Here is a 49,574-nt window from a genome sequence, read left to right on the forward strand (position 1 = left end):
GCGGATGACTTCCGTCATTATGGCGCGGCAAGTGAGGACGAAACTGGAAGAGTTCGTGCGGGCGAAAATCGAGGACTGGCTGGGGCTGAAAATCAACCGGGAGAAAACCCGCGTGGTGGAGGTGCGAGAGCCCTCTGCGGAGCTGGAGTTCCTCGGTTACAGCTTCCGGTTGGACCGCGACCTGGGTGGGCGGAAAATACGCTACTGGAACATGCAGCCTTCGGCCAAAGCGCTGGCGCGTGAGCGCGAGAAGCTCCGTGGGTTGATCAACCGTCGGCGTGGCTGCCAAGCGCTGCCCGAACTGATCGCCGAACTCAACCGTCATCTGCGCGGCTGGGCCAACTACTTCGGAGCCGGTTACAGCCGCAAGGCGTTCCGGGAAATCAACGCTCAAGTCAGTCGGCGGCTGGCGCGTCATCTGCGTCGCCGCAGTCAACGAGGGTGGCGACCACCGAAAGGTACTTCGATCCACGCTCATCTCCAGCAACTTGGCCTGATCTACTTGTGAATGCCTCGTCCAAGAACGTTCTGCGAAAGCCGGATGCGGGAAATCTGCACGTCCGGTTTGACGAGGGGAGGGGCGGTCGACGGTCATGGCCATTACGGCTCTCATTCCGTCACCCCCCTCCTACTCTACCGTTTAAAATCTCTTTGGTTGCGGCTCTGCCGCGCTGCGCAATCCGTGGTCATTTCTTCATTCGGGTCATTCGCGTGATTCGCGGGTTAATGGACACGAATTGTGGCCGAGGCGTGGCTTGCTTTCGAGGGCGAACCATCTAAACACGCACCATGCCGCAGGCCCGATTCCTGATCGTCACCAGGCAATTGTTTTTCGAAATCCTCATCGTCCTGGTGGTGCTGGGGATGTTCTATTGGTTTATCGGGCGGCAGGTTTTCGATCGCGCGTGGGCGGAGATCGCTTTTCGGCAACATTATGGCGCCGATTGGAAGCAGCACTATGTGGAGGAGATGCACGTTACCGTGGAGGAGAATCACAAAAAACTCCTCGTTGGGGGCGGCGGAATGGTTGCCGCGGGCGTGCTGAGTTATCTCATTTACCGGCAGCTCGTGCCGAAGCAGCCCACGCGGCGCCGCCGTCGCCGGCACAGCCATCGCCATGCTTCGTCCGAGCAGGCGGATGATCGAGCTGAGTAGAACACAAAGCCCGCGATCAACCTAACACGACAGGCGCAGGGGCCTGTTCCGTGCTTCGAGTCAATCGCGGGCTTGAAGTGTCAGCCCTACGGCGGGCGGTGATTACTTCTTCGTGGTCGCCGCTGGCTGGGCGGGCTTGGTGATCATCGGGAAGTCATCGGTGCGGAAGGGCGTGAGCGGCAGGCCATCGTCTCCGTAGACATTGCACACCGGGTTGTCGGCCCAGGCATAACGCACGGCGATCGGCTTCGCGACTTGATCGCTGGAGACTTCGATCGTGTTGTGGCCGGTCACCTTGCCCTTGGCCCAGTGCCACACCTTGTCCTCGCCGCAAACGGCGAAGCCACGCGCTTCATCCACGTCGAACGTGTAAAGATTCGTGTCGAAGGTATCGAAGGTGAGGTCGGCCTTGTTATCCTTGAAGTCGACGCTCTTGAATTCCGGACTGCGGTAGGGAATTTTCATTCCGTAGTCCTTGACCAGCGCCCAGCGCACGAGGCGCGCGGCCACGTCGTGCTTGTTGCGCGGATGAATGTCGCGGCCTTCGCCGAGGTCGTCGATCACCGCCTGGCCGGTGTTCGGCAGTTTCATCGTCTTGGTCTGCGACTCACGCAGCTCGGCCCAGGCGCTTTCGCCAGGCTCCGGCTTTTCCGCCATGTAATCGGCGAGTTGCACCCAGTAGAAGGGGAAGTCGCCCTCTTTCCATTCCTTGCGCCACTGCTCGATCATGAAGGGGAAGAGTTGCGCGTATTCATAGGCGCGCCCGGCGTTGGTCTCTCCTTGATACCAGATCACGCCTTTCATGCCGTAGCCGAGCGTGGGATAGACCACGCCGTCGAAGATATTGCCGGGGCCGGGCATTGCCCGGTGAGCCAGGCTTCCGGCGATTGTGGGGCGCGCGGCGGCGTCTTGTGCGCGGCCTTGGCGGTTTCCACGTCCTTCTTCCACTTCTCCATCGCCGCTGCGTAATCGGTCTTGGCCTTTTCCGTCTGCAGCAGCGCTTCGTGCTGGCGGGTATTTTCCATCAGCAGGGCAAAGCGCGGATCTTTCTCGAGCGATTCGCGGCGAACCCACGCTTCGGCGGCGGAACCGCCCCAGGCGTTATCGATGAGACCGACCGGAATGCCGAGGATATCGTGCAGATAGCGGCCGAACATGAACCCGACGGCGGTGAAGGACGGAATGGAGTCCGCGTCGGAATACTTCCACGCGCCGGTGAAGTCGGTCTTCAATTCCTGCGAGCCGATCAGCGGCACCTTGATGAGGCGCAGCGTGTTGCTCTTGCCGGCGGCGGTTTCGAGGTCGCCGTTGCGTTCGCGGCTGATGGTGAAGCCCATGTTCGACTGGCCCGAGCACATCCACACTTCACCGACGAGCACGTCTTGAATGTCTTTCTTGTTCGTGCCCGAGATGGAGATGACCTGTGGCGTCGCATTAGCCGGCACCGGGTCGAGTTTCACCGTCCACTTGCCATCCGCGCCCGCCTCGCCGGACTTGGTCTGGCCGGCAAAGGTCACGGTGACCTTCGTGCCTGGAGTGTCCCAACCCCAAATTGGATTGGTCTGCTTTTGCTGCAGCACCATGTGGTCGCTGATGATCGCGGGGAGCTTGAGTTCGGCCCGTGCGGAGGTCACGAGCCCGAGGATGATAGCGGCGAAGCCGAGTGATTTGTTCATGAGAGGTATAAAAACTTTCGAAAACTGATTACTGATTACTCAGTGCTTAGTGCTTACTATTGATCACTTCGCCGGTCCCTTGATGCTGAAGTCGTCGTAGTTCACGTCCACCTTGTTGGTCGTGAGGCTGACCAGCGTCTTGTGGTCGTGAGCCGCGCCTTCCATCTTGAAGGAGCCGACTTCCTTGCCATCGATGAGCACCGTGAGTTCATCGTCCTTGGTCTCCGCGACCAGCGTGTGCCAATCCTGCAGCGAGATCTTCACCGGGAAGTTCTTGTTCTTGGTGGCCAGCATCGCCTTGTCCTCAGGCGTGATGGTGGGCGGCACGGCTTTTTTCTTTTCGTAAATGTCGTTGCGGAAATTTCCGGTCTTGCCGTCGCCGACCGCGACGCTGGTCGGGCTGACGTTGACACTGCAGATGTGGCCGGCGTGCGAGCCCTTGTAATCCTTGTCGTCGAACCACACGTTGAAGCCCTTGGCCTGGTCGCTGACGAAACGGAATTTCACCGACACCTCGAGGTCCTTCTCCGGGTCGAATTTCACGCTGTCGACGGCATTGTGATCGGAGCCCTCGGGCGTGATGCCCACGAGCACCCCATCCTTCACCACGCTGCCGCTCTTGTAGTGCCCCCAGCGTGGGCCGAAGCCGTTGCCGGAGAAGTCATCGGAAAAGATGGAGCGCGAGAAGTAGCCGGAGGGCACGGCGGCCAGGGAGAGCGCCGCGGTGACGGAGAGGAACAGGGCAGGGAGGAGACGTTTCATGGATGGAGTTTTGGGGGTTGGAGGGATGGTCAGGGTGATTGATTCAACCCGCCATGGGGAAGGAAATTAGCGGGGAGAAGGCAGCCGGGGCATTTCGCCGCGAGCCTGGCGGCGATTTCCGCTGGTGGGGATGGGGTCGTCCTATTCTTCCCATATTTCCCATTCCTCCTATCCACCGTCGGCTGTAGACCGCCGCGACAGCGACAGGCTCACGAGGTCGCCGCCGCAACCTTCGGCGCCCGGATGGTCGTCGAGGAAGCCGCGGGCGTCGCCTGGCGGGAAAGCCGAATCCGATCTCGCAGGAGCGCGCGAGCGTGGTGCTCGGCGCGAGCGAAGACGGCCTTGTACACTTCGCAATACGGGTCCTTCGCGAGCATCGTCCCGAGCGCACTGTAGGTCCGCACGGGGCAACCGCCGTGGCAGATGGAGAGCCAGCGGCAGGCGAGACAGTCCTCGTGCTCCACGAGATGCTTCGGCCGTTCGACGAACTGACGCCGCGCCGGACTGGTGCGGAGCATCTGCGTGAGATCGGGTTCGCGGAAGATGTTGCCGAAAAAGGCCTCCGGGTAACTCGTGACCCAGCAATCGCATTGTGCGACGGTGCCCTTCGCGTCGACGGAGATGAATTGATTGGAACAATTTTCCTTCCAGATACAGGGCAGGCGCGCAGGAGCGCCGGTGAAGTGCTGAATCAAGGCATCGAAAGGCCCGAGGCTCACGCCGGAGCCCTGGCCCCGCTCCATCCACACATCGAGCAGGCCGGCGAGAAAGCGGCCGAGTTCGCCATCGTCGAGATGAATGCCGTCGTGATTGGCCGGGCCGCCGGGGAAGGGCGTATTCACCTGGAAATTCTTCAGCCCCAGTTCCTCGGTGAAGTAACGGTAAAAGGCCTCGGGGCCGACATCGAGGCTGCCCTGGTGGAGCACGGCGATGACCCCGATTTCGATGCCAGCGTCGCGCGCTTCGTGCAGCCGCCGTGTCCAGGTCTTGGTGTAACCAGCGGCGTCTCCATTGAGGAGCTTGCGGTGGGTATTGGGAAAATCCATCGAGGTCCCCAACTCGCCGCCGAACATGCCGTGCAGGACCTCATTCCACGCGGACGAATAGCCGATGAGATTGGTCTGCAGGAAATGCCGGAAGCGCCGCCCTCGTGCCGCTGCCGCAGTGTCCATGATCCGACCAGCCTCGGCGAACCACGCCGGCCCCATGATCATCGCTTCGCCGCCCTGCCAGTAGATCTCGCATTCCTCAATGCCTTCATGCTCGAGATGGTCGAGCAGGCGGCGGGTGAGCAGCGGCAGCAGCGCGCTGGAAAGGCGATGCGGTTCCTTGTGCTCGAAGCAATAGTCGCACGCGACGTTGCACTCCGCCGTGGGGAGCAGGATGACGCTGAAGATGCGGCCGTTCATGATGTCACGGGCACGCCGGAGACAAGGTCGTGCGCGATTTCCTCGGCGGCGGTTTGGAGATAGGCGAAGAGTTCTTTCACCCCGTGGCAGGAATAAGTGGGATCGGGCTGCTTGAAGTATCCCGCGCATTGGGCCTGCCAATGGCAGGTGGCACACTCGGCGTTTTGCCCGACGAGCTGGCGAAGGTGTGTCGTGACGAAATCGCTGGACCGGCGGACACGCGCATCGATATCGAGCCGGACGAAGATCGCGGGATCTTGCTCGAGGATTTCCCAGAGGGTAGGAGATATGACTCCCTGCGCAGCGGCGAGAAACGAATGGAAGAATTCGACCGGCGCTTCGACGACGGAATCGTGCAGATAGAAATCCGCTGCGGCGTGCAATTCGGAGAGACTTTCGGCGGAAGGTTGGCCGGGCAACAGGCGCACGGGCAGTTGCAGGGCGGCTGCCAGGCGGAGTGCTTTCATGAAGCCCGGCGTGGCCGGCATCGTGACCCGCACGTCTCGCACCATGTGGACATCGACGAGTCGATACAGATCGGAAAACTCCGTCGCCGGGTTCGACATCACCACATCCAGCGGGATCGCCGAGGCGCCCTGCGCGGCAACGGCCCAGGCGTCTGGATCGCCGAGCAATCCCTCGACCTCCAGCCACTCGAGACCGGGTGGAGGCTTCCCCAGCCAGCGAGTGAAATCCTCCCGCGTGCGCACGACCGCGACAAAGGACCCGCGGGGGCGGCGTCTCCGCGGACGCCGCCGCCACGAACACGAGAGGCGCGTTCGGTTCCTCGGACATAGGATGGATGAGTGCCGGCTAGAAGCGATTGACCCAGGCGCCGCCGCCCCTGACGCGGTTAACCCAGCCGCCTCCGCCGCCGCCATAACGATTGACCCAGCCTCCGCCACCACCACCGCGGTTGACCCAGCCGCCTCCGCCGCCACGCCGGTTCACCCAGGAACCGGCCTGCGCCGACGGTCCACTGGCAAGCCAACCCGTGGCCACGACTGCGGCAATGGCCGCGCCAGACCATTTGCCCAGGCTCTGCAAAAACAGCCGCCGGTCCAATGCGACCTGCTCCGTCGATTCGATAGGATCGCGATTCATAAATCGAAGAGGGTTATTTTTTGTCCGCACTCGTGAAGGTGGAGAAGTGCAGTGAGGCAATGAGCCATTTGCCAGTCGCTTTCGTGACGGTGAGCGAGAGATTGATCGGGAACTCGAATTCCTTGCCGTCTTTCTTGCCCTTGATGTTACCCGAGGCCATGAGCCAGCCCATGTCGGCGGCCAGGTCCCCGATCTTGAATTGGTATTCGAAACCTTGCTCGCCTTTGTCGAACCCTTGAAAGAAATGTTCGTAAGCGGTCTTGATCTCCTCGTGGCCCGACCAAATTTCCCCGGGGCCGGTGCCCATCACGGCGGATTTTTCGGCCATCAACGCCAGGATCGCCGCGACGTCCTGATTTTTCATGGCTTCATCGTGCGCTTTGAGCAATGCGTGCACTTTTTCGCGCTCCGGGTTTTCCGCTTTTTCCTCGGCCCCGGAGGCGGTGGAGGCGAGGGTGGTGAAGGCAGAAACTCCCGCGAGTCCTGCGAGGATCGATGCGCGCCGATTCATGAGGGGCGCTGAGGGGGCTTGGTCGAGTTCTGGAACGCAATCAGATCGCATAGTCTTGATGAGTTGAGGTTGGTTACCGCTGACGGAGTCGTCGCTGGAGAGCTGCGATGGATTCATCGAAGTGAAGCCTCACCCGAGGCTGCGACGAGAAGTGTCGACCTCTCAAAAAGGGGCGTCAAGCCATTGATTGAAGCTCTTTGCTGATGGTTGTCGATGTCCCAAATTTGAAACCCGATGCGATCATTTACGCAGTCTTACGAAAGGGGCGCTGGCTTCTGATTTCCGGTCTCTCGATCGAGAGTGGATTCCGTGGTGGAAACCAGCAGCCTCCCTGGCGATCCCCGAATTAATAAATCCCCGGAATGAGCCGCGAGGTACGGGCGCGATAGGCTTCGTATTCGCTGCCGAATTGCGAGAGGAGAAGGGCTTCCTCGGAACGAATGCGACCGATGGTGGGGATGAGCAGGAGGACGGTGAGGATGATGCCTATGGTGGAACGAAAGGCGATCGCCCATCCGAGCGGATTAATCAGCAAGCCCAGATAACTCGGGTGACGGATGATGCTATAGATACCTGTGGTGACCAGCTTGTGTCCGGGTTGAATCGCGACCAGCCCGCTGAAGCGGCGGCCGAGGACAAAGACGGGCCAGAGGCGGAGAATGCCGCCCGCGACGAAGACCGCCACGCCGATCCAACGGACGGTTTCCCCGCCGAAGGTCCAGAAATCCTGGCGATCGGTGTAGGCAGGAACGAAGGCGGAGATGAGGCCGATGATCCCAAATGCAGTGAGCACCCAGCGGTTGCCGCGATCTTCGCGTTCGCCCGAACTCAAGTTCGCGTTGGTGAAGAAAGAACCCGCGGTCAACGCGAGAAAGGCAACGGCTAGCGCGACGAGCGGTGGATGCGAGACATATGCGGCCCAGCCACCTTCGGCGGCCACCGCGAGGACCAGGTACACGATGGCTCCTGCTCCGGCAGAAAGCGCGAATTTGGGAGCAATCATAACGCAGTGGGTGAATGACTCATCGGATGATTCGGAAGTCGAGCGGCGGATGGTTGCCGTGGCGCGTGGGGGCAGACGTGGACTCAAACTTGCGGTTTACCGAAGGGCATTGATTAGGAAGAGGCGACCGAATAGTGCGGAGAAACTCGCCGCCGCGCCGTTTCCGCCTTGCCGGATGGGGCCAAAAGCAGGAAATTCCCGCGCGCGTTCCCGTAGCTCAATGGATAGAGCCAGCGTTTCCTAAACGCTAGATGCGAGTTCGATTCTCGCCGGGAACAGTTACTGGATTGGGAATGATGATGCGCTTCTGGATGACCACGCCGAATTCGTTGAACAACGTCACCAAGGCGCGCTCCTCGACGAGGGAAGCGGCGTAAAGCACGGCGCCGCGAGGGCATGTGAATTCCTGCTGCCAAGGCTCGCCTTTCCGCACGAGGAATAGCTGGAGATGGTGGTGTTGCAGGGCAGAAAAGGCGTTGTCCGAGCCTGTTCGCAGGAGTAAGAACGCGTACTATTGTGTGTTTTGCTATTGTGGAGGAAAACACTACATAATCCGTGACAAAAGTCTATTGCTTTGCTATTGACCCGCAAGAGCGGATACGTAAAACGTTGGGTAGGCGGAATCTCCCAATCCAGATTTCGTCGGAATTCCGCTCTATTCGTGAGAGTCACAAGCACGAGTGGAGCGGTTTTCTTTTTGAGAAATTCATTGGTAGCGTTTGGCGCTACTTGCATTAATACGTACTGGAAATACATGCGTACGCTGGGCTGCGGCGGCAAAATCCGCCCGGTCTTCCCTGAACCGTTGTCGGAAGTCGATACTTGGGATCGTTGTCGCGCCCGAGTTCCTTTCCCCTCGCGCCGTTGCTTTTCCGTATCGGGGAGACCGTGGTTTACCTGACAAGAGGTTTGCGGGATTCGACGGTGCTGCTTACAGTTTCCAGCTTATGAAAATTCCCCTTCGTTCGTTGGCTCTTGCGGGTGTGTGCCTTTCGCTCGTCTCGGGTTGTGGCAAAAAGGAAGCGGCAGCACCGGCGAACGAAGTAGCGCAGGAAGCCGAGAGCAAGCTGCCGGCACAGGAGCAGGCGGCGCCCGCGCCGAAACAGGACGAAGCCGGTGCGCCGAAACCGGGTGACGCAGGTGCTCCGGTCGTAGCGACTGCCGCAGTGACGGCGAGCGACAAGGACGCCTACGAGGCGTGGTTCAAGAAGTACGGCCTCGATCTCAACGACCCGAAGATGCTCGACGCGGATCCGGATGGCGATGGCTTCACGAATCGCGAGGAGTTCCTCGCCAATACCAATCCACTCGATCCGAATTCGCATCCGCCGTACACGGACCCGGGTCGTTTTCTGAAGCTCAAGGAGTACAACGAGGCACGATTGCCGGTCATGCTCGAGGCGATTGACGGCGAGAAGGCGAAGCTGAAACGCAGCGACGGAGACGTCAAACTGGAAACGGTAAGAACCGGTGACACGGTGCACGGGCTTCCGCTGAAGGTGGTGAAGATCGAGGCGCGGCACGAAATCGACAAGAATGGCGAGCCCGTGGACCTCTCGCAGGTCACCCTGGAGGATTCGACCACGAAGGAGAAATACATCCTCATGAACAACATGCCGGCGAAGACTTCGGCCTCGAATGCCGTGCTCACCACCAACGACGGCAAATCGAGCCTGAAGGTGCACCGCGGCGATGTGTTCACGTTTCCGACCGAAGGCGGCAAAAACTACAAGGTCATCGACATGAGCCAGGACCAGGTGGTGCTGCAGCAGATGGACAACCAGAAAATGTGGACCGTGCCGCGGCAGACCTCGGACCCGAATACCTCGGTCAAGACGACCGAACCGGACGGCGCGAAGTAGTCTGCGCTTGGGAGGGGCGACTTTCCAGAAAAGACCCTGCGCCGCGTAGCGGTGCCAAAAGAGTGGCGCTGCGCGCACCGATTTTCGGTCTGCGACTGGGAAGTCGCCGTTCCCAGGAGCGCCATCCACGCCGGGCATCGCATAAAAGACGTGTGGTGATGCTCGGAAGTAGCGGGCGTCGCCCACGGATTTATATTAGGAGTTGATGCGGCGCGCGATTCGTGGAGAGTTTGCGCCCCCCATTTTTCACGCAGCAAACTGACCAATCACGAAAATGTTTTGGACCGAAGATGTGGCCGCCAAGTGCAGCGGCCCGCAAATCATCAATGACTCGAAGACACCCTCCGGGCGCGTCCACGTAGGCGCGCTCCGCGGCGTGCTCATTCACGACGCCATCTTCCGCACGCTGCGCGAGAAGGGGATCGAGGTGAAGTATCTCTTCGGCGTGGACGACTACGATCCGCTCGACGAAATCCCTGCGGGCAAGGGCGAGCATTTCGAGAAGTATCTCGGCCAGCCGCTGTGCAACGTGCCGCCGCCGGACAATTCGCCGGCCACCGACATGGCGGAGCATTACATCCAGGAGTTCTTCGAGATCTTCGAGGAACTCGGGGTGAAGGTGGAAAAGTATCGCATGCGCGATGTCTACCAGTCGGGCCATTTCAATCAGGCGATCGATACGATTTTGCAAAACGCCGCCACGGTGCGCCGGGTTTACAAGGAAGTGAGCAATTCGGACCGGCCCGAAACGTGGTATCCGTTCCAGGCGGTGTGCGAGAATTGTGGACGGATCGGCACCACCGAGGTCTTCGCATATGATGGCCGCGAGGTGAGCTATCGCTGCCGGCCGGACATGGTGAAGTGGGCGCGCGGCTGCGGCCATGAGGGGCGCGTCTCGCCCTTCGATGGCAAGGGCAAGCTGCCGTGGAAGCTGGAGTGGGTGGCGAAGTGGTTGACCTTCCCGGTGACCATTGAAGGCGCGGGCAAGGATCACTCGACCAAGGGTGGTTCGCGCGATGTGAGCGCGGCGTGCTTGAAGGCGATCTTCGGCAAGGAACCGCCGCTCAATGTGCCCTACGAATTCTTCCTCGTCGGCGGCGCGAAGATGAGCAGTTCGAAGGGCATCGGCGCCGCGGCGCGCAATATCGCCGACCTGCTGCCGCCGGAAGTGCTGCGCTTTCTCATGATCCGCACGAAGCCGCTCTCGCCGGTGAATTTCGACGTGAAGGAAGAGGGGATCGTGAAGCTCTACAATGAGTTCGACCGATTCCTCACGCGCAGCGTGCATGAGAAGAACGCGACGCCGGACGAAGCGTGTGTCTATCGGCTTTCCGAGCTGAAGCCCGAGGGCGATTACTACAACGCGAACTTCCAGGTCGTGTCCGCGCTCGTGCAGATGCCGCACCTCGATGTGATCGAGCAGATCACCAAGCGCAAGGGTGGGCCGCTCACCGAGATCGAGCAGCGCCATCTCGACCAGCGCATCGCCTCGGCGAAGACGTGGGTGGAGAATTACGCCAGCGAAGAAGAAAAGACGCACCTGCAGGAAACACTGCCGGCCCGCGCGCAGGAACTCACTGCCGCGCAACGCGCCTTCTTGCATCGCCTCGCCGACGTCCTGCCGCAGACGCCGTGGGACGACGACAGCTTGCAGACGAAGATCTTCGAAGTCGCGCGCCTCACGCCCATCGATCAACCGGTCGCCTTCAAGGCAATCTACCGCGTGCTGCTCGATCGCGAGCAAGGCCCGAAGGCTGGCAACCTGCTTGCCTTCCTCGAGCCCAATTTCGTCATCCCGCGTCTCCGCGAACTGCCCTTCGACACGCTCGAATACTGGCGCCAGACCGCCACGAGCGAAGAAGACCTCGCCAAGTGGCTCACCCAGCAAGGCGAGAAGATCGCCGGTTCCACGTGGGTTACGGCCATGATCGACAACGTCGCGGCCTTCGACATCACCTACACGCTGAAGGACGGAAAGCGCCAATTGAAGCGCGTCCTTCTCGAAGGCACGAACGTCGAAAGCGCCACTACCGGCCTGCTTGCCCGCCTGAATCTCAGTGCCGGCGGCGGGACCGCTCCGGGTAGCCTCGTAGCCTGACAAGGCACCGTGCGCTCGCCGAGCGCGCCGTGATCTTGGTGAAATCTTTGCGCGCGATCGGTAGGATGGCGCGCCGCTCCGTCTATGCAGGGGCGAATAAGATGCGTCGCGGAGCGATGCTGCGCCGGTAGCCGTGGACTTTAGTCCACGGAAGCCTTCGCAGTGGTCCCGTCGCGGAGCGACGTCTGCCTTTCATATCTTCCATATCCGATTATCGAGCAAACGTCGCTCCGCGACGACCACCACGAAGGATGCGGTTCCGTGGACTGAAGTCCACGGCTACCGGCGAGTATCGCTCCGCGATAGAAGAGGCGTGACTATAGACCTCCTGTGAATGTCGATTCTGATTGGTCTTCAAAGTTGCGTCAGGAAGAGGTAAGCATCAGCCACTTATGGCCGAGGTTACCAAGTCCAGCTTCGTCATCGCGGTTCCGGATTTGCAGAAATCCTCTGCCTTCTATCGGGACGTCCTCGGCTTCACGATTCACTCGATTTCCGATCCTGGCTGGCTGTTTTATCGGAGTGGCGATTGCACGATCATGGCCGGCGAGTGCCGCGACGCGATTCCGCCCTCACAACTCGGCGATCATTCCTACTTCGCCTATCTACAAGTGGCGGATGTCGATGCGTTCTACGAGTCGGTTCGCGCCGCTGGGACCAAGATCTGCAAGACGATCCGCGACGAACCGTGGCAGATGCGGGAGTTTGGGTTGGTGACCGCGGATGGGCATCGGATTATGTTTGGCACGTCCATTGCAACAAATGGCTAGCACACAAAAAGGCGCGGTAGTGAAAGTCCGTCTTCGCAAGAGTAATCCTCGGGACTTGTATTTCGAGGACACGTTGATGCCAAAATGGGCGCACGAGCTTGATGTCTTACCCATCTCGGTGCTCGGTGATTTGGGGTTTCGCTTCAGCCATTGGTTCTTTCGCTTCACCGTTTGCGTTGGGAGGGTGCGGCGGTCTCCGACTTCGGCCATTCGCCGCCATTGCATGCAATTGCTCGAGGTGATCAAAGGGCGGCGGGCGGAGATTCTGGAGCGGATTCCTCGGCGTCAACGATCAAGGCGCCGCCAGAAGAGGTGCTGGATCAATGGGTGCGGACTTTGGACCAGATGATTGAGCTGTCGACGGGGAAGAAGAGTTGTACTTGGTACGCGGATGGGCATCCGAGTGACCAGTTTTGGCCGGGATATCCGGAGTATCAGAAGAAGCTCGTGGCGCGAGGCTATGTCTTTCGCGAACGCGAACGGGCGGTGGCGAGGGCAAGGGAGCAATACGACACCCTTCTGGGAGCGTTGCGCGCTCAGAAATAGCTAACTCACCGAAATCACCGCCCGCGTGGAGTGCGTTTTGCCGGGGGCGAGGGTGAGGGCGTTGGCGCCGGCGTTGCAGGTTTCGATGCAGAGCATCTTCGGCCATTCGTCGTCGCCGAAGTCGGCGAGGGCGGCGGCTTTGGCGATCCAGGGATTCCAGACGACGGTGGTTTGGGAGCCGCTTTTTTCGACGGTGATTTTGCGGTGCATGCCGGGGTCGTCGAGGATGCAGGTCGTGCGCGTGCTTTCGAAGACGCGATCCGTTTCGCTGGTGATGCGGATGGGCTCGGGGCCTTGCGTCTTGCGCTGGAGTTTGTCGGTCTTGTCAACGTATTCGGCGTTCTCCAGGCCGGACGTGGCGGTCTGGCGGACGTCGGCGACGGTGAAGTAGGTGTGCAGCGCGTCCTCGAAGGTGAAGGGCTCGGAGCCGATGTTTTCGACCTCGAAGGTGAGCGTGAGGGTGCGGCCGATGGCGACGCGATAGCTGAGCTTGAAATCGAAGGGCCAGAGGGCGCGGGTGCGGTCATCGGCGGTCAGCTCAAAGGCAGCGGTCACGACCCCATCGCCATCCTCGGTGAGTGATTCGATCTGCCATTCCGCAGTGCGGGCGAAACCGTGGGCGGGGGATTCGGGATGATTCGCCCGCGGACCAAACCACGGAAAGATGAGCGGCACGCCGCCGCGGATCGGTTTGTCGGCGGCGAAGAGGCTGCGCTGGCTCATGAAAAGCACGGAATCTTTTCCACGTGGTTGAAAATGAGCGACATGCGCACCGTGGAGGTAGATGTGGGCCTCGGCCAGAGTGGAGCGGACGGCCAGGCGCGGGAGGTCGCCTTCGCCCGGTTCGAAGACGGCGATTCCAGGGATTTCAAGGCGGCGCAGAGCGGAGGCGGATTTCATTGCGGGCGACTTTAGGCCGAAGCGGCGGTCGATATCCAGTTTCGGGTGCTGGAGTATCAGGATGGGCGCCGCGCGCATCGTTTTTCGGCCGGCGACTGGGAAGTCGACGCTCCCAGTGATGGCGATTCGCGGCGCCGGCTGCGGCACCCGTGTTTTTACTCATACAAAGTCTTGCGATGCGACTTGAAGGGGGAAAAAAAGCCGCCTACTTTGGCATTCGCTGTCGGCTTCAGTTCCCTTGCTTCCCATCCCTCTGGTCCGGGTCGCCCCCGGGCTAGGCGTCCGCGACGGGCAATTCGCCGCTGCTTGTGAGTTCCAATATCCACATTTCGACATCTTCTTCTCATCGCCGCATCGGAAGCGATGCCTTCGCTTTTGGGTTGGTTGCGGCCTTCATTGCCGTCTTGAGCCTGGGCCTTTGGTGGCTGTGGAAGACGGATGTCGAGTGGGCTCACGTGGAGGACCGGATGACTGCCTGGACGCAGGCAGCCGAGACGTCGGGCGAACTGGGGCCGATCCTCGCCAGCATCTACGCGCTCGGCGTCCAGCCATTGCCGCCGGGGGAAAAGGGCAATCCCGATGCCGTGGTGGCGATTCGCAAAACCTACGAGGGCAAATACGGCATCGTGGCCGAGCGGGTGCGCAGCCTGGCGATTGCTGCGGATCGAACCACGGTGCTGAAGGAAGTGGATAATATCCAAACCGCTGCGCTGGCCATGCTGGAGCGGGTGGCCACCCTGCGCGGGCCGGACCGGCCGAGCGACACCGAACCCGGAGATCCTGAGCGATTGAACGAAGCGCTGGCCGGTTTGCAAAGCCGTTACCAGGAGGCGGCCAAGGCGTTGCAACGCCTGCAGCAGCATGAGCGAAATTTCGCAACGGAACTGAGCGAGGAGCGCATTGAACTCGCGGAGAAGTATCATAACCTCGCCTACGGGGTGTGCGGCGTGCTCTTCCTCATTTTCATCGCCGGCGTGGGCAGCCTGTTGCGGCGTCATCGCGAGGTGCGGAAAAATTTCGCGGACCTGGACGTGTTGCAGAAGGCGCAGCGGGCGGCGGAACACGAATTCCATTCGCTCTTTGACAACGCGATCGAGGGTATTTTCCAGACCACGCCCGATGGACGGATCCTCACGGCCAATCGCGCGCTGGCGCGGATGTACGGTTACGACACGCCGGAGCATCTCATCGAAAAGGTGACCGACGTCGCTGCCCAGCTTTACGTCGATTCCACTCAGCGGCAGGCGTTGCTCGATGCCTTGCGCGTGGAAGACACGGTGTCGAATTTCGAATTTGAGGTGGTGCGCGCGGATGGCCGGCTGATCTGGGTGCGCGAGAATGTGCGCGCCATCCGCGATGAAAAAGGCGGGCTGCGTTATCTCGAGGGCACGGTCGAGGATGTTTCCGACGTGTGGTGGGGGGAGCAACGGCGGCGGTTGCAGTATGCGCTGGCGCGGGTGTTGGGGGATTCGGCCACGGTGGAAGAGGCGCGACCGCGGATCATCAGCACCATTTGCAAGGCGCTCGGCTGGGATGCCGGGATTTTCTTCGAGGCGACGTCTGGCGCGTTGCACGCCATCGAGATGTGGCATGCCACGGACATCGAGATGGAAGAGTTGCGCATGGCGCTGCCGCATCTGGTGTATCATCGCGGGCACCGGCTGGCTGGCGAAGCGTGGGCGGAAGGCGAGCCGAAATGGATCGCGGAGCTTTCGGAGGAATTGCATTACGCGAATGCCGATTTGCTGCTGGCCTGCGGGATGTCGTCGGTATTTGCCGTGCCGATCTCGGTGGATGGCGAGGTGCGCTATGTCCTCGAGCTTTTCAGTTCGAAGATCGCCTTGCCGGATTCGGAATTGCTGCAGGTGCTGGGCTCGATCTCCAGCCAGCTCGGCCATCTCGTGGAGCGCAAGCTCGCGGAGGAGGCGCTGCGGAGGAGCGAGATGCGCAAGGCGGCGATTCTGCGCTCGGCGCTCGATTGCATCATCACCTTCGATCTGGAAGGAAAGATCACCGAGTTCAATCCGGCGGCGGAGCGGGCCTTCGGCTACAGTGCGGAGGAAGCGATGGGCCGGGAACTGGCCGGGCTGATCATTCCGGAGACGTTGCGCGAAAGCCATCGCCGCGGTCTCGCGCTCTACAATGCGACGACGGTCGGCTCGATGGCCGGGCGGCGCATGGAACTCGTGGCCATGCGCGCGGACGGCTCGGAATTTCCGATCGAAATGTCGATCAGCCGTTTCGTGATCGATGGCAAGCCAATGTTCACCGCTTACATGCGCGACATCACCGAGCGGCAACAGGCCGAGCGCATCACTTCGGAGCTGGCCGCGGTGGTGGCAAATTCCAATGACGCGATCGTGGCCTGCACGCTCGACGGCAAGATCGTGAGCTGGAATGTCGGCGCGGAACGGATTTACGGCTACGCCGCCGAGGAAGTGATCGGCAAACAACTGGACATCCTCATCCCGCCGGACCGGCTCGATGAATTCCCGCAGGCGCTGACCATGGTGAAGCGCGGCGAGAGCGTGGCAAATTACGAGACGATGCGGGTGCGCAAGGATGGCAAGCGGCTCAGCATGTCGCTCACCGATTCACCGATCCGCAGCGAAGGCGGCCGGGTGACCGGGCTTTCTTCGATCGCGCGTGACATCACCGAGCGCAAGCGGCTCGAGGAGGAACTGCTGCAATCGCAGAAGATGGACGCGGTCGGGCGCCTGGCCGGCGGCATCGCGCACGATTTCAATAACATCCTCACCGCGATCCTCGGCTACAGCGACCTGCTCATCGGGCAGATCGACGAGCGCCAGTGGATGTACAAGCATCTCTCGGAGATTCGCAAGGCGGCGGATTTCGCGGCATCGCTGACCCATCAGTTGCTCGCCTTCAGCCGCCGCCAGCCGCTCTTCCTCCGCGTCTTCAACATCAACGACACGGTCAAGAACATGCAGAAGATGCTGCAGCGGGTGATTGGCGAGCACATCCAGATTCACACCCATCTCAAGGCGGAGATCGGGCGCCTGAAAGCCGACCCGAGCCAGCTCGAACAAGTGCTGCTGAACCTCTGCGTGAACGCTCGCGACGCGATGCCGAACGGCGGCTCGATCAGCATCGAAACGGCGGACGTCACTTACTTCCTCGATGATTTCTATTCGGTGAACGAGATGCCCGCGGGCGAGTATGTGAAGCTCACGATCTGCGATACCGGCACCGGGATGACGGCGGACGTGAAGAAGCACATTTTCGAACCGTTCTTCACCACGAAGGAAAAGGGGCAAGGGACTGGGCTCGGCCTGGCCACATGCTATGGCATCGTGAAACAAAGCCTCGGTTACATCACCGTGGACAGCCAGGTGGGCGTGGGCACCACCTTCTCGATCTATCTTCCGCGGGTGGACGAGAGCGGCGAGAAATCCAGTATCCGCAAGGAAGTGGGCCAGTTGCCCGGCGGCCACGAGACGGTGCTGTATGTGGAGGACGAGATCACCGTGCGGAGTCTCACCGCGCATGTCTTGCGCCGGCTCGGTTATACCGTGCTGGAGGCGGGGAGCGGAAAGCAGGCGCGCGACGCGATCGAGAACCACAATGGCCGCGAGGTCCACCTGCTCTTTTCAGACGTGGTCCTGCCGGATGCCGGTGGCAAGGAACTGGCCGAATGGTTCAAGCAAACGCGCAGCGGGCAGACGAAGCTGCTCTTCACTTCCGGCTACGTCGACGAAAACATCCTCAAGCGTCATGGCCTCGAGCTGGGGACTGCCTTCCTCCAGAAGCCTTTCACCCCCGCGGACCTGGCCAAAAAGGTGCGCGAAGTGCTGGACAGCGCCGAAAGTTAAGACGAGAGCAGAATCGCAGATTTCATCCATGAAACCTCTGTTGTCGGGATATTGCTTTTTGTTGTCATGAGCGCGGCTGAATCTCCCTCGAATTCGATTCCGGGTCGACTGGTGGAAATCCTTTTGGTGGATGACGATGCTGGCGATGTTTACCTTGCCCGGGAAGCCTTCGAGGATTGCCATCTCCGCAATCAACTGCACGTGGCCAAGGATGGCGAGCAGGCCATGGCTTTTCTCCACCGCACCGGGGCGTTTGCCGATGCCCCGCGCCCGGATCTGATTCTGCTCGACCTCAATATGCCCCGCATGGGCGGGCACGAGGTGTTATCGGAGTTGAAATCCGACCCCAATCTGTCGGATATTCCCATTGTGATCGTGACCGGCAACGATAGCGAAGGAGAAATTTTAAAAGCATACAACCTGAGTGTGGACTGTTATATCGCGAAGCCGATTGATGTGACCAAGTTGATGATCGCCGTTTGCTCCATTCCTCATTTTCAAGTAGCTGTCGTCACGACGGCTCCGGCGATCTAAGCCCCATGGATAGCGATTCAATTAATGTTCTGCTGATCGAGGATAACGAAGAACACATCACGTTTCTTCGGCAATTGCTCGCCACCTCGGCCGCGGGCCAGTTCGATCTGCATACCGCCGGGAGCGTGCGCAGTGGGATCGAGCGCCTGAAGGATGGCGGCATTGAACTCATCCTCCTCGACCTGACTCTGCCGGATAGCGATGGGTTGGAAACGTTCCTGCGCGTGATCGAAGCGGCGCCGGATCTTCCGCTGATCGTGCTGAGCGGCCTCAGCGATGTGGCCCTGGCCATCGAGACGGTGCAACTCGGCGCGCAGGATTACCTCGTCAAGGGGCACGTCGACAATCACCTCCTCATCCGCTCGATGAAATATGCCATCGAGCGCAAGCGGGCGCAGATGCAGCTCAAGCGCGCCAACGACAGTCTCGAGGTGCGGGTCCGCGAGCGGACGGAAGCGCTCGTCCAGACGAACGCGCGTTTTCAGCAGGAAATTGCCGAACGCAAGAAGGCCGAGGAAGCGCTCATCGAAAGCAACAAGCAGCTTTCCAATGCGCTCGGCCAGCTCCAGTCGACGCAAAGCGAAATCATCCAGCGCGAACGCATGCACGCGCTCGGCCGGATGGCCAATGGTATTGCCCACGACTTTAATAACGCGCTCGCGCCGATTTTGGGTTTCAGCGAGCTGCTGCTCATGAAACCCGAGACGCTGCAGGACTCGAAAAAAGTGCGCAACTACATCGAGCTCATCCACACTGCGGCCAAGGACAGCGCCAAAGTCGTGAGCCGGTTGCGCGAGTTCTACCGCTATCGCGACGAGGGCGATGTCTTCTCGCCGGTGGTGATCAACGACGTGGTGCTGCAGGCGATCTCGATCACGCAGCCGCGCTGGAAGGACCAGGCTTTGGCCGAAGGCGTGAATATCGACATCCGCACCGAGATGGGCAATGTGCCCACGGTGCCCGGCAACGAGGCCGAGCTGCGCGAGATGGTCGTGAATCTCATCTTCAACTCCATCGATGCCATTCCCAAGCGTGGCACCATCACCATCGAGACGGAGACGCAGGGACGCTGGCTCGCCATCACCGTAAAGGACGACGGCCTGGGGATGAGTGAAGAGGTGAAGGCGCGCTGCCTCGAGCCGTTCTATTCCACGAAGGAAGATTTGGGGACGGGGCTGGGCCTGGGCAGTGTTTACGGCATCGTGCGACGGCATGAGGGCGAGATCGATATTCAGACCGAGGAAGGGCGGGGCACGTCCATTTGCGTTTCGCTTCCGTTGGAAAAGCGCAGCAAGCCGCCCGAGGCGCCGAAACCGGCCGCTCCACCCACGAACACCCTGCGCATCCTGGTGGTGGAGGACGAACCGCTGGTGCGCGAAGTCATCAGCGTCTACCTCGCCGAGGACCAGCACGACGTGACCACCGCGGAGAACGGGCGCGTCGGTCTGGAGAAATTCAAGGAAGGCACGTTCGATCTCGTGATGACCGACCGCGCGATGCCCGAGATGAATGGCGATCAACTCGCGATCGAGATCAAGAAGCTGCGCCCGGAGCAGCCGATCATTCTGCTGACCGGCTTCGGCGATTTGATGGCCGGGTCTGGCGAGCAACCGCAGGGCGTCGATCTCGTGGTGAGCAAGCCCTTCACGCTGGCCACGCTGCGGAACGCGATGGTCGAAGTTCTGGGTCGTTAAGCGCTCGCCTTTCCCGCGGCAGGCGGGTAATATATTGGTGAATACCACGGCATGAAGTCCCCTCCCAACCCGGCCCAAATTCGCGTGCTCATTGTCGATGACAATGCCGGCGATGTTTTCCTCCTGCGCGAGATGGTGGACTGCACGAAATCGCGGTTCCGGGTGAGCGCGGAAGCGGGCAGCATGGAGGAGGCTTTGCGGATCCTCGCCGAGCGGGAGGTCGACGTGGTGTTGCTCGATTTACAACTGCCGGATTCCCGGGGGGTGGACACCTTCAGCCGTGCGCACGCGGCGGCGCCCGACGTGCCGATCATCGTGCTCAGCGAGAGCGACGATGAGGAGCTGGCGTTGCAGACCGTGCAACTCGGGGCGCAGGAGTATCTCGTGAAGGGACGCGTCGATGGCCATTTGCTCCAGCGGGCGCTGCGCTACGCGGTGGAACGGGCGCGCGCGGAAGCGCAATTGGCGAGCGAGCGCGACCTCCTGCAGACGCTGCTCGAGAACATTCCCGACCGCATTTATTTCAAGGACCGGCAGAGCCGTTTCATCCGCATCAATCGCGCGCTGACCGCGCTCTTTGGCCTCAAGACCGCTGAGGAAGCTTACGGAAAAACCGACGCTGATTTCTACGGCCACGAGCACGCGGGCGAAGCACGCCAGGACGAGCGGCGGGTGATGGAGACGGGCGAGCCGCTGCTGGGGAAAGTGGAATTCGAGAATCTCGCCGATGGCCGCAAGTCGTGGTCGCTGACCACCAAGCTGCCCTTGCGCGATCGCAAGGGGAGCATCATCGGCACTTGCGGTATCTCGCGGGAAATCTCGGAGATGAAGGAGATGGAGGAGCAGCTCGAGACCGAGCGCAATCTGCTTCGCGCGGTCATCGACAACCTGCCCGACCTCGTCTTCCTCAAGGACGTAGAGGGGCACTATCTGCTCAATAACATCGCCCACGTGCGCTGGCTTGGGGGTTCGGATCCACGGGAGGTGCGCGGGCGGACGGTGTTCGACTTTTTCCCGGATCATCTCGCCGCCGAGTTTCACCGCGGTGATATGGAAGTGGCGGAAGCGCGCCAGCCGCTCCTCAATCAGGAAGAGCACATGGTCGATGCGAAGGGCAACCATAGCTGGCGTCTGACCTCGAAAATTCCGTGGCTCGACGACAATGGGAACACCGTGGGCCTGGTCTGCATCAGCCGCGATGTCACCGAGCAGAAGCGCGCGGAGGAACATTTGAAAAAGGCCAACGCAGAGCTGGCCGCGAGCCGGGAGGAGTTGTTGCACGCGGTGCGGAATCTGCAGCAGGCGCACGGGGAATTGCGCGACGTGCAGTTGCAACTCATCGAGGCGGAAAAGATGAAATCGATCGGGCGCCTGGCGGCCGGTGTCGCCCACGAGGTGAAGAATCCGCTGGCCATCCTCAAGATGGGGCTCGAATTCCTCTCCACGCAAAAGTTCACCGACGAGCACACCCCGGAAATCCTGCACGAAATGGGCGATGCGCTGACTCGGGCGGACAAGGTGATCCGCGGGCTGCTGGATTTCTCCGCGCCGAAGCAACTCGAGGTGCAACGCGAGAGCCTCAACGGCATCATCGAAAACGCGCTGCATCTGGTCCGGGGGGAGATGAAAAACGGCGTCGAGGTGGAGCTCGACCTGCAGTCAAACCTGCCGCACTTGAAACTCGATGCGGGCAAGATCAGCCAGGTTTTCGTGAATCTTTTCACCAACGCCCTGCACGCCATGGAGAATGGCGGCCTGCTCGCCGTGCGCACTTTCACCAAGCAACTCACCGGCGTCGGCTCGAATATTTCCGACAGCCGCGCGGAGTCGTTCCGCGTAGGGCAGCACATCGTCATCGCGGAGATCGACGACACCGGGCATGGTATCCCGGAGGACAAGCTGGCGAAGATCTTCGAGCCTTTTTTTACGACCAAACCCACCGGTCGCGGGACCGGACTCGGCCTCTCCGTGGTGCGCACGATCGTCGACCTGCACGGCGCGACGATTGATATTCGCAACCTTCACGAGGCTGGCGTTCGCGTGACCCTTATGTTTCAGTCCTGACCAGCCCTATGAACAAGAAACGGTTGCTGATTGTAGATGACGAGTCTGGTTTCACGCGGTTGCTCAAACTCACCCTGGAAAAGACGGGCAACTACATCGTGCGGGAGGAAAACGACGGGACCAACGCGTGGCTCGCCGCACGCGATTTTCGGCCGGACCTCGTCTTCCTCGATATCGTGATGCCGAAGATCGATGGCGGCGACGTGGCGCAGCAGATCCGCTCGGACCCGATGCTGGAGAATGTGCCCATCGTCTTTCTCACGGCGATCGTTTCGCAAAAGGAAACGCGCAATGAGATCGGCGGTTTCCCTTTCCTCGCCAAGCCGGTGAGCCTGGACGCGATCACGAAATGCCTCGCCGAGCATTTCGGGGAGTAGGTTTTCCAACTTTCGGGTCAGCCGGCAGACTGTCAGTAACGATCGCTTGATTTGGCGACGATTCCGTTGCTAAAGCCGGTTGTCATGTCTGCCGATTCTCCTCCGTCGCGTTCCTCGCTCCTTGCCGGGCTGGGGCGCAGGATCTTTGGCTGGCGACTGATGGTGGGACTCGCGGTGGCGCTGGGCGGGATCGAATGGCTCACGCCCGAGCCCTTTTTCGCGCCCGGACATCGTGTCTCTCAATGCCTGGCAATTCTCTTTGCCCTGGTCGGCTCGCCCTGCGCGCCTGGGGCAGCGGATGCGCGGGCCGGCACACCACCACGGCGAAGATCGAAGCGCCGCGGCTCGTCACCGGCGGTCCCTTCGCCTATCTGCGCAATCCCATCTATGCCGGCACCATCTGCCTCGGGTTTGGCATGGCTGCGCTCATCGGCGATCCGCGCGCCTATTTCCTGGCCGCGCTGGCGTTTGTCTTTCTGTATGTCGGCATCGTGCCGGCGGAGGAGGAATTTCTGCGCAAACAATTCGGAGAGGCGTATGCGCAGTATTGTGCGGCGGTGCCGCGCTTTCTGCCACGGCTGCGGCCCTGGCCTGGGCAGGTGCGGCAGGCCTTTCATTGGCGGGCGGCCCGCGGCGAGTTGGCGACGCTCTGTTGGGCGACCGGCATTTACCTGGCCCTGCTCGGCGAAGAGTGGTTCGACAAAGTCATCGGTTGAAACGTGGCGTTTTGTAGTATTTTTAACCACAATGCTGTGGCTGGTGCGGGCGGCGTTAAATTAGCCGTCCGAACCGCGATGGCCGCTTGACGCGCGCACTTGGAGAGGCTGCCATGTCTCTATTCATGCGCTTGCTTTGTGCTCTTGTTTTTTTGGTCACCGTCAGCGTGGCTTCCGCACTCACTCCGCGGGAACTGGATGTCATCGGACGCCGCGTCTGGCAAAATGAATGCGGCGGCACTCGCGAAGGGCTGACCTCCTGGAATAGCGGTGAAAATTTCGCCTCGCTCGGGATCGGGCATTTCATCTGGTACCCGAAAGGGGTGAATGGCCCCTTCGAGGAGAGCTTCCCGCTCCTCATCAAATTCTTCAACGCCAACGGCGTCAAAGTCCCCGCCTGGATCAAGCCGGATGACGATTGCCCGTGGAGCACGCGGGCGGAATTCCTGGCCGCGGCGAAGAGCGAGAAGATGACCGAGTTGCGCGATTTCCTCGCCTCGACCATCCAGATGCAGGCGCGCTTTTTGGTGCAGCGCACCGAGATGGCCCTGCCGAAAATGCTGGCCGCCGCGCCGGCCAGCCAGCGAGTGAAGATCAAGGCCAACTACGAGCGGGTAGCTGCGACCACGCGCGGACAATTCGCCCTCATTGACTATGTCAATTTCAAGGGCGAAGGGACCAAAGATACGGAAAGATACGCAGGCGAAGGCTGGGGACTGCTGCAGGTGCTGGCCAATATGGGAGAGAGCGAGGGAGCCAGTCCGGCGGCCCTCTTCGCCCGGAGTGCCGAGGAGGTGCTGACCCGCCGGGTGCACAATGCCCCGCCGGAGCGGCACGAGGAGCGCTGGCTGAACGGTTGGAAGAATCGCGTGCGAGCTTACGTGCAGTAAGCGGAATTTACTCGCGGAACCCGCGGGGGTGGCGTAATCTGAAGTGGTAAATGATTCGTCGAGACTACCTTATCGTCGGCGCCGGTGCTGGGGGAATCAGTGCATGTGAAGGCATCCGGGAGCACGACAAAAAGGGGACGATTATGCTCGTGGGGAACGAGATTGCGATGCCGTATCAACGGCCGCTCCTGTTTGGTTCACTCCTGCGCGGCAAGAGCGGAAACAACCATACCGCGGAAAAAATCTGCGTGCATGATGGAACGTGGTTCCAAAAGCACCATATCGATCTGCGGCTCGATACCTTCGTCACGCAATTCAATATCGAGCGACGTCTCGCGGTGCTGGGCAATGGCCAGGCCGTCGAGTTTCGCAAGGCGTTGCTCGCGACGGGTAGTCGCGCGCGGCGTCCGCAGATTGCCGGGGCAAATCTCGGGAATATCTTTTACCTGCGCTCGTTGCGCGACGTGCAAGCGTTGCGCGAGATCGCCGAGACCGAGCATCAGATCGTGATTGCCGGCGGCGGCTTCATCGCGCTCGAGACGGCTTCGTTCCTCGCGCAATTGCCGAAGGCGCAAGTGACGCTCATGCACCGCGCGCCGCTTTGGCTGCGCACGCTCGGACCGGAAGGCAGCGCGTGGCTCGGCGAGTATCTCACCAGTCATGGCATCAAGCTCATGATCGGCGAGACGCTGAACGGTTTCGAAGGCCGCACCGTCTTGCGCAATGTGCAGACGAAGAGCGGGCAGCGCTTCACCGCGGGATTGGCCATCGTCGCCTTGGGCGCGGAACCAAACCTCGCGTTGGTGCAAAATACGCCGCTGGCCTATCCGCACGGCACGCCGGTGAATGATTATCTCGAGACGGATGAGAAGGGGATCTATGCGGTGGGCGACATCGCGGCATATCCCGACAAGATTCTCGGGGGCGTGCGGCGCATCGAACATTGGGAAGCGGCGGTGCTGCAGGGCCACGTGGCCGGCGCCAACATGACGGGTAAGAAGCGCATCAAGTTCGAATACCTGCCGCACGCGAGCAGCGTGATTTTCGATCTGCATTTCGATTTCCTCGGGGACTTCTCCAAGCCGCCCACGCGCATCGAACTCGAAGGCGACCTCGCGAAGAAAAAGTTCATCGTGCGCGCCTATCAGCTGTCCACGCTCATGGGCGTGGCCCTCTGCAATCAACCGGCGGAAAAAATCGAAGCGGCGAAGACCCAACTCCGCGAATGGCCGCGCGGGAAGAAATCGGAGGCGATTTGATCGGCCGCGATTTCGTGGTCCGGTTTTCCACGAGGTCGTTCTAAGCGGAGCGCCCTAGTGCTGTCTTTCCGCGGGCTACTGTGGAGGCGGCGCTCCATTGCCATCAAAGCCAGGAGGCGGTCCACCCGGTCCTCCCGGAGGGCGAGGGCCGCCAGGGCCGAAACCACGCGGACCACCGGGACCGCCGAAGCCCATGTCTCCTGGCGTGCCGAGATTGGCGCCGGGGATACGGAAGGCGACATGGTAGTAACCCTTCACCGATTCCTTCTCGACGAAGAGATCGAGCGCGCCTTCGGTTTTCGCCGTGTGAATGTTGCGATCTGGCTTTTCTGAGGCGCTCAGCGAGAAGGGCAGCGCGGCCCAGCCGAGTTTGCCGAGCGTGGGATCGGCGTAGACTTCGTAGCTATAGCCGCTCTGCGCCGGCACGGTGATCTTAAAACGCGGCTTCCCGCCCGCCGTGGGCATCGCCGTCCCCGCAAGCACGAGCACGCCATCTTCCGCACCGGGATACGGCTGCTCGACCGGCGTAAGCCCCATCACGATGTCCCAGGTTGTTTGTTGCTCGCCCGCAGCGCTGTCCGGCATCGCGGTGAAATCGCGAATGATTGCCGCGCGTTGCTCGGGATCGCGCACGCCGCGCAGCACCATGTCCGTTTCGTTCGTCGTGCTCCACACTTTCCCATCCGCTCCGTGCGGCACTTCGTTCCAATAGAGCTGCGTGGTGAAGCGCGTCTTCTGCCCGGGGATGGTGATGCCGAAGTGATAGTGCCTTGTGCGTCCGCGATAGAGCCCCGCCTTGATCGTGCGGAAACGCATAAGCGCCGTCCGAGCCGGTAAGAAATTGCCCAAAGCCGGCGAAATTCGGATCCGTCTTCGGATTGCGCGGCGCATTGGTGGAAAAGAGGTATTCACCGCCATCATCCGTATGCCACAATTCCACGAGCGCATTGTGAATCGGCTCGCCCTTGCCGTTGAGAATGCGTCCGCTGACGTGAGTGATGATGCCCTTCGCCGGCGTGAGATGATCGTCCACAATGACGAGATCATTGTCCTTATCGAGCGGGATATTCTTCGCCATCGGGTAGAACGGCCCCTGCGTCTGATGCGGCGTGAGGCGTCAACGCCTCGGCCAGCAACCCGCTCACGGAATAGAACGCTCCACCCACCGCGAGCTGGCGAAGAAAACGGCGACGATTGGTGGAGTGATTTGGAAGTGACGATGAACATGATGGATAAATCGGCAGGAAATGGGGCGAACGAACGCCGCAAACATGCGCTCACCTCCTTCACTCCGCATCTGATTTACGTCACCATTTTCGATTTTCGTCTTTCAATTCGCAAGCGACGACGGAGCCCACTCGGAAGGGCGGAACGCTTCCCTCCAATTTGGATTCGGAAACGAATTCCGGGAATCGATATTACTTTGGTCCGGGTCGGCCTCACTCAGTCTATGTCCGCTCTTACTTGTGCAGAAAGACCCAACCGACGAAAGCGAGAATGGGGAGCAGGATCGGGAGACTATAGCGAATGATATAGAGGAAAAAGTTAGGCGTGTGCACCTTGGCGTGATCGACGATGGCCTTGACCATGAAATTGGGGCCGTTGCCGATGTAGGTCATCGCGCCGAAAAAGACGCTGCCCAGCGAAATGGCGACGACATAGATGCCATGCGCGTGGAGGAACTGTGTCACTTGGGCGGAGTCGTCAATGTTCAGGCCCTTGAGGCCGAATGCGGCGGTGAGGAAAGTGAGATAGGTGGGAGCGTTGTCCAGCACGCTGCTCAGGCCGCCGCTCAACCAGTAGAAATGCATGGGAGCGGTGATCCCGAGCGAGGCGGCATGGCACTCCAGATAGTCGAGCGTTGGGACCATCGTGGCGAAGATGCCGGCGAACAACCATGCCACTTCCTTGATCGGCCCGAAGGTGAAATGGTTCGCTTCATGCACCCGGCGCGGTGTGGTTCTGTACGAGCCGATGGCAGCTCCGGCCATCAAGACTTCACGCAGGCCTGGCGGGTGCTTGAGGAAAACCGCGGCCAGGATAAGGGCCAACCAGCCAAGGTTGGCAAGGCCCTCGATCTTGAACTCTTCGTGCGCAGTTTGCTGTTCGCGAATCGCGCGCGGAGCGGCGAGGAAATTGACCCGGTCTATGGCGTAAAAAGCCGCCACGATGCAGGCGACGGCAAGGCCCCACGCCGGCAGGCATTTCAGCGTCACCCACCAAAACGGCACGCCTTTCAAATAGCCAAGGAAGAGTGGGGGGTCGCCGATCGGTGTGAGGCACCCGCCGACATTACTCACGATGAAAATAAAAAAGGCGGTGTGATACATCGTGAACCGATACTTGTTCATCCGAATCCACGGACGGATGAGCAGCATCGACGCACCCGTCGTGCCGATGAGATTGGCGAGGATGGCCCCGGCAAGAAGGTAAAGTGCGTTGATCGACGGGACCGCCTCGCCCCTGGTCCGCACATGAATGCCTCCCGACACTACGAAGAGCGAGCCGATGAAAACAATGAAGCTGATATATTCGCCGGCGATTCCGGCGATTCGACCCCACGCGTGGAGTCCGAGGAGGTAGTAGAGGACGGTGATCAGTCCCAGCCCCAGTGATATCTTCTTGAAGTGGTGCTCCCAGACCTTGGGCAGGAGCAAAGGCATGGTGGCAATGCAAAGCAGCAACGCCACGAATGGAAGGATGAAGATCGGGTGCGGATCGAGGATCGTCGCCGACCCAAGCGACATCATCGTGAGTGAAATTCCCAAAGCCCGGCTAGGGTGCGAGGTAGGCCGAGATCGTGGCGGTCAGCGAGAGCGCCGTCACGCCGGTCATGAGTTGCGCGGGAAAGCGCAACTCCGATTCCTTGCGGCTGCGCCACCAGGTTCCGACCGCCCGTCCGCCGAAAAGCATGGTGGTGAAGAAGGGAAGCATGATCGCCCATTCCATCCTTTGGTGAGACGCGGTATGATATGCTGCGAGCAACATGCACGTGCTGCCGAAGATGGTATTGAGCAGAATGGAACGGCTACTCGTGAGCCGCCAGAGATAGCAGCCGAGCAGGAGGACGGCTACGGAGATGCCGAGGAGAAGGATCGTCGTGTTATTCATAAGTGTTCTAAGAGTGATGGTCGGTTTTGTGTTGCTGGGATGGAATGAAGGCACGGCGGAGGATAGGACTCGGCCATGCGTTGTTGGGTATGGGTAGGTCCTTAGATGGCCTTTTCTCCCGTTTCCTCGGTCCGGATGCGCACGGCTTCCTCGACGGCGGAGATGAATACTTTGCCATCGCCGATCTTGCCGGTTTTGGCTGCCTTGACGATGACGTCAGTCGCATTCTCTGCCAGGCTGTCCGGAACGACTACGTCCACCTTGATCTTCGGAAGAAAGTCCACGGTGTACTCGCTGCCCCGGTAGATTTCCGTGTGTCCCTTCTGCCGACCGAAACCCTTCACTTCGGTTACGGTCATCCCCTCCACGCCGATGTCGGCGAGAGCGTCTTTGACCTCTTCCAATTTGAAAGGCTTGATGATCGCTTCGATTTTTTTCATAGGAATCGCCCGCTCGATTGGCGATACCCGGACGGACCGGTCATCGTCATAGGCGGACCGGACACATTTAGACCGATGCGTCACCCTCCTCTTCCGTGCGGATGCGGTACGATTTGTCGATGGTATAGACGAAGACCTTGCCATCCCCGATTTTTCCGGTTTTCGCCGCGGCGATGATCGCCTCGACGACTTTCTCGGCGAGAGCGTCCGTGGTAACGATTTCCAGTTTCACCTTGGGCAGAAAGTCCACGGTGTATTCGCTGCCACGATAGATCTCCGTGTGTCCCTTTTGCCGTCCGAAACCTTTCACTTCACTGACGGTCATGCCTTCGGCTCCAATATCGGTCAGAGCCCCTTTAACGTCCTCGAGCTTGAACGGTTTGATGATCGCTTCGATTTTTTTCATTTATTTGAAGGAGTTGTTTGCTTGCTCCCGGGCCCGGCCAGGAAACCACCAGGAAAAGGCCGGACCCGGGTAACAAGACCGATTTGTCTTAGTGAACCGGAGGTGACGACTTGTCGGTGAGTGCGTAGTCCGGATACGCCTCGATGCCAGTTTCCGGAATGTCCAGACCGGCGAGTTCGTCTTCCTTCTTCGCCCGGATCGGGATGATCATGTTCGACAGCTTGAACCAGACCCACGAGAAAACGAGGACGAAAACCGCGCAAGTGCAGGCGTCCAGGCACTGGGCGCCGAACTGCGACACATCGCCGGCCGGCGCTGTCGAGCCAAACATGGAGCCGAAAATTCCGGTTACACCCACATCCGTCCAGCCGCTGTTCGGGCCGCTGGTGGCGATCATGGCGGTGTACTTGTCGATGATGGCCTTGGAACCGTCATTGATGAGGACCTGCCACTGGCCGTCCTTGAACAGCTTGTGGACGCCCCCCCAGCCCTGGCCGTAGCTGCCGTTGGCAAAGAGGCCCACGCTCAGAACGCCAAAGCATCCGCACACGCCGTGCACGGAAATGGCGCCGACGCAGTCGTCGATTTTGGCCACGCGTTCCCAGAAGAAGACTGAGAAGACGACAATGACACCGGCGATGAAGCCAATCAGGACCGCTCCGGCGGAATTGACGAACGCGCAGGGCGCGGTGATCGCCACCAAGCCTGCCAGCAGGCCGTTGCAAAGCATCGTCGGATCGGGCTTGCCGGTCACGAGATAGAGGGTGACCAGCGTACCGACGGAAGCGGGCTGCCACCGGCGAGCATCGTGTCCCCCGCGATGACGGCGATGCGGTTGTCCGTGCCAGCGAGCGTCGAGCCCGGGTTGAAGCCGAACCAACCGAACGCGAGGATGAAGGTGCCGAGCATGACGATGGTGGTGTCATGGCCGGGGATGGGTCGCGGTTTGCCGTCAGGCCCATATTTGCCGAGGCGCGGGCCGCAAACCAAGCCCGCCCGCAATCGCGATCATGCCGCCGCACATATGCACCACGCCGGAGCCGGCGAAATCGACGGCGCCGTGACCCAAGCCCCAGTTGATACCGCTCTGGGCGAGCCAGCCGCCGCCCCACACCCAACTGCCGTAGATGGCATACGGGAACATGCCGACCCAGAAACCGTAGACGATGAAGTTCTTGAAGTTCCAGCGCTCGGCCATGGTACCGGTCGGGATCGTTGCCGTGGTGTCCATGAACACCATCTCGAAGAGGAACAACGTGAAGATGGCCGTATCGAAAACACTTGGCGACAGGAAGAAACCTTTCAGCCCGAGAAGGCCGTATGTCTTGTCGCCAATGTGCAGGGACCAGCCTTGGTTGAGGAGCATCATGCCCTGGCCGAGCGGCGGCTGCCAGCCGATGTTTACTGGGCCGTTGGCATAGTTGCCAAACATGAAGGCGAAACCGCAGATCCAGAACCCAAGCATGCCCAAGCCATAGATCATGAAATTCATGGCCATGGTATGCGCGGCGTTCTTGGCGCGGCACAGGCCGGTTTCCACCAAGGCGAAACCCGCCTGCATGAACATCACCAGGAAGCCCGTCACCAGCGTCCAGACGATGTTGATTGAGACTTTGTTGTGGGCGATGTTCTTCACCAGTTCGCTGTCTGCGGCGATGGTCTTTTCCCCCTTGGAGTCGATGCCGGGCTCGCCGGTGGTCAGGCTCGTCTTGGGATCCGATTTGGCGGGAGCCGGCCAGGTCAAATCCACGCCCGTGCCTCCATTGGCGCCGGTGGCAGTGGAGTCGGGAGCTTGAGCCGGTGGCGCTGCCGCCGGAGCGGCCGCTGCATCAGCAGGCGCTGCGGCGGGCGCCGCTGGCGCTGTGGCCGGCGTTTCCGGTGGTTTGTCTTGAGCTCGAGCAGCAGGCGCAGCGAGCGCCATCCATCCCAGAGTCCCCGGCGGCGGGCAGCCAGGAGTGCCAATCGTTGGCGGAGTATCATAGTTCGGTGATTCCTATTTCTGTGTTGTTTGCTGGGTTTTGTCCGAGCGTCGCGACAGCTCAGGCGCCGTAAACCGCTGTCACGGGGAAATCCCGGAAATTGGCGGCGCTGAAACATCGAACGCTGCGTTATGTCATGGACACCGGCGCTGTACAACCGGTGGCCATTGCCGCCACCGCCTAGCATGCGGTATGCCAACTAGTTGTTGGTCTGATTTTATCCGTGGTCTTTCCTCTGGAAATGCCGAGCGAAACGCGCCCGGATTTCATTACATCCGATTCCTTGGCCTAAATGATCGGCTCAAATTCTACCAAGGTGCGCAAAAGAAAGCACCACATTGCGTCATCTTGAGCGACGTAAATCGCCAGCCCTCGCTAGGTTGGTAATAATATTGGTCCACGGGGTAGTGATGGTTATTACATAGCCTTTTCAGTGGCTTAGTTATATAACTCGCCGTCCATCATTTATTGCATTACGAAAGGCTCCCACTGAATCGCACAGCTTCAATGCGCCATTACCCAAGCCTCGCTGTTCTGGGTAATTTCACGGGCTACGCTGCCGCCACACGAATAGTTAGGAAAGTGGCGGGTTTCTTCGCCGACCAATCACTTCGCGGGGTCTTCCTCGAAGGTTTGCTCATGGTTCCACCTGCTGGTGCTCTTCGCCGATCCGGCGCTCCGCAACCAGCAGACGCGCAGCGAGTTGCTCGAGCGCTCGCTGAAGTGGGAGCGGCTCGCCTTGCTCATGAACCAGGAAATGGATATGGAGGCCTGCGGAGAAGCTGGAGATGCGCAGTCTGCGTTGCAGATCATCCGTCGAAACCAGCTGGATTTGGTGGTTCTGGATATTAGCCTTGAGAGGCTCGAGTGGGAGCGATCTGCTCAAACAAATCAAAGCGAGACTCCGGAAAAACTGGGCATTCGCTCAGCCGGCGAATTTCAGCATTTCGCGACGAAATGGATTTACGGCAATGACCGGGCATACGGGGAGGGGACCGGCAGTTTGGGACGCTGTTTGCAGGACTGCGGTGGCCTCACCAGGAACCTCGGGCGGTGCCGTACGCGTGACGTATATCAGGTGTTGGATCGGGTGCCGGAGTGCTGGCTTTGACTGACCGCGGGCGGGCCACGATGCGGAGGTTATCCAGCGCATCCACCCCGCCGGCGCCATTGGCTCGCACTGCGGCCCAGAGCTCGTCGTCAGCTAGAAAATCCGCCAGGGGAAAGTCTTTAATCCAGTAAATGACCGGTGCAAAGGATCCCACCGGCGAGCCGACTTTTCCACGCTCATTGGCATTCCGCACTTCGCCAGTCACGCGGATGCCTTCTTCGCTCACGCGCGTGAAGATGACTTTGTACTGATACCATTTTCCCACTTCGGTGATGACCTCATTGCCGAGCGGGCCCATGTGGGGATGTTTTTCTCCCGTTTCCTTGGCCTCGAACTGTATGCGAAACGATTCGCCATCCACCGAGAGCCGCAGCCCCACGAAACCGTCGCCCTTCACGCCGCTGAGGTTTCCGGCCGTGGATTGCACGAGACCGAGATTGATCGCGTGGGTACCGGCCCCGATGGCCGCCCGCCGAAACAGGCAGGAGATTTCCACGGAAGCCAGCTTGGAAAGATCGTAGCTCTTCTTTTTGAAGACGAGCGTCCCCTCGGTGGCCATGCTGTCATCCAGACCCAGGCCTCGGGATCCGTCAACGCCCACGGGTTTGAGCGAGTAAGGATTGTCGCCGAAGACCATATTCGTGGTGAAGTAGTCGCTGAGGATCCCGGAATCAAAGTCCACCGACTCGACATCTCCAATGGGAGCCGGAGAACGCGGAGGGAGAAAGAAGAGGACGACGAGGGCGACGAGCAGAAGAAGGCCGCCGATCGCCCACCGCCGGTTGAACGGCCGGCGACGCAAACGAATGGCTTGCTGGCCAGCGAGGTCATGGCCGAACCAGTTCGTCGTGGAGAGTTTTCGCCGTGGCCGCGCCGAATCCGGGGAAATAAGCAGGGTCTCCACTTGTGTGCGCAGCTCTTCGGCGGATTGAAAGCGCAGTTCGGGCCGCTCGTGCAGAGCGCGCGTGACGATCTCATTGAGTCGCACGTCGGCGTTCACTTTGTGCAAGGAGGGTTTGACCTGGTCGCTGGGCAAATCGCCGGTCAGCAATTCGTAGAGGATTACGCCGAGGGAATAGATGTCCGCCCGGTGATCCGTGGTGAGACAGTCCTTCTGTTCCGGCGCCATGTATTGCGGCGTGCCGGCGAGCTGGTTGTCGGCCGATCCATCGTCGGAGGACCGATTGAGCATCTTCGCAATGCCGAAGTCGGCGATTTTCACGCGACCGTTCCGATCGATGAGGAGATTCTCCGGCTTGATGTCGCGATGCACGATGCCGTGTTCGTGCGCGTACTGGAGCGCTTCGCAGACCGGCGGCACGATCTCCAGCGCCTGCTCGGGGGTGAATCGCCCGAGCTTCATCGCCTGGCGCAGATTCACCCCGTCGACGAATTCCATGATCAGGAAATACAACCCATCGCTTTCGCCGAACTCGTAGACGATGACGATGTTGGGATGGTTCAGCGCGGCGAGGGCGCGCGCCTCCTGCACGAATCGTTCCTCAAAAGCCGCATCGGTAACCCGTTCCGGAGCGAGGAGCTTCAGCGCGACGAAACGATTGAGCAGAAGCTGCCGTGCCTTGTAGACCACGCCCATGCCACCGCGTCCCAGACACTCCAGAATCTCGAGTTGCGGAAAACGCGGCGCCAACTCCGCCGGGTTGAGCGGAGCCGACTTGGCGCGCCCTTCGAGGTCGCCCACGCCGGTATCGCTGAGCAGATGGAGAGAGGCAATGCATCGTGGGCACAGCCCCTCGGGCGCGTGCGCCGCGATCGGCGCGTGGCACTGGGGGCAAATGTTGCTGGAAACGGCGGAGTTGGGCATGTCATTGGTCCCCATACGGAAGAAAGCGTCCGCGTTACGGAATTTTCTTTTCGCCTTTTTAACCGCGGGCCAGGACCGCCACGAGGTGCCGGATTTCTTCGTTGAGATCTTCGTGACTGGCCACCGTCTGCGCCACTTCCGCCCGAAAGAGTTCGCGGAATCTCTTCCGCAGGCGATGGACGGCGATTCGCGTCGCCCCGTCCGAGAGGCCCAACTCGACGCCCATTTTCTCGTAGGAGCTGCCGTCTCCGGATGCGCTGAGCGTGGTCTTCAGGATGTCGAAATCCTGTTCCTTTCCTGCATCCCGAAATTCCGCGCGCAATGCCGTCATCGCGGCCTGCAGGGTGGTCATCGCCCAATGCGCTTCGAAAACTTCATCGGCGGCCAATTGCGGTGAATCCGCCGTGAACACAGCCTCTGCTTCGAGAAAATCGAGTCCCAGATGTTTCGCGTTACCACCACGCCGCAACGCGGTGGCGTGCTCGTGCTCCTTGGCCAGAAAGCGTTTGAACGCCATTTGCAAGAACGCTCGAAACGGACCCCGCTCCGGCTGCACGGATTTCAAATAATCCTTCTCCAGCAGCCGTTCGAAAAACGCCTGCGTTACATCTTCCGCGTCGGGTGGAGGAAGTCCGTGCCGCCGCGCATAGACGTAGAGAGCCCGCCAATAGGTCTTGCACAGCGTTTCCATGGCGACGGTGGCATACCGTCCTTCTCCATCTCGCGCCGCCAGCACGACGGACCACCGGGTCGTTACGAATAACGAGGCTTTGTCAGCGGATTCGAAATCAGCCATGAGCGACACCATGAAGTAACGTGATCGCGGCGCTATCTCAAGCTCCGCGAAATTGAGCCCTGCATGCCCAATTTCTCTCTTACGAAACTGGCGGTACCGGCACCCAGTTGAACGCCGTCAGGGCCGCGCACAGCCCGACATATTGCCAAATGGCTCGCGAGTCGGTGGCCTCGGGTTCGTTCTTGCGCATGACTCCGTAGACGCAGCAGGCGGCCGCGATGAAAGCGAGGCGGACTCCCAAGGCGATCGAATCGCTTCCATCGCCGTGACGGTGAACATCCAGAGGAAGCCATGCGGCGACAAAGGCAAGGGAAGCAATGATGCGCTCCGGCCGGCGCAAGGCGTGAAAGCCACGCGAACCATCGAGCTGCCAAACGGGAGTCAGGTTCCAGAGATTGATCCAGGCATTGAACTGCGCGACCAAAAGGCAAAGTGGTGAGTGGAACAAGAGGCCCAGCAGCGCGGCGATGACGCTGGCCCCGAGCCCCCAAGTCGGCCCCGCGAGGCCGTGGCGGGCATCCTCACGTGGGCTGAAGAATTGCTGCTGGAGAAAGATGACCGCGCCGAAGCCGGGAATGAACATGGGTGCGGTTGCCTTGATCCCGAGACGCCGGAGCGCGTAGACGTGACCCATCTCGTGGACGTAGATGCAGAGGATGCCGCCGACGGCCAATCGCCAGCCAAAGATCCGCCAGTAAATTCCCAGCGAAGCGAACATCGTCATCAACGTGGTCATCTTCGTGAGGCCCAGCAGGAGAAGTTTGCCCTGGCCGAACAGCAGAAAGATCGCGCCTTTGAATTTGGCGAGCAGCATCAGGAATACGCCGCCCGTGCCGGCGGCGGTACCCTTCCATTTGCGGCCGCCGGGTTTTGTCCCCGCAGGTGGGTTGATCTCCAGCCCGCGCGAGATCGTTTCGATTTTGGAAGCGAGCAGCGTGTATTGCTGGGAATCCGGCGGTAGAAGCCCGATGGCCTGTCGCCACAGGGCGAGCGCTTCGCTCGGCTCTGCCTGCTGGGCCGCAGCGGCGAGACGTTTCAATTCGTCCGCATGCACCAGCGTGCCACAGGCTGGGCAGCTCAGCATCGGCGCGACGACTTCGGTCGCGCATTGCCGGCAGCATTGCGCCGGCAGGGCAGGAGGAATCTCAGGCACTCTGCGGAGGAAGCGAAGGAGTGACCGGAGCCGGCGGATTTTGCGCGATCATCGGATCGACCGGGTCACGGCTGGGCGTGACGGGCGCCAGAGCGTGCGGGCCAGTGATATTCACGACCACGCTTTTGTTTATCTTCCACGCTTGCATGAGGCCGAAGAAGGTAATGAGTCCACCGAGCGGGCTATGCGTGGCGGCAATCACCGGACCAGCAATGGCGCCGAAGAGGAGCAGGAAGATCTCATTGAGGAGGCCGCCGTTCGCTGCCGAGCTGGTGAGCATTTCCGAAAGAATGATGGAAAGGCCAATCATGCCATAGGTGATGATCACAGCGAGGAGTTGATAACCGATGCCACCCCGGTTACCCGAACCCTTTCGCACCATTTTGCCGACCCAAAAGCCAATGAGAATGGTGATGAGCGCCGCATTGATATGCACGAGCGCCAGCACAGTCGTATAAATCGCGCCTCCCGCCAACCCACCGCCGATGCCGAAAGCGATCGCCTTTATGACCCTGCCGAAAGCGCCTTCGCCGGAATGGAAAAACTTGCGAATGCCCTCTGCACAGCGTTCGCATAGGATCTGCCCGTTTGCCTGAAAATAAGAGCCGAGCAAAGCGCCGCGGCAGGAAGTGCATGCCGTTGCGCTGATTGGCCGTTCCACCCGATCGAATTGAATTTCCGTGTCCATGTTCGCGGGAGAATGCATAGCAGGCCTGATACCAGCGAGCGAAAATCCATTGAATAATTCACCACGCCATCCGGTCGGGAATGGATGATCCGTAGGCTATTGAGCAGGTCGAACCGAGGCGATGATTCGATCCGCGATCGCGCTGCCAAGTGAGGGATGGTAGGATGTATAAATTGTCCAACGCCGGGAGCCTTGTTTGATTAGTAAAGCGTGGACCGAGAAATCCTGGGTTCGAAGGCGCGCTTGCAGACGGACCAACTTGCCCGACAGCGACCCCTGCTTCCAATCTTCGATGGAATGGCTTTCGTGGACAACATAGGACTTGCTGGCGAAAGATTTGGCGGTGAACTCGGCAGTTTCTGCGAGGCCGGCCAAATCGGAGCGAGCTTCCACCATCGATGTCACTCTAATTTCCGTATCGCCTGCTGAGCCAGAGGCGTTCGAAAAATCGGAATAGAGTGAGGCGAGTGCTGGATTGAGGGGATCGAAATGGGAATCGGCCTTCAATCGGATAGGCAGATCGACCAGTATTCCCGAAAATTCCTGGGTCTCCCAAAACTTCGATACGGCCACGTCCCGCACGGCGTGGCCTTCGATTGCGACGTCGAAAGCGTGCTTTACGAACACGAAGCCGATCAACGCGCCCACGATGAGACAGATCCAACCCAGTGGCCTGAGGGTTCGGAAAAGCGTGCCTTTCCAGGAATGCTCGTATTCGAGAGAAAATGAAAACCCGCAAGGACAGCGGGAAACGTTATCCGCATTTTCGCGGTGGCAACCTGGACAGACGCGCATAACCGATCAATTCACTTCGTCGAAAGGAGTGGGGAGATGACACTGCCATCAAGACCTTCGCGGCGTCTGGAAGCAAGCGGAATGGGGTGTCGGGGAGCGAAGGTTTGCCCGGCACTAGGAGAGGCAGGCGCCAAAGGAGACCAAGCCGAGGAACAACGCCTTTGACGACCTCTGTGAAGACCTTGCTTCCGGTGGGTTTCGGCATTATATCTCGCCCCCCTTTTTTATGAGCAAACCACGAGTCACCCTTTACGACACCACCCTTCGCGACGGCACGCAAGGGACGGGGATTTCGTTTTCGATGCTCGATAAGATTCGCGTGGCGGAGAAGCTCGACGAGTTTGGCGTCCACTACATCGAGGGTGGTTTCCCGGGCTCGAACCCGAAGGATGCGGAGTTTTTCAACGAGGCGAAGAAGCGCCAGTGGAAGAATGCGAAGATCTCGGCCTTTGGCGCGACGCGCCGGGGACGGATGAAGGTGGAGGACGATCCGCAGGTGCGCATCCTTCTCGAGGCGGAGACGCCGGCGGTGACCATCGTGGGCAAGACCTGGCCGCTGCAGGTGACCGAAGTGCTCGGCGTGTCGCTGGAGGAGAACCTGGCGATGATCTCGGAGACCGTGGCTTACCTGAAGAAGCACGGGCGTGAGGTGCTTTACGATGCCGAGCACTTTTTCGACAGCTTCAAGGATGATCCCAAGTATTCACTGGCTACGGTGAAGGCGGCGCATGATGCCGGGGCGGATCTCGTGGTGCTGTGCGATACGAACGGCGGCACGCTGCCGGAGTTCGTGGCCAAGGCGACGCGGGCGGTGATCGAAACGATCGGCGAGGGAACCGTGGGCATCCACACGCACAACGATTCCGGCCTCGGCGTGGCCAATGCGCTGGCGGCGATCGCGGCCGGCGCAACGCAGGTGCAGGGGACGATCAATGGTTACGGCGAACGCGTGGGCAATTGCGACCTCATCACCGTGGCGGCGAATCTGCAGTTGAAGCTCGATACGCCGGTGGTGAATGACCTCACGAAGCTGCGGGAGCTCTCGCTCTTCGTCGATGAACTGGCGAATGTGCCGCACAATATTCGCGCGCCCTATGTGGGCTCCGCGGCGTTCACACACAAGGGCGGGCAGCATGTGCACGCGGTGCAAAAGCTGGCCAGCAGTTACGAGCACGTCGACCCGGTACTCATCGGCAACGAGCGGAACATCACCATCTCGGATATGTCCGGGCAGTCGAACGTCATCGTGAAGGCGGAGAAGCTGGGCTTCCAGTTTTCCAAGGGCGCGCCGGAAGTGGGGAAGATTCTTTCCGAGGTGAAACGGCTCGAGGCCGAGGGGTATGAATTCGAGGCGGCCGAAGGGTCGTTTGAATTGCTGGTGCGGCGGCAGCTGGGCGTAAGCCGGCCGCTGTTTGAATTGCAGGAGTATCACTGCTCCTTCCGCCGCTCGGGCTCGGGCGAAAGCGGTTGGAACAAGTGCGAGGCGACGGTGAAGCTGCGCGTGAATGGTACGCCGGAATACACGGTGGCCGAAGGCGATGGTCCGGTGAATGCCCTGGACGCGGCGCTACGCAAGGCACTGCGGCCGTTCTATCCGAAGATCGATGAAGTGCAGCTCGACGATTACAAGGTGCGGATCATCAATGGCCAGCAGGGCACGGCCGCACGCACGCGGGTGTTGATCGATTCCACTGACGGGGAGACGAGCTGGGGCACGGTGGGCGTTTCGGACAACATCATCGAAGCGAGCTGGCTTGCGCTGGTGGATAGCTTCGAGTTCAAACTCGGCCGCGAGGCGCGGGGGTAGACGTCAAAGTGGCAGCGGCATCTGCCGCTGACTGGCGAATGACAAAGCGGCAGATGCCGCTTCCACTTTTAATATCCCTTGCCGCGCATGTCCCCGAAACGGTCGACTTTGAAGCCGGAGCCGGAGCGTTGAATGGGGACGACGTTGGTGGTGGTCGGGGCAGGCAGGAGCGGGTCCGACTCGATGGTCTCCGTTTCGGGTCGGTTGGCCGTGGCAGGAGCGGGGGTCTGGCCTTGGCGGGTTCGCTTGTTGGCGAGCGGGGCGGGCGTGGCCGGAGCGTCGGCAATGGGCGCCGGAGCCTTCGAGCCCTTTTTCGATGACGAAGGGGGCGGCGAAGCGGCTGCCAGGGCCGTGCTGGGTTTCGCGGAATGCTTGCCGGAAGGTATCGGGGTGGATGTAAAGCTGGTGGTCGACTCCAAGGATCGCTCGATCCTCGCTTCCACCGACCCAGGTTCGGGTGTCGATGACGGAACAACGCGAGCGGGAGGAGGCAGCGGTGAGACCCGGGCAAATCTCGGCGGCGCCCCCGCCGGCGGCGGGCCGAAGACCGGTGACTCGACATGCGGACCGGCGACTACCGGGGGAGCCACGGGCGGGTAGGTGTTGATCGGAATGTTCGCCATGTGGTTGCCATTGGGGCAGGCATGGTGAGTGGCGACGAATTCGTTGGGCGTGAAGTAATTGCTGAAGTCGCGCGCGAAGCTGCTGCGAAACATGCCGATCTGCAGATTCTTCCGCATCTCGAAATGGAGGTGCGCTTCGTACATGCCGAAGTTGTTGCCGATGCGCCCGATCTGCTGCCCGCGGTGCACCTGCTCGCCTTCCTGGACGGAGAAATCCAACAGATGCCCGTAGAGAGAGTCGCAGAACTTCAGCGTCGAGCCTTCGTAGTAGGCGTGCCGGAGGATGACCACATTGCCCCAGCCGACGTGATAATTGCGGGCAAACATGACGTAGCCACTCGCGATGGCGTAGACCGGGTCGCCCAGATCCGTGTTGCCACCGTGCACGCCGTTCCAATCCTCACCGAGGTGCCCATTCGGCCGGTAGCCGCGGGCGATGTAGTAGCCTTCGCCGGTGCCATTGGGACCCACCGGAAGCTGAAAGCCATCGGCGGCACGCACCACGGCGGTATCCTCCGCGCGGAGAGGCAGGGCACTGACGATAAAAGCGACGGCGCACAGGACGGACAAGCGCATGGGACGGCCAGCATAAGTGGCAATGCCGTGTCCGGCAACCTTCGATCCCGCGAAGGCCAACAGCCACATACTACCGTATAAACAATAGCAAAGCGGCGCCGGCGATGATCCGGTAAATGCCAAAGCCGATGAAGGTGTGCGTTTGCACGTAACGCAGCAGCCACTTCACGGCGATGAAGGAGACGATGATCGCGACCACGGAGGCGATGATGAGAGAGCTCCAGTCGGTGGGGATGGCATCGATGGCCGGGTGGTGCAACGTCTTGAAGATCTTGTAGCCGCTCGCGGCCAGCATGGTGGGAATGCTGACGAGGAAGGAAAACTCCGTGGCCCGGGCCCGGCCCGCGCCGACGATCATGGCGAGCATGATAGTGGAACCCGAGCGCGAAGCACCGGGAAAGCCCGCGGCAATCAACTGCGCCAGACCGACCGTAATCGCCACCGTCCAGGAAATCTCCTCGGACAGTTGCTTGTTCCGCAGCAAGGCTTCCACAGCAATGAAAACGATGCCGCCGATGATCAAGGCGATGGCCACCGGTTGCACTTCCTCCGGCAGCTTGAAGTGCTTCTTCTCCATGATGAAGCCGCCGACGCCGGTAATGACAAAGGCGACGATGATCTTCGCTAGAAATTGCTGGCTGGCCGGCTCATGCAGGCGGGAGAGCATCTTCAGCCGATCCTTGAACAACGGGATGACGGCCAGCACCGCGCCGGCCTGAATGACCACGTTGAACATATCGCTGCGCAGAAAGCTGGAAGGATCGATCTTCAGCAGATGCTCGGCGATGAGCAGGTGACCGGTGGACGAGACCGGGAGAAATTCGGTGAGGCCTTCGACGAAGCCCAGAATGATGGCGAGCAGCCAAATCGGCATAAGAGAGAAAAGGTGGACCGGCCATTCCCCGAGGACACTCGAGCGAAGGACGGACTCGGGTTGAGGGTTGGGAAACTAGATGGCGGATTCGCCGCGTTCTTCTGTCCGAATACGGATGGCGTCTTCGATGGGCAGAATGAAAACTTTGCCGTCGCCGATCTTGCCGGTCTTGGCGGAACTCACGATGGCCTCCACCGCTCTCGTCACCCGATCATCGGCCAGCACGATTTCAAACTTCACCTTCGGGAGGAAATCCACGGTGTATTCGCTGCCGCGATAGATCTCCGTGTGCCCCTTCTGACGACCGAAACCTTTCACCTCGCTGATCGTCATGCCTTCGATGCCAATTTCCGACAGCGCTTCCTTCACGTCCTCCAGTTTAAAGGGCTTGATGATGGCCTCGATTTTTTTCATACGGCGCCATTGCTAGCGGCTCTTTCTGGTTTGGCAAGCTTGCAGCAGGCGCGGTTGTATAAAATTGCGCAGTTGCGGGCGAAACCGCTTGCGGACTGGAAGCGCGCGGCAGAGATAGGGGCATGCCGCACTTGGGTTCCTGGATCAGGGAATGCGACGATGCACTTTTTGGCCGCTTTCTGGCTGCGCATCCGGAGATCACGCTGCACAATGCCCGCCTCGGTCCGGTCGATCCTGCGACTCTGGATGGATTGCTAGTCACCGGGGGCCCCGATATCTCCATCGGGTTCCACCATGTTCCCATTGAACATCCGGAATTGATCAAAGATCCCGAACCCGAGCGCGATGCGTGGGAATTCGCGGCTGTCCGTTCCGCCGTCCAGCGTGGGCTGCCGATCCTGGCCATTTGCAAAGGCGTGCAGGTCCTGAATGTCGCCTTGGGGGGCACCCTTCATCTGGACATCCGCGGGCACGACTTGCCGGAGATGAAGTCACAAAATGTGCAGCCCTTGCGCTTTGACGCCTCGGCCCGGCATCGCTTCGAGAAGGTGAACAGTTCACATCACCAGGCGCTGGATCGCGTGGCGGATGGGCTGGAGGTGGAAGCGTGGCACGCCGGCGACGACACCATCGAGCAGGTGCGCCTGCGTCATTACCCATGGGGCGTGGGCGTCCAATATCATCCGGAGCGCGATACGATCTACGCCAGTCTCTTCGAGGATTTCTTTGCCCAGCTCCAGTGAACCATCTCCGTGCCATTTCCATTCCGACGCTCGATCTGACCATTCGTTGTGGGCTGGATTTCGTCTACGAGACGCCAGAGCCGACGCCGGTGACGTTTGTCATTCAGCCGCGCGACAGCGCGTGGCAGCGCATCGAGGCGGAGGAAATGCACCTCGGTCTCGATCGGGAAGTGGAGCAGGGGGAGGATGCGCATGGGAATATCGTTCACCGCATGATCCTGCCGGCGGGCCGGACGCAGGTGCGGCACGATGCCCTCGTGGCCGTCCCTTCGGTGCGGGAGGATTTCGGTAGAATCGACGACCCGGTACCGGTGGGGGAATTGTCGCCTGATCTACTCCGCTACACGCTTCCCAGCCGCTACTGCGATTCGGATCGGCTCATGGATTTCGCTTTCGAGAAGTTCGGCGCGGTGCCCCATGGGTTGCAGCGCGTGCAGGCGATCTGCGATTGGGTGCACACCCATATCGAATACCGCTTTGGCTCCGGCAGCCCTCACACCGCGGCCAGCGAGATCATCGCCCAAGGCTTCGGCGTGTGCCGGGACTTCGCGCACTGCGCGGTAGCCCTCAGCCGTTGCTTCAATATCCCGACCCGATATGTTACCGGTTATGTGCCCGACGTGGCTTTCCAGGATCCCGGCACGCCGATGGATTTTCACGCTTACATGGAGGTCTATGTCGGTCATCGCTGGCATACCTTCGACGCGCGTTTCAATGTGCCGCGAGTCGGCCGGATCAAGATCGCCTGTGGATTGGACGCCGTGGATGGCGCCTTCGCGACCGTTTACGGCGCGGCGAATCTCGCGTCATTCCTCGTGTGGGCGTATCAAGTCGATCCGGCCGAGGTGAAAGTCGGCGACCCGATCGATATGTCGAAGCGACTCGATGGGACCGAAGTGCTGCGATTTCCTGCGACAGTGGAGAGTGAAAGTGGAAAGTGAGAGGCGCAGCGCGCCTTTTGCCGCGGACAAGTGATCGATCAGCGCCAGAATGGTGCTGCTCCTTTCCCCTTTCCATTCCTCAAAACGTCAACTGCCTCTCCCAGCAAAAGCCGGGAGAGGCAGTCGCAAAATCGGCAGCGATCACGACCCACGTCGGGGCTGCCACGCTGACATCACTCAGCGGTTAATTTCGACTTCGTTGCTGTGATAGTGATGGTGATGCACATGGCCGCCCACGGCGATCGAGACATCATTGTCGTGATGCCAGTGATGCCAATGGCGGGGGTGCTCCACGACTACCGAGTCATTATCGTAGTAGTGGTGATGATGGTGATAGCGCCAGTCGTTGTTATGGTAGACGACCGTGGTGTCAGCCTGGGCAGGTGTGGCCACCGCAAATCCGGCTACGGCCATGGCACCCATGATAAGAATTCGAATCAATTTCATGTTACTTATTGGTTGTTTCGTGATTGCGGTGAGAATGGAAAAGCCCGCCCGCAATTTGAAAACAGGATCGCAAAGCGCGCGGTAGGTGCGTCCCTCGCCTGAACATTCCGGACGCTCGCGGAAGCAGGCGTCATCTTATCGAATTTGCGGCCCCGATTTTGCGCTCAGTGCACACCCTGAGACCGAGGTTCGTTGGTATCACGAAGCACGCGTAGCCGTTGAAACAACCGGCGCAAAAACCAAGATAAAATCCAAAATCAAACCCTCATCTACGATCATGAAAAAAGCACTGATTCCGTTCCTCTGCACGATCCTCGCCTCTGCGGCCATTGCGGCCGATGTGGAAAAGACGACGACGACCACGACCACCACCTACGGTGATGGGACCATCTCCGAATACGCCCCCGGGAAGACTTTCATCGTGAAGGAAAAGTCCGGCCCGGTTACCTATCACTACGGCAAGAAGGTGACCTACGTCACCCACGGCGGCAAGGTGCTGACCGACGAAGATGTGCGCACGCGCGTCAAGGTCGGCGTGCCGGTGCACGTGTATTACGACACGGAGGGCAATGAACGCGTGATCAGCCGCGTCGAGGTGGAAGGCGATTGATCGCTGCGGTTGACTGATTATTACACGCCCGCTTCGCTTCGGTGGAGCGGGCGTGTTGCTTTTCTGAATAGATATTCAGCTGAATATTTATTCAGGACCGAACGAGTGTCATGTTATGCACGGAAGTTAACATCCGAAGTGTCGAGCCATCGCGATTCCAAGTAGAAACCAATTGTTATGCGAACCGCTATCATTTCCCCATTATTGATCGTCAGTATCATGGCTCTGAGCGGATGCGATGTCCGTGTGAAATCCGATGCCCCACCGACGGTGGAAAAGAAGGATACGACGATCGTCAATCCGGCCCCGGAAAAGAAGGTCGAGAAAGATACGACGATCGTGAATCCGCCGCCCGAGAAAAAATGAGGAGCAATTCGCCTTTGCTAGGGAACGAAGGCGAAGTAAGCGACGACGCAGCTGACTATGCAGAAGGCCAGGGCGGCGAGCCCGAGCGGACGCCATTTCGGGACCATGCACCACAGCAGCAGGCCGGTTGCACACGTGATCAGCAGCAAGACGGCGGTGGCATCGATGATGAAACGCCAGACGGGGCCGGCGTCGGTCCCACGATGAAGGTCGACAAAGCGTCCGGCAAATCCGTAAGACTCGAGCGAGATTTCCGCATGTCCATCGGCGCGCTGAATGGTCGCGTCGGTATGGCGGCCGGGAGACTTGAAGGAGAGGGTCAGTTGGGCGTCCTCGATCTCAAACGAATCGAGAGCACCCGTCGCGGAGAAATCCTTCCGTAGTTTTTCGACAATCGCCAGTTTGTCCGGGTTCTGGGCCATGGCTTCGGGGACGATGCCTTCCTTTTTCACGATGTGGGGCGCGGCGAATCCAAACCACTCTTCGTGATTGAGCATGATGCCTGTGACCGAGAAGAAGATCACCGCCAGGAGGCCCAGCATGGAGATGTAGATGTGAATGGTGCGCGACCACTTTTTGAAAAGCAGCCGGCGGTGGTGACTGGCATCCGTACTCATTGAGGGGGACCGAAGCTCAGCGTCGTCTGGCCGAATTCCGTCGTCCCCGCAATGACCGCTTGGGCGGGGAGGCGATTACAATCGATTTTCGCGCTGCCAATCGTGTGGGAGCCATGCTGGCGGTTTACTTCGAGAAATACGGTGTAAGTGCCAGTGGGCAGTGGTTTGCCCTGGTCGTCGAGACCGTCCCAAGCGATGCGATGCTGGCCGGCTGGGCGGGTGGCTCGGGTTACCGTCGCGGCCCATTGTGGATCCTGCTGAGCGAGCTTCCACCATTCCGGAAGATCGGGAAGATATTTGGGAGCGTTGCCCCAGACCGCGACCGTGCGCACCCGTTTGCCATCGGCGTTTTCCACCCACACGGCCACATAGGGGCGGCGGATTTGCCGCGCATTTCCCGTCGGCGTTTTCAATAAAATGGAGATGGAGACTTGATAGTTGGCCGGCCATAGACCCGGCTGACCGGCTATCGGGGCCGCGGGAGGCGGGGTTTTCGCCGAGGGGATCTCGTAGGTGGCGAAGCGCGGGCTGCGGAGCTGTCGGCCATCCGCGGTGACGATCAGGCAATCCGCATCCTGGATTTGTCGCACCAGTTCCAATCCTTCCTCGGGCTTCAGGACACAGAGTGTCGTGGCGAGCGCATTGGCGTTGGCGCTGTTGCCCGCGATGACGGTGGCGCTGGCCACGCCTTCGGCCGGGAGGCCGGTGCGGGGATCGAGTATGTGGGAGTAGTGTTTGCCCCCAAAGGTATAGCCGCGCTCGTAAGCCGCACTTGTCGAAATGGCGCGATCGGTCAATTTCAACTGGGTGAGCGGTGGTGCGTTGTCCTCGCTGTGGGCTGGATTGGCGACGTTGATCATCCATGGCATTCCGGGCGCGGACGCGCCGCTGGCGAAAATGTCTCCGCCCACGTTGAGCAGGATGCCGGGAACGCCCGGCACCTTGGTCCGCCCGGCTACCACTGCCTTGCTAATGATATAGCCCTTGCCGAGCGAACTGACGTCGAGTGTCCCGCTGGTCAGTCGCTGGACGGTATGCGCGGTGCGGTCGAGCTTCCAGCCAGGCAAGGCCAACGCACGCACGATCGGTATCAGCGTGGCGGCAGCGGGTGGTGCACCGGCTTTCTCCGCAGCCTTCCAGGCGCCGATGAGTTCCCCGAGGTGGCCATTGTAAGCGCCGCGAGATTTCGCCGTCCACCAATCGTAAAATCCGAGCACGTCGAGCAGCTCCGCCGAACATGGCACGGGGACGGTGGTTGCATTGACGCGGCTGACCTCGCTCGTCTCGTCGTAGGTGCTGAGGATTTTTCGGAGCCGCTCGATCTCATCGAGGATTGCCGTTTCCACCGCGGCCGCTTGTTGTGCGTCGGAGGCCTGCACCTGCAAATCGAGCGAGGTGCCCAGCACGCCTTCATGATGGAACGTGAAGAGTTGCGGTGCGGCGGCGCGCACCGGCTCCAGCCATGCTACCGTCAGGAAGACGCACGCAAGTAATGAGCCAATACTACCCCAGCGAATAAGAAGCGATCCTGGGGAAAACATTCGCGTTATGGGGCCATACGTGGATGTACGTGTCAATTGCCGAACCGGGGCGATTTTCGCAAACGAGCGGCCATCCCGTCGGTGGTTGCCAGTCGCGGTATTAGGTAGCGGAGCGGCGGAGGAGCTATTCCCTGTCGTTGACGCGTGCGGTCGGTCGGAGGTGTAATCCGGGCTATGAGCAGACTCCTCCCGGCCAGGCACACGCGTCGTTTCGTAGGGCTCCTGAGCTGGTCGACATTCCTCGGCCTCGCTGCTTTCGCGGCCGGCGCGGACCCCATTGTCGGTCGCTGGAGTTGGCATAATCACGTTGTGCTCTTTATTCATGCCGACGGCACGGCCGGGCTGGGGGAGAGTGGTGGCAAAGGGAAGTGGGAATGTGTCCGCCCCAATGAAGATCCACGGAAATACATCCTCGATTGGAACCGCGGACAGTATTACGAGACGCTTTATCTGAAAAAGCACGGCAGGAAGATTTCCGGCTACGATCAGTTCGGACATCACGTGTGGGGAGTGCGGATCGAAGACTAATTGAGGAACCGCTGGAGGGCGCATGATTCACTATCACGTGTGGTTCAACCTGAAGGAGACGCTGGACGAAGCGAGCGCCTTGGAAGTGGTGCGCCGATTTCTGGGCGAGTTGCAGGAATTGGGGGCGGTGTCCGGTTTTCGATTGTTCCGCAATAGCGGCGCCTCGGCAAAGACCAAGCTCCCGCGATTTCATGCGCTCATCGAATTTGCGAACGACGCGCAGTTCTCGGCGGCGTTTGCTTCGCAAGCAGCCCGCGGAATCCACGCCGGGCTCCATGGACAGGTGTTGGCCTTGGTCAATCACTTCCAGGTCGAGATCTTCCGGGAAGTAGCTGGTCCAGATGCGCCCACCAGTTTGGAACTTGCGGGACTTCAAGCCTGCGAGATCTAGGCCGAATCTGCGAGGGAACACGCACGCCCGATGGTGGAGGGTATCACCGGGACTTTGGATTGGCTTAAGGCGGAGTTGGATTGGCCTGCGCTTTTTCGCGATTTTCGCTTTTCGGATTCGTGGGCTTCGGCGATGTATAAGGCCGAATGCACTGCCGCTGTTCCCCTTGCGCGTCTGTCGTTTTAATCCTCGCCCTCAGCGGGTTGAGTTCAGGCTGCCATAAGGAGAAAGGCCCGTCGCCCGAGGCCCAGATCGAGCAGTTGCAAACGAGCGCCGAGCTTGATCGGACGAAGAAGAAGCTCGCCGCCACGGAAAAGGAGAAGACCGCGAAGGATGACGCAATCGTCCTCGCCAAGGAAGAGGCCGAAAAGGCGAAGAAGGATGCGGCGGAGAAGGACAAGGTGATCGCGGACAAAGACGCGAAGATCAAGGCGCTCGATGCGGAATTGACCGAGTTGAAAAAGCGCGACGTGTTCGCCTACGCGGAGGCCAGTCGCTTTCACCAACAGAATCTGAACACCTCGGCCCTCGATCGCTACCGTCAGTTCATCGTCACCTATCCGACGAGTCCGCTCGTGGCGGATGCGAATCGGGCGATTGCGGAGTTGAACGTGACCGCACCGAAAGAAGCGCGCGCCCGGGCGGTGGCCGGCGATCCGTATGCCGCGGAGCGTGCCGCGCTCAAGAAATTCAACGATGGCTGGGCCACGGCAGAAGATCTCGCGCCGCTCTTGAAACAGAAAACCGTGGCCGACGTGGTCAAGCTGCTCGGGTCACCGAACAAGATTTTTCGCGATGGTAAGGAACTGGGCTATGTCGATCGCGTCGTCGATCCGGAGACCGGAGGGCGGGCAACTCTCGTCATCGGGTTTGAAGGTGATCGTGTCGCGACGTTGCGCCTTGGGTATTTGGGCAAACCGATCCGGCCGTAGGGCGGGGCCGTGCAGGTATTCGACGGTCACAGAATGCCGATACATGGAATGCCATTCCACCAACGCGTTCGCGCGATTCCGGCCCTAACCCAAGTTCGACAGTTACGAAGTTAGTTGGGTTGATTTTGAAGGGCTTACGTTGATTAAAGGCGGTTTTTCTCCACTACATTTTCGATGATTTTCGGACGCGTGGGCAGTTTCAGGCCCAAGTGAGCCAGCAGATCGGCGGCCAGCGGTTCGGGTTTGCTGACTAGGCGCAGCCGGGTTTCGCCGCGGTCACGGACGTTGAACAAGAGGTCCATGGAATGAATGGTGCCGAGTTCCTGCACCACTTGCCGAGCGGTGTCTCCCATGGCCTTGGCTTTGAGCCAGAGTTCCAAGGTGCGCCACATGACCAGCGCCAGGAAGCAGACCAGGATGTGGGCCTGCACCCGATCTTCTTTTTGATGAAAGACTGGGCGCAGTCCCAAGTCGCTCTTGCTGGTCCGAAAGGCGTCTTCGACTTCCGTCAGTTGGATATACCAACGCCAAAGCTTGCCGGGATCTTCTTCGGTGCAGTTGGTGCGCAGCAGATAGGCGCCATGGGCGGCTTGCGCCCATTCGGTTTTGCTCGGGTCTTCGCTGACGCGCAGTCCGACCGCGCGGCCTTTTCCCACGAGCACTTCGACTGCGAAGAGCTTTTCGGCGGCGGTATTGC

The 49,574-nt window shown here is 60.2% G+C and carries 53 protein-coding genes, 1 tRNA gene and 1 pseudogene; 24 read left to right on the forward strand and 31 right to left on the reverse strand.

The window, feature by feature from the left end; translation table 11 throughout:
- A partial coding sequence (locus CFE428DRAFT_RS30215; protein ID WP_042726122.1) for a group II intron maturase-specific domain-containing protein occupies positions 1 to 508 on the forward strand: 508 nt, incomplete at its 5' end.
- Between the two features lie 281 nt (positions 509 to 789).
- Positions 790 to 1,155, forward strand: a complete 366-nt coding sequence (locus CFE428DRAFT_RS30220) for a hypothetical protein (protein ID WP_006983531.1) — start codon at positions 790 to 792, stop codon at positions 1,153 to 1,155.
- Positions 1,156 to 1,257: 102 nt separating this feature from the next.
- Here CFE428DRAFT_RS30220 and CFE428DRAFT_RS39345 read toward each other — a convergent pair whose 3' ends face one another.
- The 8 genes from CFE428DRAFT_RS39345 to CFE428DRAFT_RS30255 form a co-directional block, all read right to left on the reverse strand.
- Entirely contained in the window at positions 1,258 to 2,016 is a 759-nt protein-coding gene (locus CFE428DRAFT_RS39345; RefSeq protein ID WP_006983532.1) for a protein of unknown function DUF303 acetylesterase putative, read from the reverse strand.
- Positions 1,956 to 2,831, reverse strand: coding sequence for an Ig-like domain-containing protein (locus CFE428DRAFT_RS39350; RefSeq protein WP_006983533.1), 876 nt, complete (start codon positions 2,829 to 2,831; stop codon positions 1,956 to 1,958). The genes CFE428DRAFT_RS39345 and CFE428DRAFT_RS39350 overlap by 61 nt, the downstream gene beginning before the upstream one ends.
- A 63-nt stretch (positions 2,832 to 2,894) precedes the next feature.
- Positions 2,895 to 3,593, reverse strand: a complete 699-nt coding sequence (locus tag CFE428DRAFT_RS30230) for a hypothetical protein (protein ID WP_006983534.1) — start codon at positions 3,591 to 3,593, stop codon at positions 2,895 to 2,897.
- 209 nt (positions 3,594 to 3,802) lie between these two features.
- Complete coding sequence (locus CFE428DRAFT_RS30235; protein ID WP_006983535.1) at positions 3,803 to 5,002, reverse strand: radical SAM protein; 1,200 nt, start codon at positions 5,000 to 5,002, stop codon at positions 3,803 to 3,805.
- Complete coding sequence (locus CFE428DRAFT_RS30240; protein ID WP_006983536.1) at positions 4,999 to 5,712, reverse strand: hypothetical protein; 714 nt, start codon at positions 5,710 to 5,712, stop codon at positions 4,999 to 5,001. The genes CFE428DRAFT_RS30235 and CFE428DRAFT_RS30240 overlap by 4 nt, the downstream gene beginning before the upstream one ends.
- Before the next feature lie 103 nt (positions 5,713 to 5,815).
- On the reverse strand, positions 5,816 to 6,106 hold the full coding sequence (locus tag CFE428DRAFT_RS30245; RefSeq protein WP_006983537.1) for a hypothetical protein: 291 nt from the start codon (positions 6,104 to 6,106) through the stop codon (positions 5,816 to 5,818).
- Positions 6,107 to 6,119: 13 nt separating this feature from the next.
- Complete coding sequence (locus tag CFE428DRAFT_RS30250) at positions 6,120 to 6,617, reverse strand: nuclear transport factor 2 family protein (protein ID WP_042726123.1); 498 nt, start codon at positions 6,615 to 6,617, stop codon at positions 6,120 to 6,122.
- A 346-nt stretch (positions 6,618 to 6,963) separates the two neighbouring features.
- On the reverse strand, positions 6,964 to 7,620 hold the full coding sequence (locus CFE428DRAFT_RS30255; protein ID WP_006983539.1) for a methyltransferase family protein: 657 nt from the start codon (positions 7,618 to 7,620) through the stop codon (positions 6,964 to 6,966).
- Positions 7,621 to 7,826: 206 nt separating this feature from the next.
- Here CFE428DRAFT_RS30255 and CFE428DRAFT_RS30260 point away from each other — a divergent pair.
- Positions 7,827 to 7,898, forward strand: a tRNA-Arg gene (locus CFE428DRAFT_RS30260).
- Here CFE428DRAFT_RS30260 and CFE428DRAFT_RS40680 read toward each other — a convergent pair.
- Positions 7,868 to 8,002, reverse strand: coding sequence for a hypothetical protein (locus CFE428DRAFT_RS40680; protein WP_272941148.1), 135 nt, complete (start codon positions 8,000 to 8,002; stop codon positions 7,868 to 7,870). The two genes, CFE428DRAFT_RS30260 and CFE428DRAFT_RS40680, sit on opposite strands and share 31 nt — an antisense overlap.
- Before the next feature lie 565 nt (positions 8,003 to 8,567).
- On the opposite strand from CFE428DRAFT_RS40680, the gene CFE428DRAFT_RS30265 reads away from it, so the two are divergent.
- From CFE428DRAFT_RS30265 to CFE428DRAFT_RS30280, 4 genes are all read left to right on the forward strand, one after another.
- A complete protein-coding gene (locus CFE428DRAFT_RS30265; protein WP_006983541.1) occupies positions 8,568 to 9,482 on the forward strand; it encodes an Amuc_1099 family pilus-like system protein in 915 nt (304 codons plus the stop codon).
- Between the two features lie 274 nt (positions 9,483 to 9,756).
- A complete protein-coding gene (gene lysS / locus CFE428DRAFT_RS30270) occupies positions 9,757 to 11,580 on the forward strand; it encodes a lysine--tRNA ligase (protein ID WP_006983542.1) in 1,824 nt (607 codons plus the stop codon).
- A 392-nt stretch (positions 11,581 to 11,972) separates the two neighbouring features.
- Complete coding sequence (locus CFE428DRAFT_RS30275; RefSeq protein WP_006983543.1) at positions 11,973 to 12,350, forward strand: VOC family protein; 378 nt, start codon at positions 11,973 to 11,975, stop codon at positions 12,348 to 12,350.
- A gap of 345 nt (positions 12,351 to 12,695) precedes the next feature.
- On the forward strand, positions 12,696 to 12,896 hold the full coding sequence (locus tag CFE428DRAFT_RS30280) for a hypothetical protein (RefSeq protein WP_006983544.1): 201 nt from the start codon (positions 12,696 to 12,698) through the stop codon (positions 12,894 to 12,896).
- On the opposite strand, the gene CFE428DRAFT_RS30285 is transcribed toward CFE428DRAFT_RS30280, so the two are convergent.
- Positions 12,897 to 13,796, reverse strand: coding sequence for a D-hexose-6-phosphate mutarotase (locus CFE428DRAFT_RS30285; protein ID WP_042726134.1), 900 nt, complete (start codon positions 13,794 to 13,796; stop codon positions 12,897 to 12,899).
- A 308-nt stretch (positions 13,797 to 14,104) separates the two neighbouring features.
- Here CFE428DRAFT_RS30285 and CFE428DRAFT_RS34765 point away from each other — a divergent pair, with 308 nt between their 5' ends.
- From CFE428DRAFT_RS34765 to CFE428DRAFT_RS30325, 8 genes are all read left to right on the forward strand, one after another.
- The gene (locus CFE428DRAFT_RS34765; protein WP_006983546.1) at positions 14,105 to 17,629 is read left to right on the forward strand and encodes a PAS domain S-box protein; all 3,525 of its coding nucleotides are present in this window, start codon (positions 14,105 to 14,107) and stop codon (positions 17,627 to 17,629) included.
- Between the two features lie 66 nt (positions 17,630 to 17,695).
- The gene (locus CFE428DRAFT_RS30295) at positions 17,696 to 18,163 is read left to right on the forward strand and encodes a response regulator (protein WP_006983547.1); all 468 of its coding nucleotides are present in this window, start codon (positions 17,696 to 17,698) and stop codon (positions 18,161 to 18,163) included.
- A gap of 5 nt (positions 18,164 to 18,168) precedes the next feature.
- Positions 18,169 to 19,857, forward strand: coding sequence for a hybrid sensor histidine kinase/response regulator (locus CFE428DRAFT_RS30300; RefSeq protein WP_006983548.1), 1,689 nt, complete (start codon positions 18,169 to 18,171; stop codon positions 19,855 to 19,857).
- 51 nt (positions 19,858 to 19,908) lie between these two features.
- Positions 19,909 to 21,921 carry a PAS domain-containing protein gene (locus CFE428DRAFT_RS30305; protein ID WP_006983549.1) on the forward strand — a complete coding sequence of 671 codons (2,013 nt, stop codon included), beginning with the start codon at positions 19,909 to 19,911 and terminating at the stop codon, positions 21,919 to 21,921.
- 8 nt (positions 21,922 to 21,929) lie between these two features.
- Entirely contained in the window at positions 21,930 to 22,298 is a 369-nt protein-coding gene (locus tag CFE428DRAFT_RS30310; protein ID WP_006983550.1) for a response regulator, read from the forward strand.
- A 242-nt stretch (positions 22,299 to 22,540) separates the two neighbouring features.
- Entirely contained in the window at positions 22,541 to 23,014 is a 474-nt protein-coding gene (locus CFE428DRAFT_RS34770; RefSeq protein ID WP_006983551.1) for a methyltransferase family protein, read from the forward strand.
- Positions 23,015 to 23,127: 113 nt separating this feature from the next.
- Positions 23,128 to 23,904, forward strand: coding sequence for a hypothetical protein (locus CFE428DRAFT_RS30320; protein ID WP_202797530.1), 777 nt, complete (start codon positions 23,128 to 23,130; stop codon positions 23,902 to 23,904).
- Between the two features lie 50 nt (positions 23,905 to 23,954).
- Positions 23,955 to 25,163 carry an NAD(P)/FAD-dependent oxidoreductase gene (locus CFE428DRAFT_RS30325; protein ID WP_006983553.1) on the forward strand — a complete coding sequence of 403 codons (1,209 nt, stop codon included), beginning with the start codon at positions 23,955 to 23,957 and terminating at the stop codon, positions 25,161 to 25,163.
- Between the two features lie 75 nt (positions 25,164 to 25,238).
- On the opposite strand, the gene CFE428DRAFT_RS40140 is transcribed toward CFE428DRAFT_RS30325, so the two are convergent.
- The 9 genes and pseudogenes from CFE428DRAFT_RS40140 to CFE428DRAFT_RS39375 all read right to left on the reverse strand — a co-directional run bounded on the left by CFE428DRAFT_RS40140 (position 25,239) and on the right by CFE428DRAFT_RS39375 (position 30,870).
- Complete coding sequence (locus CFE428DRAFT_RS40140; RefSeq protein ID WP_006983554.1) at positions 25,239 to 25,979, reverse strand: peptidase associated/transthyretin-like domain-containing protein; 741 nt, start codon at positions 25,977 to 25,979, stop codon at positions 25,239 to 25,241.
- 49 nt (positions 25,980 to 26,028) lie between these two features.
- Positions 26,029 to 26,241 (reverse strand): annotated as a pseudogene (locus CFE428DRAFT_RS41465) (dioxygenase family protein); the annotation flags it as partial.
- A 382-nt stretch (positions 26,242 to 26,623) separates the two neighbouring features.
- The gene (locus CFE428DRAFT_RS30335; RefSeq protein WP_202797533.1) at positions 26,624 to 27,931 is read right to left on the reverse strand and encodes a sodium:proton antiporter; all 1,308 of its coding nucleotides are present in this window, start codon (positions 27,929 to 27,931) and stop codon (positions 26,624 to 26,626) included.
- 7 nt (positions 27,932 to 27,938) lie between these two features.
- Complete coding sequence (locus CFE428DRAFT_RS30340) at positions 27,939 to 28,274, reverse strand: hypothetical protein (RefSeq protein ID WP_006983556.1); 336 nt, start codon at positions 28,272 to 28,274, stop codon at positions 27,939 to 27,941.
- 101 nt (positions 28,275 to 28,375) lie between these two features.
- Positions 28,376 to 28,714 (reverse strand): P-II family nitrogen regulator, encoded by a 339-nt coding sequence (locus tag CFE428DRAFT_RS30345; protein ID WP_006983557.1) that lies wholly within the window; start codon positions 28,712 to 28,714, stop codon positions 28,376 to 28,378.
- 67 nt (positions 28,715 to 28,781) lie between these two features.
- On the reverse strand, positions 28,782 to 29,120 hold the full coding sequence (locus CFE428DRAFT_RS30350) for a P-II family nitrogen regulator (RefSeq protein WP_006983558.1): 339 nt from the start codon (positions 29,118 to 29,120) through the stop codon (positions 28,782 to 28,784).
- An 88-nt stretch (positions 29,121 to 29,208) separates the two neighbouring features.
- A complete protein-coding gene (locus tag CFE428DRAFT_RS39365) occupies positions 29,209 to 29,874 on the reverse strand; it encodes an ammonium transporter (RefSeq protein ID WP_006983559.1) in 666 nt (221 codons plus the stop codon).
- Complete coding sequence (locus tag CFE428DRAFT_RS39370; protein ID WP_162145323.1) at positions 29,871 to 30,110, reverse strand: hypothetical protein; 240 nt, start codon at positions 30,108 to 30,110, stop codon at positions 29,871 to 29,873. Before CFE428DRAFT_RS39370 ends, CFE428DRAFT_RS39365 begins: the two co-directional genes overlap by 4 nt.
- Positions 30,073 to 30,870, reverse strand: coding sequence for an ammonium transporter (locus tag CFE428DRAFT_RS39375; protein WP_006983561.1), 798 nt, complete (start codon positions 30,868 to 30,870; stop codon positions 30,073 to 30,075). The genes CFE428DRAFT_RS39370 and CFE428DRAFT_RS39375 overlap by 38 nt, the downstream gene beginning before the upstream one ends.
- An 884-nt stretch (positions 30,871 to 31,754) precedes the next feature.
- On the opposite strand from CFE428DRAFT_RS39375, the gene CFE428DRAFT_RS36430 reads away from it, so the two are divergent.
- Positions 31,755 to 32,210 carry a response regulator gene (locus CFE428DRAFT_RS36430; protein WP_006983562.1) on the forward strand — a complete coding sequence of 152 codons (456 nt, stop codon included), beginning with the start codon at positions 31,755 to 31,757 and terminating at the stop codon, positions 32,208 to 32,210.
- Here the strand turns inward: CFE428DRAFT_RS36430 and CFE428DRAFT_RS34795 are convergent.
- The 5 genes from CFE428DRAFT_RS34795 to CFE428DRAFT_RS30390 all read right to left on the reverse strand — a co-directional run bounded on the left by CFE428DRAFT_RS34795 (position 32,134) and on the right by CFE428DRAFT_RS30390 (position 37,320).
- A complete protein-coding gene (locus CFE428DRAFT_RS34795) occupies positions 32,134 to 34,035 on the reverse strand; it encodes a serine/threonine-protein kinase (protein ID WP_157447694.1) in 1,902 nt (633 codons plus the stop codon). The genes CFE428DRAFT_RS36430 and CFE428DRAFT_RS34795 overlap by 77 nt on opposite strands.
- Before the next feature lie 58 nt (positions 34,036 to 34,093).
- The gene (locus CFE428DRAFT_RS30375; protein ID WP_042726140.1) at positions 34,094 to 34,831 is read right to left on the reverse strand and encodes an RNA polymerase sigma factor; all 738 of its coding nucleotides are present in this window, start codon (positions 34,829 to 34,831) and stop codon (positions 34,094 to 34,096) included.
- Positions 34,832 to 34,910: 79 nt separating this feature from the next.
- The gene (locus CFE428DRAFT_RS30380; protein ID WP_049975803.1) at positions 34,911 to 35,984 is read right to left on the reverse strand and encodes a zinc metalloprotease; all 1,074 of its coding nucleotides are present in this window, start codon (positions 35,982 to 35,984) and stop codon (positions 34,911 to 34,913) included.
- Positions 35,977 to 36,672, reverse strand: coding sequence for a hypothetical protein (locus CFE428DRAFT_RS30385; RefSeq protein ID WP_131990122.1), 696 nt, complete (start codon positions 36,670 to 36,672; stop codon positions 35,977 to 35,979). The genes CFE428DRAFT_RS30380 and CFE428DRAFT_RS30385 overlap by 8 nt, the downstream gene beginning before the upstream one ends.
- A 96-nt stretch (positions 36,673 to 36,768) precedes the next feature.
- Positions 36,769 to 37,320, reverse strand: coding sequence for a hypothetical protein (locus CFE428DRAFT_RS30390; RefSeq protein ID WP_131990121.1), 552 nt, complete (start codon positions 37,318 to 37,320; stop codon positions 36,769 to 36,771).
- A gap of 373 nt (positions 37,321 to 37,693) precedes the next feature.
- On the opposite strand from CFE428DRAFT_RS30390, the gene cimA reads away from it, so the two are divergent.
- On the forward strand, positions 37,694 to 39,274 hold the full coding sequence (gene cimA, locus CFE428DRAFT_RS30395; protein ID WP_006983568.1) for a citramalate synthase: 1,581 nt from the start codon (positions 37,694 to 37,696) through the stop codon (positions 39,272 to 39,274).
- A 68-nt stretch (positions 39,275 to 39,342) separates the two neighbouring features.
- Here the strand turns inward: cimA and CFE428DRAFT_RS34800 are convergent, their stop codons facing one another.
- The 3 genes from CFE428DRAFT_RS34800 to CFE428DRAFT_RS30410 all read right to left on the reverse strand — a co-directional run bounded on the left by CFE428DRAFT_RS34800 (position 39,343) and on the right by CFE428DRAFT_RS30410 (position 41,761).
- On the reverse strand, positions 39,343 to 40,473 hold the full coding sequence (locus CFE428DRAFT_RS34800; protein ID WP_157447695.1) for a M23 family metallopeptidase: 1,131 nt from the start codon (positions 40,471 to 40,473) through the stop codon (positions 39,343 to 39,345).
- A gap of 70 nt (positions 40,474 to 40,543) precedes the next feature.
- Positions 40,544 to 41,347, reverse strand: coding sequence for an undecaprenyl-diphosphate phosphatase (locus tag CFE428DRAFT_RS30405; protein ID WP_006983570.1), 804 nt, complete (start codon positions 41,345 to 41,347; stop codon positions 40,544 to 40,546).
- Positions 41,348 to 41,422: 75 nt separating this feature from the next.
- Complete coding sequence (locus tag CFE428DRAFT_RS30410) at positions 41,423 to 41,761, reverse strand: P-II family nitrogen regulator (RefSeq protein WP_006983571.1); 339 nt, start codon at positions 41,759 to 41,761, stop codon at positions 41,423 to 41,425.
- 131 nt (positions 41,762 to 41,892) lie between these two features.
- Between CFE428DRAFT_RS30410 and CFE428DRAFT_RS30415 the strand changes: the two genes are divergently transcribed.
- Together CFE428DRAFT_RS30415 and CFE428DRAFT_RS30420 are read left to right on the forward strand one after the other, a co-directional pair.
- On the forward strand, positions 41,893 to 42,504 hold the full coding sequence (locus tag CFE428DRAFT_RS30415; RefSeq protein WP_157447696.1) for a gamma-glutamyl-gamma-aminobutyrate hydrolase family protein: 612 nt from the start codon (positions 41,893 to 41,895) through the stop codon (positions 42,502 to 42,504).
- On the forward strand, positions 42,501 to 43,445 hold the full coding sequence (locus tag CFE428DRAFT_RS30420; RefSeq protein ID WP_006983573.1) for a transglutaminase-like domain-containing protein: 945 nt from the start codon (positions 42,501 to 42,503) through the stop codon (positions 43,443 to 43,445). The genes CFE428DRAFT_RS30415 and CFE428DRAFT_RS30420 overlap by 4 nt, the downstream gene beginning before the upstream one ends.
- A gap of 177 nt (positions 43,446 to 43,622) precedes the next feature.
- On the opposite strand, the gene CFE428DRAFT_RS38050 is transcribed toward CFE428DRAFT_RS30420, so the two are convergent.
- Positions 43,623 to 43,892 carry a hypothetical protein gene (locus tag CFE428DRAFT_RS38050; protein ID WP_131990120.1) on the reverse strand — a complete coding sequence of 90 codons (270 nt, stop codon included), beginning with the start codon at positions 43,890 to 43,892 and terminating at the stop codon, positions 43,623 to 43,625.
- Positions 43,893 to 44,169: 277 nt separating this feature from the next.
- Here CFE428DRAFT_RS38050 and CFE428DRAFT_RS30430 point away from each other — a divergent pair, with 277 nt between their 5' ends.
- On the forward strand, positions 44,170 to 44,502 hold the full coding sequence (locus CFE428DRAFT_RS30430; protein WP_006983575.1) for a hypothetical protein: 333 nt from the start codon (positions 44,170 to 44,172) through the stop codon (positions 44,500 to 44,502).
- Positions 44,503 to 44,679: 177 nt separating this feature from the next.
- Positions 44,680 to 44,868 carry a hypothetical protein gene (locus CFE428DRAFT_RS38055; protein ID WP_006983576.1) on the forward strand — a complete coding sequence of 63 codons (189 nt, stop codon included), beginning with the start codon at positions 44,680 to 44,682 and terminating at the stop codon, positions 44,866 to 44,868.
- Positions 44,869 to 44,885: 17 nt separating this feature from the next.
- Here CFE428DRAFT_RS38055 and CFE428DRAFT_RS30435 read toward each other — a convergent pair whose 3' ends face one another.
- Together CFE428DRAFT_RS30435 and CFE428DRAFT_RS30440 are read right to left on the reverse strand one after the other, a co-directional pair.
- The gene (locus CFE428DRAFT_RS30435) at positions 44,886 to 45,485 is read right to left on the reverse strand and encodes a PepSY-associated TM helix domain-containing protein (RefSeq protein ID WP_006983577.1); all 600 of its coding nucleotides are present in this window, start codon (positions 45,483 to 45,485) and stop codon (positions 44,886 to 44,888) included.
- On the reverse strand, positions 45,482 to 46,936 hold the full coding sequence (locus CFE428DRAFT_RS30440; protein ID WP_042726130.1) for a DUF2271 domain-containing protein: 1,455 nt from the start codon (positions 46,934 to 46,936) through the stop codon (positions 45,482 to 45,484). The genes CFE428DRAFT_RS30435 and CFE428DRAFT_RS30440 overlap by 4 nt, the downstream gene beginning before the upstream one ends.
- A 264-nt stretch (positions 46,937 to 47,200) precedes the next feature.
- On the opposite strand from CFE428DRAFT_RS30440, the gene CFE428DRAFT_RS38335 reads away from it, so the two are divergent.
- The 3 genes from CFE428DRAFT_RS38335 to CFE428DRAFT_RS30455 all read left to right on the forward strand — a co-directional run bounded on the left by CFE428DRAFT_RS38335 (position 47,201) and on the right by CFE428DRAFT_RS30455 (position 48,877).
- Positions 47,201 to 47,554 carry a hypothetical protein gene (locus CFE428DRAFT_RS38335; RefSeq protein WP_006983579.1) on the forward strand — a complete coding sequence of 118 codons (354 nt, stop codon included), beginning with the start codon at positions 47,201 to 47,203 and terminating at the stop codon, positions 47,552 to 47,554.
- 22 nt (positions 47,555 to 47,576) lie between these two features.
- Positions 47,577 to 47,945, forward strand: a complete 369-nt coding sequence (locus tag CFE428DRAFT_RS30450; RefSeq protein ID WP_006983580.1) for a DUF6614 family protein — start codon at positions 47,577 to 47,579, stop codon at positions 47,943 to 47,945.
- Positions 47,946 to 48,148: 203 nt separating this feature from the next.
- Positions 48,149 to 48,877, forward strand: coding sequence for a hypothetical protein (locus tag CFE428DRAFT_RS30455; RefSeq protein ID WP_042726131.1), 729 nt, complete (start codon positions 48,149 to 48,151; stop codon positions 48,875 to 48,877).
- Positions 48,878 to 49,020: 143 nt separating this feature from the next.
- Here the strand turns inward: CFE428DRAFT_RS30455 and CFE428DRAFT_RS30460 are convergent.
- Positions 49,021 to 49,574: IS1634 family transposase (locus tag CFE428DRAFT_RS30460; RefSeq protein ID WP_042726132.1), on the reverse strand; the 554-nt coding region annotated here is incomplete at its 5' end.

The organism is Chthoniobacter flavus Ellin428 (genome assembly GCF_000173075.1).
GTDB classification, from domain to species: Bacteria; Verrucomicrobiota; Verrucomicrobiia; order Chthoniobacterales; family Chthoniobacteraceae; genus Chthoniobacter; species Chthoniobacter flavus.

What these genes read in the sequence shown, in the direction of transcription:
- CFE428DRAFT_RS30220 (WP_006983531.1), top strand. Translation starts at nt 790, where the DNA reads ATGCCGCAGGCCCGATTCCTGATCGTCACCAGGCAATTGTTTTTCGAA.
- CFE428DRAFT_RS39345 (WP_006983532.1), bottom strand. Translation starts at nt 2,016, where the DNA reads ATGCCCGGCCCCGGCAATATCTTCGACGGCGTGGTCTATCCCACGCTC.
- CFE428DRAFT_RS39350 (WP_006983533.1), bottom strand. Translation starts at nt 2,831, where the DNA reads ATGAACAAATCACTCGGCTTCGCCGCTATCATCCTCGGGCTCGTGACC.
- CFE428DRAFT_RS30230 (WP_006983534.1), bottom strand. Translation starts at nt 3,593, where the DNA reads ATGAAACGTCTCCTCCCTGCCCTGTTCCTCTCCGTCACCGCGGCGCTC.
- CFE428DRAFT_RS30235 (WP_006983535.1), bottom strand. Translation starts at nt 5,002, where the DNA reads ATGAACGGCCGCATCTTCAGCGTCATCCTGCTCCCCACGGCGGAGTGC.
- CFE428DRAFT_RS30245 (WP_006983537.1), bottom strand. Translation starts at nt 6,106, where the DNA reads ATGAATCGCGATCCTATCGAATCGACGGAGCAGGTCGCATTGGACCGG.
- CFE428DRAFT_RS30250 (WP_042726123.1), bottom strand. Translation starts at nt 6,617, where the DNA reads ATGAATCGGCGCGCATCGATCCTCGCAGGACTCGCGGGAGTTTCTGCC.
- CFE428DRAFT_RS30255 (WP_006983539.1), bottom strand. Translation starts at nt 7,620, where the DNA reads ATGATTGCTCCCAAATTCGCGCTTTCTGCCGGAGCAGGAGCCATCGTG.
- CFE428DRAFT_RS30265 (WP_006983541.1), top strand. Translation starts at nt 8,568, where the DNA reads ATGAAAATTCCCCTTCGTTCGTTGGCTCTTGCGGGTGTGTGCCTTTCG.
- lysS (WP_006983542.1), top strand. Translation starts at nt 9,757, where the DNA reads ATGTTTTGGACCGAAGATGTGGCCGCCAAGTGCAGCGGCCCGCAAATC.
- CFE428DRAFT_RS30275 (WP_006983543.1), top strand. Translation starts at nt 11,973, where the DNA reads ATGGCCGAGGTTACCAAGTCCAGCTTCGTCATCGCGGTTCCGGATTTG.
- CFE428DRAFT_RS30280 (WP_006983544.1), top strand. Translation starts at nt 12,696, where the DNA reads ATGATTGAGCTGTCGACGGGGAAGAAGAGTTGTACTTGGTACGCGGAT.
- CFE428DRAFT_RS30285 (WP_042726134.1), bottom strand. Translation starts at nt 13,796, where the DNA reads ATGAAATCCGCCTCCGCTCTGCGCCGCCTTGAAATCCCTGGAATCGCC.
- CFE428DRAFT_RS30295 (WP_006983547.1), top strand. Translation starts at nt 17,696, where the DNA reads ATGAGCGCGGCTGAATCTCCCTCGAATTCGATTCCGGGTCGACTGGTG.
- CFE428DRAFT_RS30300 (WP_006983548.1), top strand. Translation starts at nt 18,169, where the DNA reads ATGGATAGCGATTCAATTAATGTTCTGCTGATCGAGGATAACGAAGAA.
- CFE428DRAFT_RS30305 (WP_006983549.1), top strand. Translation starts at nt 19,909, where the DNA reads ATGAAGTCCCCTCCCAACCCGGCCCAAATTCGCGTGCTCATTGTCGAT.
- CFE428DRAFT_RS30310 (WP_006983550.1), top strand. Translation starts at nt 21,930, where the DNA reads ATGAACAAGAAACGGTTGCTGATTGTAGATGACGAGTCTGGTTTCACG.
- CFE428DRAFT_RS34770 (WP_006983551.1), top strand. Translation starts at nt 22,541, where the DNA reads ATGCCTGGCAATTCTCTTTGCCCTGGTCGGCTCGCCCTGCGCGCCTGG.
- CFE428DRAFT_RS30320 (WP_202797530.1), top strand. Translation starts at nt 23,128, where the DNA reads ATGTCTCTATTCATGCGCTTGCTTTGTGCTCTTGTTTTTTTGGTCACC.
- CFE428DRAFT_RS30325 (WP_006983553.1), top strand. Translation starts at nt 23,955, where the DNA reads ATGATTCGTCGAGACTACCTTATCGTCGGCGCCGGTGCTGGGGGAATC.
- CFE428DRAFT_RS40140 (WP_006983554.1), bottom strand. Translation starts at nt 25,979, where the DNA reads ATGCGTTTCCGCACGATCAAGGCGGGGCTCTATCGCGGACGCACAAGG.
- CFE428DRAFT_RS30340 (WP_006983556.1), bottom strand. Translation starts at nt 28,274, where the DNA reads ATGAATAACACGACGATCCTTCTCCTCGGCATCTCCGTAGCCGTCCTC.
- CFE428DRAFT_RS30345 (WP_006983557.1), bottom strand. Translation starts at nt 28,714, where the DNA reads ATGAAAAAAATCGAAGCGATCATCAAGCCTTTCAAATTGGAAGAGGTC.
- CFE428DRAFT_RS30350 (WP_006983558.1), bottom strand. Translation starts at nt 29,120, where the DNA reads ATGAAAAAAATCGAAGCGATCATCAAACCGTTCAAGCTCGAGGACGTT.
- CFE428DRAFT_RS34795 (WP_157447694.1), bottom strand. Translation starts at nt 34,035, where the DNA reads ATGCCCAACTCCGCCGTTTCCAGCAACATTTGCCCCCAGTGCCACGCG.
- CFE428DRAFT_RS30375 (WP_042726140.1), bottom strand. Translation starts at nt 34,831, where the DNA reads ATGGCTGATTTCGAATCCGCTGACAAAGCCTCGTTATTCGTAACGACC.
- CFE428DRAFT_RS30385 (WP_131990122.1), bottom strand. Translation starts at nt 36,672, where the DNA reads ATGGACACGGAAATTCAATTCGATCGGGTGGAACGGCCAATCAGCGCA.
- cimA (WP_006983568.1), top strand. Translation starts at nt 37,694, where the DNA reads ATGAGCAAACCACGAGTCACCCTTTACGACACCACCCTTCGCGACGGC.
- CFE428DRAFT_RS34800 (WP_157447695.1), bottom strand. Translation starts at nt 40,473, where the DNA reads ATGCGCTTGTCCGTCCTGTGCGCCGTCGCTTTTATCGTCAGTGCCCTG.
- CFE428DRAFT_RS30405 (WP_006983570.1), bottom strand. Translation starts at nt 41,347, where the DNA reads ATGCCGATTTGGCTGCTCGCCATCATTCTGGGCTTCGTCGAAGGCCTC.
- CFE428DRAFT_RS30410 (WP_006983571.1), bottom strand. Translation starts at nt 41,761, where the DNA reads ATGAAAAAAATCGAGGCCATCATCAAGCCCTTTAAACTGGAGGACGTG.
- CFE428DRAFT_RS38050 (WP_131990120.1), bottom strand. Translation starts at nt 43,892, where the DNA reads ATGAAATTGATTCGAATTCTTATCATGGGTGCCATGGCCGTAGCCGGA.
- CFE428DRAFT_RS30430 (WP_006983575.1), top strand. Translation starts at nt 44,170, where the DNA reads ATGAAAAAAGCACTGATTCCGTTCCTCTGCACGATCCTCGCCTCTGCG.
- CFE428DRAFT_RS38055 (WP_006983576.1), top strand. Translation starts at nt 44,680, where the DNA reads ATGCGAACCGCTATCATTTCCCCATTATTGATCGTCAGTATCATGGCT.
- CFE428DRAFT_RS30435 (WP_006983577.1), bottom strand. Translation starts at nt 45,485, where the DNA reads ATGAGTACGGATGCCAGTCACCACCGCCGGCTGCTTTTCAAAAAGTGG.
- CFE428DRAFT_RS38335 (WP_006983579.1), top strand. Translation starts at nt 47,201, where the DNA reads ATGAGCAGACTCCTCCCGGCCAGGCACACGCGTCGTTTCGTAGGGCTC.
- CFE428DRAFT_RS30450 (WP_006983580.1), top strand. Translation starts at nt 47,577, where the DNA reads ATGATTCACTATCACGTGTGGTTCAACCTGAAGGAGACGCTGGACGAA.